The 55,832-nt window shown below is 60.7% G+C and carries 58 protein-coding genes, 1 tRNA gene and 1 pseudogene (2 of these 60 only partly in view); 36 read left to right on the top strand and 24 right to left on the bottom strand.

The features are described 5' to 3' along the window. Positions 1 to 804 carry the 3' portion of an outer membrane protein assembly factor BamD gene (locus CXQ82_RS04080; protein WP_101266402.1) on the top strand. The gene continues 222 nt to the left of window position 1, outside the view, so only the last 804 of its 1,026 coding nucleotides appear in the window; the start codon falls outside the window, past its left edge; its stop codon occupies positions 802 to 804. Positions 805 to 930: 126 nt separating this feature from the next. Further along, complete coding sequence (locus tag CXQ82_RS04075) at positions 931 to 1,164, top strand: PP0621 family protein (protein ID WP_101266400.1); 234 nt, start codon at positions 931 to 933, stop codon at positions 1,162 to 1,164. Here the strand turns inward: CXQ82_RS04075 and thiO are convergent. From thiO to pilV, 5 genes are all read right to left on the bottom strand, one after another. Then, entirely contained in the window at positions 1,151 to 2,260 is a 1,110-nt protein-coding gene (gene thiO / locus CXQ82_RS04070; protein WP_101273716.1) for a glycine oxidase ThiO, read from the bottom strand. The genes CXQ82_RS04075 and thiO overlap by 14 nt on opposite strands. A gap of 62 nt (positions 2,261 to 2,322) precedes the next feature. After that, a complete protein-coding gene (locus tag CXQ82_RS04065; RefSeq protein WP_101266398.1) occupies positions 2,323 to 2,724 on the bottom strand; it encodes a type IV pilin protein in 402 nt (133 codons plus the stop codon). Positions 2,725 to 2,735: 11 nt separating this feature from the next. Continuing rightward, positions 2,736 to 3,266, bottom strand: a complete 531-nt coding sequence (locus CXQ82_RS04060; RefSeq protein WP_101266395.1) for a PilX N-terminal domain-containing pilus assembly protein — start codon at positions 3,264 to 3,266, stop codon at positions 2,736 to 2,738. A gap of 7 nt (positions 3,267 to 3,273) precedes the next feature. Next, entirely contained in the window at positions 3,274 to 3,981 is a 708-nt protein-coding gene (locus CXQ82_RS04055) for a prepilin-type N-terminal cleavage/methylation domain-containing protein (protein WP_101266393.1), read from the bottom strand. Then, a complete protein-coding gene (gene pilV / locus CXQ82_RS04050) occupies positions 3,978 to 4,463 on the bottom strand; it encodes a type IV pilus modification protein PilV (RefSeq protein WP_101266391.1) in 486 nt (161 codons plus the stop codon). Before pilV ends, CXQ82_RS04055 begins: the two co-directional genes overlap by 4 nt. A 203-nt stretch (positions 4,464 to 4,666) precedes the next feature. Between pilV and CXQ82_RS04045 the strand changes: the two genes are divergently transcribed. Further along, a complete protein-coding gene (locus tag CXQ82_RS04045; protein ID WP_101266389.1) occupies positions 4,667 to 5,248 on the top strand; it encodes a GspH/FimT family protein in 582 nt (193 codons plus the stop codon). Here CXQ82_RS04045 and ispH read toward each other — a convergent pair. The 6 genes from ispH to murJ all read right to left on the bottom strand — a co-directional run bounded on the left by ispH (position 5,202) and on the right by murJ (position 12,671). Continuing rightward, positions 5,202 to 6,149 carry a 4-hydroxy-3-methylbut-2-enyl diphosphate reductase gene (gene ispH / locus CXQ82_RS04040; protein ID WP_025856583.1) on the bottom strand — a complete coding sequence of 316 codons (948 nt, stop codon included), beginning with the start codon at positions 6,147 to 6,149 and terminating at the stop codon, positions 5,202 to 5,204. The genes CXQ82_RS04045 and ispH overlap by 47 nt on opposite strands. Before the next feature lie 132 nt (positions 6,150 to 6,281). Then, positions 6,282 to 6,719, bottom strand: coding sequence for an FKBP-type peptidyl-prolyl cis-trans isomerase (gene fkpB / locus CXQ82_RS04035; protein WP_010213263.1), 438 nt, complete (start codon positions 6,717 to 6,719; stop codon positions 6,282 to 6,284). Between the two features lie 7 nt (positions 6,720 to 6,726). Next, positions 6,727 to 7,236 carry a signal peptidase II gene (lspA, locus tag CXQ82_RS04030; protein ID WP_101266387.1) on the bottom strand — a complete coding sequence of 170 codons (510 nt, stop codon included), beginning with the start codon at positions 7,234 to 7,236 and terminating at the stop codon, positions 6,727 to 6,729. Further along, positions 7,229 to 10,060 carry an isoleucine--tRNA ligase gene (gene ileS / locus CXQ82_RS04025; RefSeq protein ID WP_101266384.1) on the bottom strand — a complete coding sequence of 944 codons (2,832 nt, stop codon included), beginning with the start codon at positions 10,058 to 10,060 and terminating at the stop codon, positions 7,229 to 7,231. Before ileS ends, lspA begins: the two co-directional genes overlap by 8 nt. Positions 10,061 to 10,074: 14 nt before the next feature. After that, the gene (gene ribF, locus CXQ82_RS04020; RefSeq protein ID WP_163034632.1) at positions 10,075 to 11,013 is read right to left on the bottom strand and encodes a bifunctional riboflavin kinase/FAD synthetase; all 939 of its coding nucleotides are present in this window, start codon (positions 11,011 to 11,013) and stop codon (positions 10,075 to 10,077) included. 119 nt (positions 11,014 to 11,132) lie between these two features. Beyond that, complete coding sequence (murJ, locus tag CXQ82_RS04015; protein WP_101266380.1) at positions 11,133 to 12,671, bottom strand: murein biosynthesis integral membrane protein MurJ; 1,539 nt, start codon at positions 12,669 to 12,671, stop codon at positions 11,133 to 11,135. Positions 12,672 to 12,924: 253 nt separating this feature from the next. Between murJ and rpsT the strand changes: the two genes are divergently transcribed. Beyond that, on the top strand, positions 12,925 to 13,203 hold the full coding sequence (gene rpsT, locus CXQ82_RS04010) for a 30S ribosomal protein S20 (RefSeq protein WP_003171647.1): 279 nt from the start codon (positions 12,925 to 12,927) through the stop codon (positions 13,201 to 13,203). A gap of 280 nt (positions 13,204 to 13,483) precedes the next feature. Here rpsT and CXQ82_RS04000 read toward each other — a convergent pair whose 3' ends face one another. Next, entirely contained in the window at positions 13,484 to 13,969 is a 486-nt protein-coding gene (locus CXQ82_RS04000; RefSeq protein WP_003188398.1) for a peptidylprolyl isomerase, read from the bottom strand. Here CXQ82_RS04000 and CXQ82_RS03995 point away from each other — a divergent pair. From CXQ82_RS03995 to CXQ82_RS03985, 3 genes are all read left to right on the top strand, one after another. Beyond that, positions 13,938 to 14,276 carry a DUF3565 domain-containing protein gene (locus CXQ82_RS03995; protein ID WP_101266378.1) on the top strand — a complete coding sequence of 113 codons (339 nt, stop codon included), beginning with the start codon at positions 13,938 to 13,940 and terminating at the stop codon, positions 14,274 to 14,276. The two genes, CXQ82_RS04000 and CXQ82_RS03995, sit on opposite strands and share 32 nt — an antisense overlap. Positions 14,277 to 14,338: 62 nt before the next feature. Further along, the gene (pta, locus tag CXQ82_RS03990; protein ID WP_101266376.1) at positions 14,339 to 16,438 is read left to right on the top strand and encodes a phosphate acetyltransferase; all 2,100 of its coding nucleotides are present in this window, start codon (positions 14,339 to 14,341) and stop codon (positions 16,436 to 16,438) included. Further along, on the top strand, positions 16,439 to 17,338 hold the full coding sequence (locus CXQ82_RS03985) for an acyltransferase (RefSeq protein ID WP_101266374.1): 900 nt from the start codon (positions 16,439 to 16,441) through the stop codon (positions 17,336 to 17,338). It abuts the gene before it with no gap. Between the two features lie 335 nt (positions 17,339 to 17,673). Here the strand turns inward: CXQ82_RS03985 and CXQ82_RS03980 are convergent. From CXQ82_RS03980 to CXQ82_RS03960, 4 genes and pseudogenes are all read right to left on the bottom strand, one after another. Further along, positions 17,674 to 17,748, bottom strand: a pseudogene (locus CXQ82_RS03980) (YkgJ family cysteine cluster protein); the annotation flags it as partial. A 399-nt stretch (positions 17,749 to 18,147) separates the two neighbouring features. Next, positions 18,148 to 20,046, bottom strand: coding sequence for a sulfate adenylyltransferase subunit CysN (cysN, locus tag CXQ82_RS03975; RefSeq protein ID WP_101266372.1), 1,899 nt, complete (start codon positions 20,044 to 20,046; stop codon positions 18,148 to 18,150). A gap of 9 nt (positions 20,047 to 20,055) precedes the next feature. Beyond that, positions 20,056 to 20,973 (bottom strand): sulfate adenylyltransferase subunit CysD, encoded by a 918-nt coding sequence (gene cysD / locus CXQ82_RS03970; RefSeq protein ID WP_017137614.1) that lies wholly within the window; start codon positions 20,971 to 20,973, stop codon positions 20,056 to 20,058. A gap of 245 nt (positions 20,974 to 21,218) precedes the next feature. Next, positions 21,219 to 21,977 (bottom strand): Nif3-like dinuclear metal center hexameric protein, encoded by a 759-nt coding sequence (locus tag CXQ82_RS03960; protein WP_101266367.1) that lies wholly within the window; start codon positions 21,975 to 21,977, stop codon positions 21,219 to 21,221. 102 nt (positions 21,978 to 22,079) lie between these two features. On the opposite strand from CXQ82_RS03960, the gene algW reads away from it, so the two are divergent. Together algW and CXQ82_RS03950 are read left to right on the top strand one after the other, a co-directional pair. After that, positions 22,080 to 23,234, top strand: coding sequence for a Do family serine endopeptidase AlgW (gene algW, locus CXQ82_RS03955; protein ID WP_101266364.1), 1,155 nt, complete (start codon positions 22,080 to 22,082; stop codon positions 23,232 to 23,234). A gap of 113 nt (positions 23,235 to 23,347) precedes the next feature. Continuing rightward, positions 23,348 to 25,444 (top strand): TonB-dependent siderophore receptor, encoded by a 2,097-nt coding sequence (locus CXQ82_RS03950; RefSeq protein WP_101266361.1) that lies wholly within the window; start codon positions 23,348 to 23,350, stop codon positions 25,442 to 25,444. 171 nt (positions 25,445 to 25,615) lie between these two features. Here the strand turns inward: CXQ82_RS03950 and hemH are convergent, their stop codons facing one another. After that, the gene (hemH, locus tag CXQ82_RS03945) at positions 25,616 to 26,641 is read right to left on the bottom strand and encodes a ferrochelatase (protein WP_101266359.1); all 1,026 of its coding nucleotides are present in this window, start codon (positions 26,639 to 26,641) and stop codon (positions 25,616 to 25,618) included. A 14-nt stretch (positions 26,642 to 26,655) separates the two neighbouring features. Beyond that, positions 26,656 to 27,555, bottom strand: a complete 900-nt coding sequence (locus CXQ82_RS03940; protein WP_101266358.1) for a TIGR01777 family oxidoreductase — start codon at positions 27,553 to 27,555, stop codon at positions 26,656 to 26,658. 211 nt (positions 27,556 to 27,766) lie between these two features. Here CXQ82_RS03940 and CXQ82_RS03935 point away from each other — a divergent pair, with 211 nt between their 5' ends. The 12 genes from CXQ82_RS03935 to CXQ82_RS03880 all read left to right on the top strand — a co-directional run bounded on the left by CXQ82_RS03935 (position 27,767) and on the right by CXQ82_RS03880 (position 37,762). Then, positions 27,767 to 28,753 (top strand): NAD(P)/FAD-dependent oxidoreductase, encoded by a 987-nt coding sequence (locus CXQ82_RS03935; RefSeq protein ID WP_101266356.1) that lies wholly within the window; start codon positions 27,767 to 27,769, stop codon positions 28,751 to 28,753. Continuing rightward, positions 28,750 to 28,965 carry a TIGR02450 family Trp-rich protein gene (locus tag CXQ82_RS03930; RefSeq protein WP_101266354.1) on the top strand — a complete coding sequence of 72 codons (216 nt, stop codon included), beginning with the start codon at positions 28,750 to 28,752 and terminating at the stop codon, positions 28,963 to 28,965. The genes CXQ82_RS03935 and CXQ82_RS03930 overlap by 4 nt, the downstream gene beginning before the upstream one ends. A gap of 112 nt (positions 28,966 to 29,077) precedes the next feature. Then, a complete protein-coding gene (locus CXQ82_RS03925) occupies positions 29,078 to 30,040 on the top strand; it encodes a DUF523 and DUF1722 domain-containing protein (RefSeq protein ID WP_101266352.1) in 963 nt (320 codons plus the stop codon). A gap of 3 nt (positions 30,041 to 30,043) precedes the next feature. Continuing rightward, positions 30,044 to 30,973, top strand: coding sequence for a MerR family transcriptional regulator (locus CXQ82_RS03920; protein ID WP_101266350.1), 930 nt, complete (start codon positions 30,044 to 30,046; stop codon positions 30,971 to 30,973). Beyond that, complete coding sequence (gene phrB, locus CXQ82_RS03915; protein ID WP_101266348.1) at positions 30,974 to 32,416, top strand: deoxyribodipyrimidine photo-lyase; 1,443 nt, start codon at positions 30,974 to 30,976, stop codon at positions 32,414 to 32,416. Then, positions 32,409 to 32,831 (top strand): nuclear transport factor 2 family protein, encoded by a 423-nt coding sequence (locus CXQ82_RS03910; protein WP_101266345.1) that lies wholly within the window; start codon positions 32,409 to 32,411, stop codon positions 32,829 to 32,831. Before phrB ends, CXQ82_RS03910 begins: the two co-directional genes overlap by 8 nt. Then, positions 32,828 to 33,610 (top strand): SDR family oxidoreductase, encoded by a 783-nt coding sequence (locus CXQ82_RS03905; RefSeq protein WP_101266343.1) that lies wholly within the window; start codon positions 32,828 to 32,830, stop codon positions 33,608 to 33,610. Before CXQ82_RS03910 ends, CXQ82_RS03905 begins: the two co-directional genes overlap by 4 nt. Continuing rightward, positions 33,607 to 34,854, top strand: a complete 1,248-nt coding sequence (locus CXQ82_RS03900) for an NAD(P)/FAD-dependent oxidoreductase (RefSeq protein WP_101266340.1) — start codon at positions 33,607 to 33,609, stop codon at positions 34,852 to 34,854. Before CXQ82_RS03905 ends, CXQ82_RS03900 begins: the two co-directional genes overlap by 4 nt. Then, a complete protein-coding gene (locus tag CXQ82_RS03895; RefSeq protein WP_101266338.1) occupies positions 34,851 to 35,660 on the top strand; it encodes a DUF1365 domain-containing protein in 810 nt (269 codons plus the stop codon). The genes CXQ82_RS03900 and CXQ82_RS03895 overlap by 4 nt, the downstream gene beginning before the upstream one ends. Further along, positions 35,647 to 36,918 (top strand): cyclopropane-fatty-acyl-phospholipid synthase family protein, encoded by a 1,272-nt coding sequence (locus CXQ82_RS03890; protein WP_101266336.1) that lies wholly within the window; start codon positions 35,647 to 35,649, stop codon positions 36,916 to 36,918. Before CXQ82_RS03895 ends, CXQ82_RS03890 begins: the two co-directional genes overlap by 14 nt. Next, the gene (locus tag CXQ82_RS03885) at positions 36,911 to 37,402 is read left to right on the top strand and encodes a DUF2878 domain-containing protein (RefSeq protein WP_101266334.1); all 492 of its coding nucleotides are present in this window, start codon (positions 36,911 to 36,913) and stop codon (positions 37,400 to 37,402) included. The genes CXQ82_RS03890 and CXQ82_RS03885 overlap by 8 nt, the downstream gene beginning before the upstream one ends. A gap of 54 nt (positions 37,403 to 37,456) precedes the next feature. Then, positions 37,457 to 37,762, top strand: a complete 306-nt coding sequence (locus CXQ82_RS03880) for a YkgJ family cysteine cluster protein (protein ID WP_101266332.1) — start codon at positions 37,457 to 37,459, stop codon at positions 37,760 to 37,762. A 577-nt stretch (positions 37,763 to 38,339) separates the two neighbouring features. On the opposite strand, the gene CXQ82_RS03875 is transcribed toward CXQ82_RS03880, so the two are convergent. From CXQ82_RS03875 to hemA, 6 genes are all read right to left on the bottom strand, one after another. Continuing rightward, complete coding sequence (locus CXQ82_RS03875) at positions 38,340 to 38,858, bottom strand: acyloxyacyl hydrolase (RefSeq protein WP_101266330.1); 519 nt, start codon at positions 38,856 to 38,858, stop codon at positions 38,340 to 38,342. A gap of 101 nt (positions 38,859 to 38,959) precedes the next feature. Beyond that, entirely contained in the window at positions 38,960 to 39,754 is a 795-nt protein-coding gene (gene murI / locus CXQ82_RS03870; RefSeq protein WP_101266328.1) for a glutamate racemase, read from the bottom strand. Then, a complete protein-coding gene (locus CXQ82_RS03865) occupies positions 39,747 to 40,502 on the bottom strand; it encodes a molybdopterin-synthase adenylyltransferase MoeB (protein ID WP_101266326.1) in 756 nt (251 codons plus the stop codon). Before CXQ82_RS03865 ends, murI begins: the two co-directional genes overlap by 8 nt. Then, positions 40,496 to 41,326 carry a peptide chain release factor N(5)-glutamine methyltransferase gene (prmC, locus tag CXQ82_RS03860; protein ID WP_101266324.1) on the bottom strand — a complete coding sequence of 277 codons (831 nt, stop codon included), beginning with the start codon at positions 41,324 to 41,326 and terminating at the stop codon, positions 40,496 to 40,498. Before prmC ends, CXQ82_RS03865 begins: the two co-directional genes overlap by 7 nt. Next, a complete protein-coding gene (gene prfA, locus CXQ82_RS03855; protein ID WP_101266322.1) occupies positions 41,327 to 42,409 on the bottom strand; it encodes a peptide chain release factor 1 in 1,083 nt (360 codons plus the stop codon). Further along, positions 42,406 to 43,695: a glutamyl-tRNA reductase gene (gene hemA, locus CXQ82_RS03850; RefSeq protein WP_101266320.1), complete on the bottom strand. Its 1,290-nt coding sequence runs from the start codon at positions 43,693 to 43,695 to the stop codon at positions 42,406 to 42,408. The genes prfA and hemA overlap by 4 nt, the downstream gene beginning before the upstream one ends. A gap of 182 nt (positions 43,696 to 43,877) precedes the next feature. Between hemA and CXQ82_RS03845 the strand changes: the two genes are divergently transcribed. From CXQ82_RS03845 to sctC, 15 genes are all read left to right on the top strand, one after another. Next, entirely contained in the window at positions 43,878 to 45,602 is a 1,725-nt protein-coding gene (locus CXQ82_RS03845) for a tetratricopeptide repeat protein (protein WP_101266318.1), read from the top strand. A 4-nt stretch (positions 45,603 to 45,606) separates the two neighbouring features. Beyond that, complete coding sequence (gene lolB, locus CXQ82_RS03840; RefSeq protein ID WP_101266317.1) at positions 45,607 to 46,224, top strand: lipoprotein insertase outer membrane protein LolB; 618 nt, start codon at positions 45,607 to 45,609, stop codon at positions 46,222 to 46,224. Between the two features lie 50 nt (positions 46,225 to 46,274). Further along, entirely contained in the window at positions 46,275 to 47,078 is an 804-nt protein-coding gene (ispE, locus tag CXQ82_RS03835) for a 4-(cytidine 5'-diphospho)-2-C-methyl-D-erythritol kinase (RefSeq protein ID WP_256581931.1), read from the top strand. A gap of 37 nt (positions 47,079 to 47,115) precedes the next feature. Next, positions 47,116 to 47,190 (top strand) — tRNA-Gln (locus tag CXQ82_RS03830). Positions 47,191 to 47,236: 46 nt separating this feature from the next. After that, entirely contained in the window at positions 47,237 to 48,178 is a 942-nt protein-coding gene (locus CXQ82_RS03825) for a ribose-phosphate pyrophosphokinase (RefSeq protein WP_003208392.1), read from the top strand. Between the two features lie 139 nt (positions 48,179 to 48,317). Beyond that, positions 48,318 to 48,917, top strand: coding sequence for a 50S ribosomal protein L25/general stress protein Ctc (locus tag CXQ82_RS03820; protein WP_099583948.1), 600 nt, complete (start codon positions 48,318 to 48,320; stop codon positions 48,915 to 48,917). Between the two features lie 168 nt (positions 48,918 to 49,085). After that, complete coding sequence (gene pth / locus CXQ82_RS03815) at positions 49,086 to 49,670, top strand: aminoacyl-tRNA hydrolase (protein ID WP_010213318.1); 585 nt, start codon at positions 49,086 to 49,088, stop codon at positions 49,668 to 49,670. A 21-nt stretch (positions 49,671 to 49,691) separates the two neighbouring features. Next, on the top strand, positions 49,692 to 50,792 hold the full coding sequence (gene ychF, locus CXQ82_RS03810; protein WP_101266309.1) for a redox-regulated ATPase YchF: 1,101 nt from the start codon (positions 49,692 to 49,694) through the stop codon (positions 50,790 to 50,792). Positions 50,793 to 51,084: 292 nt separating this feature from the next. Then, positions 51,085 to 52,008 carry a sigma 54-interacting transcriptional regulator gene (locus CXQ82_RS03805; RefSeq protein WP_101266306.1) on the top strand — a complete coding sequence of 308 codons (924 nt, stop codon included), beginning with the start codon at positions 51,085 to 51,087 and terminating at the stop codon, positions 52,006 to 52,008. Between the two features lie 222 nt (positions 52,009 to 52,230). Continuing rightward, a complete protein-coding gene (locus CXQ82_RS31225) occupies positions 52,231 to 52,386 on the top strand; it encodes a hypothetical protein (protein ID WP_157832143.1) in 156 nt (51 codons plus the stop codon). An 86-nt stretch (positions 52,387 to 52,472) separates the two neighbouring features. After that, a complete protein-coding gene (locus CXQ82_RS03800; protein WP_101266304.1) occupies positions 52,473 to 52,829 on the top strand; it encodes a hypothetical protein in 357 nt (118 codons plus the stop codon). Positions 52,830 to 52,831: 2 nt separating this feature from the next. Continuing rightward, positions 52,832 to 53,617 carry a type III secretion system inner membrane ring lipoprotein SctJ gene (gene sctJ / locus CXQ82_RS03795; protein WP_101266301.1) on the top strand — a complete coding sequence of 262 codons (786 nt, stop codon included), beginning with the start codon at positions 52,832 to 52,834 and terminating at the stop codon, positions 53,615 to 53,617. Then, positions 53,610 to 54,185, top strand: coding sequence for a type III secretion protein (locus tag CXQ82_RS31535; protein WP_101266298.1), 576 nt, complete (start codon positions 53,610 to 53,612; stop codon positions 54,183 to 54,185). The genes sctJ and CXQ82_RS31535 overlap by 8 nt, the downstream gene beginning before the upstream one ends. Continuing rightward, positions 54,169 to 54,750, top strand: a complete 582-nt coding sequence (gene sctL / locus CXQ82_RS03785; protein WP_101266295.1) for a type III secretion system stator protein SctL — start codon at positions 54,169 to 54,171, stop codon at positions 54,748 to 54,750. The genes CXQ82_RS31535 and sctL overlap by 17 nt, the downstream gene beginning before the upstream one ends. Before the next feature lie 713 nt (positions 54,751 to 55,463). Then, a protein-coding gene (sctC, locus tag CXQ82_RS03775; RefSeq protein ID WP_101266291.1) for a type III secretion system outer membrane ring subunit SctC crosses the window boundary here: on the top strand, positions 55,464 to 55,832 show its 5' portion. 1,767 nt of this gene lie beyond the right edge of the window; only the first 369 of its 2,136 coding nucleotides appear in the window; its start codon is at positions 55,464 to 55,466; its stop codon lies beyond the right edge, outside the window.

Below are 55,832 nucleotides of genomic sequence, written 5' to 3'. Positions count from 1 at the left end.
ATCTACGCCAACTACAAGAACGCCGAGCCGGAAGCTGCCAAGTCCGCCGCCGAGCGTTTTATCCGCCTGCACCCGCAGCACCCGAACGTCGACTACGCCTACTACATGAAGGGCCTGACCTCGTTTGACCAGGATGTTGGCCTGCTGGCGCGCTTCCTGCCGCTGGACATGACCAAGCGTGACCCGGGCGCTGCCCGCGACTCCTATAACGAGTTCGCCCAGCTGACCAGCCGCTACCCCAACAGCCGCTACGCGCCGGACGCCAAGCAGCGCATGATCTACCTGCGCAACCTGCTGGCCTCCTATGAGATCCACGTGGCCCACTACTACCTGACCCGTCAGGCCTACGTAGCTGCCGCCAACCGTGGCCGTTATGTGGTGGAAAACTTCCAGGAAACCCCATCCGTGGGTGACGGCCTGGCAGTGATGACCGAGGCTTACCAGCGCCTGCACCTGGACGAACTGGCCAGCACCAGCCTGGAAACCCTGAAACTCAACTACCCGGACCACCCGAGCCTGAAGGACGGTCAGTTCGTGCCGCAGGTTGCCGAGGCGGATAACCGTTCGTGGCTGAGCAAGTACACCTTGGGCCTGATCGAGTCGCGTCCACCGCTGCCGCCGGGCGAAACCCGCGCCAACCAGGACGTGATCAAGCAGTACCAGGACGCCAAGGAAGCGATTCCGTCGGAACTCAAGCCCCACGACGAGAACGGCGACGTGATCGAAGAGGAAGAACCGCAGGCCCTGGGCAACAACCAGGACCGCTCGTGGTTCAGCTACATGACCTTCGGCGTGTTCGACTGAGCAGTCGACGCAACGTAAAAAGGGAGCCCCTCGGGGCTCCCTTTTTTATGCGCCGCAATTATTGCTCTGTGCGCCTGCCACGTCCTTGGCTAAACTGGCGCATTCCTTGTCGAGAAACTACCTACCATGGTTCGTCTACTGTTCTGGATTGCCGTCATTGCTGCCGCGGTATGGTTCTGGCGCAAATTCAAAAGCCCGGCCGCCAAACAGCAGCGTTCCAGCGAGCCCGGCGCAGCCCTGATGGTGCGCTGCGCCCACTGCGGCGTACACCTGCCGCAGGATCGCGCACTCAGCTCACGCCAGGAATGGTATTGCACCCAGGCGCATCTGGAACAGGGTCCGAAGTCTATTCAGCGTTGAGTCGACCGGCGGGGGCATAGGGCGCCGGGTCGATGATCGGCGTGTGCTCCAGCAACAAGTCGACAAACAACTGGCAGGATGCCGGAGCCAGCACCAGGCCGTTGCGGTAATGCCCGCAGTTAAGCCACAGCCCGTTGAAACCGGGCACCTGGCCGATATAGGGAATACCTTCCGGTGAGCCGGGACGCAAGCCAGCCCAGTGCCCCACCACTTCTGCATCTGCCAACGCGGGAATCAGCTCTACCGCCGAAGCCTTGAGGCTTTCCAGCGCGTTTTCAGTGGGCGTCTTGTCGAAGCCGGCATGCTCCAGGGTGCTGCCGATCAGGATGTGCCCGTCGCGCCGAGGGATCGCATAACGCCCCTTGGCCAGCACCATGCTCGACAGGAAGTCCGACGCGCACTTGTACAGAATCATCTGCCCCTTGACCGGCTCCACCGGCAACGTAAGCCCCAAGGTGCCGAGCAACTCACCACTCCACGCTCCCGCGGCCAGCACGACCTGATCACCGAAAATCGGGCCATCCGCCGTATCCACACCCACCACGCTGGCGCCATCGCGAACAAACCCGACGACCTCACACTGCTCGTGAATCTTCACACCGGGCAGCGCCAACAGGGCCGCTTTAAGGGATTTGACCAGGCGCGGATTACGCACATTGGCGACGTTGGCCATGTAGATCGCCTGGGAATACCCGCCCCCCAGCACCGGCACCGCATCGTGGGCAGCGGATACATCGACTTTGCTCAGGGGGCGTCCTTCACGTACGGCCCAGGCCAGCGCCTCGGCCTCGTCATCCAGGTCGAGCCAGTACAACCCCGTGGTGTGAACCTCTGGATCGACGCCGGTTGCCGCAAACAAGCGCGCAGCCAGTTGTGGATAAAAATCCTGGGACCAGTGGGCCAGCGCAGTCACTGCCGGGCTGTAGCGCCACGGATACAGCGGGGAAACAATCCCACCGCCGGCCCAGGAGGACTCCTGGCCCACCCCGGCACGCTCCAGCAGCACCACCGCCTGACCCTGGGTCGCCAGGTTGTACGCCGTCAACAAGCCGATGACTCCGCCACCGACAATCACCACTTGCTGTTGCTTAGCCATCATCTGATCCAGCCAATTAATAGGAACAAGCGCGCCTGGCGCCCAATCTTCCAGCATCTGCATCATTGCCCCCAGCACGCAACACGCGACATGTGCGGTTCAGCGCCCGGGTTGGCCCGCGCACCGGTGCTGGTCAGGCTGAAGTCGCCGCAAGGGTCGCCGTCCATCACCGAGCCGGTGACGGGTGTGGCCGCCAAGAGGAAATCCTGAGGGTTCAATGCAGCACTGATTCTATAGCGATCGTTGCCCGGACTGACGCCGCCTGCATCAATAAAAGTGCCGTTCCTCGTATAAAAGCGCTCGAGATGCTGCGCCTGCTCGGTCAACAGCCCGACAATTTCGGCGCGATAGGCCTTTTTTATATGGCCGGTATAACCGGGGTAAGCGATCCCGGCCAGAAACGCGATGATCGCCACGGCGATCAGTAACTCGATCAGGGTAAAGCCCTGGCTATCCATGCCCATCCTGTTGCTCCTTATTGAAGTTGCCGCCACGTCACTCGCCGAAACTGCGAGCCGCCTTCCTTCTCTACTCGCGCATACACGCTCTCGAGCACCGCGCGCGATTGGCCGCCCAGGCCAACTCCCGTCACCCGATACAAAGCCGCCGGAGTTTGCGGAGGCAAATGCGCCAGGCCGACACCCACCCCCAGGAATTGCACACCGTAGAGCCCACCGTCGAGGGCGACCCAGGTGACAGACGAAACCGGGTTCAAGCCGGGGCCTACCACCGAAAGCGATTCTTCCGGCGGCGCACAGGTAACGATCGACTGGCACAACGGCAACCCCGCAAAGTTTCGCTGTACCGCTGACTCACCGAGCCTCAGGCCACTTTCGGCACGTTGAAACGTCTGGTTGCGATGCCAAAGGCTGCCGGCGATCTTTTGCTGGGTCACAGCCCCTTGCATCGACGATAAGCCGATCAACGACAACAACAGCAGGAACACCAGGCTGATCAGCAGAGCCATGCCCGCCTGCCGCAGATACACTTCCTCACTAAGCACCATGCTCGCCCTACCCCAACCGATTACGTAGCGCTGCCACAACGCTGTAGGTTTGATCCTTTACGCGGCCTGCCGGGTCGTGCAGGGTCAACAGGATGCGCACACTGCGTATCAGCGACGCATCGGCCGGGCTGGCGTCGTAGCGTGCCACCTGGGTCGATGCAGGCTTGTCGGCCACGCCAAAACTGATATCGAAACGCTGCACGTTATCCACCAGCACCGTTTTCGCCGGCGCTGCGAGCGTACTGACCTTCAACTGGCCTGCGTCGAAGGTGTAGGTGATTTGACGCAGCGCAAAGCGGATCTGCCCGGGCGCAGGCGCCGGTGGGTTTGCGGCGTAAGCCTGAGCCGTCCCGGTGCAATCGGACAGCACGGTCCAATCAGGTTTGCCACTATCGCCCCCCGGGTCGGCGGTGATTAGCGTCAGCGACCTTGAGCCCCCCGCGCCATCCCAGGCGACAGGCCGGTCAAAGGCCGGCGGGGCATTGTCGATAAAGGCCGTGGCCAAACAGCCAAACATGCCGACCTGGCGGATGTCCTGAATCAACTTGCTGAGGACAAACCGCGCATCATCCTGAAGCAGCATCGCCGCCTGCTGGCTGGCGTGGGTCGCCCGTGCGCTGATCGCCACCTGGCTGATCCCAAGCACCAGCACCAGCCCAAGGGCCAGCACCAGCAGCAACTCCACCAGGCTGAAACCCCGCAGGCGAGCGCTCATTGCACCTCCTCCACTTCGCCGCCAATGCGGCTGGTAAGGGTGAAGGTTTCCCGCGCCCCCGGGGTATTCGTGCCTCGCCGGTCATCCCAACTGATGCTGACGGTCACTTGGTTTTCACTGATCGCCACCGAACCCTCACCGCTCTCCCCGGCAAAACCGCGGATATTGGCCTCGAAGTCATGCAGGTCCAGGTCACGGACGCTGGTGCTGGCGCCGCTGACAGGCCCCCGCTCGGCACGGCCCCATGCGTAGTCGGCGCCGGAGTTGGCGCGAATCCGGTCCAGCATGTCGTAGGCAATAAAACTGGCCTGGCTGGTCATCCTTGAGCTGTCGGTGTACTTGAGCGCATTGAGCTGGATCACCGCCGCCCCCAACAGGCCGACGGAGAGAATCAGCACCGCCACCAGCACCTCGACCAGCGTCATGCCAGTTTGATACCGATGCAAAGCGTAGGGAAAACAGGTGTTCGAACAGGCAAGCATTACCGTCGTCATCCGTGTCGAAGGCCAAAAAAAGCAGGTAAACCCTGCTGTGCGACCCAAGACTAGCGCCGGTTTTTGGCCCGCGCTGCTCCCGGAACAAAGGGAAATACTTTGGACATAAAGGCCATCATCCAGCGCTGCGACTTGGGCGCTATACCTATGGCTGCACCCAAACATTACCCGCGTCCACGGAGGGACAACCCATGCAACAACGCGGCTTTACCCTGCTAGAACTGCTGCTCGGGCTGCTCCTGAGCGGCGCCCTGGCGCACCTGGCAGTGCCCAGTTTCAAGAGCCTGCTGGAATCCCAGCAACGCCAAGGCGCAGCACAATCACTGGCGGGGGGATTGCGCTACGCCCGCACGGAAGCCATCGCACGCAACCGAGCAGTGGTCATTCATGCGCTGCACGAGGACTGGAGCCAAGGATGGCGGGTGATACTGGATGTGAGCGGGCGCGGATACCTGGACGACGACAACCCCGTGCTGCTGGAACGCCAGGACAGCGGGCGGGTTGCGATCGTGGGCAACGGGCCAGTGAAGAGCCAGGTACGCTTCAGCGGGTCTGGCGAACCGGTATTTTCAGGCGGGGGGTTCAGGGCGGGCACCGTGCATGTGTGTGCCACGGACCGCGAGCAGAGTGTGTATCAGATAGTGCTGGCGCCGAGCGGGCGAATCAGCCTGCGCGGCGACCGGGCCGAGCAGGCATTGTGCCGGAGCTACTCCGGCACCCTGGCAGTCAGAGCAGCGAGCGAACCCGCAGCTCCTTGGGCATCGAGAAGGTGATGTTCTCTTCACGCCCGGCCAGTTCGTCGGCGCCGGTAGCGCCCCAGGCGTGCAACTGCTGGATAACGCCGCGCACCAGCACTTCCGGGGCCGAAGCACCGGCAGTGATACCGATACGCTCGACGCCATCGAACCAGCTGCGCTGCATGTCTTCGGCACCGTCGATCAAGTACGCCGGTGTCGCCATGCGCTCAGCCAACTCGCGCAGGCGATTGGAGTTGGAGCTGTTTGGGCTACCGACCACCAGCACGACATCGCACTCATCGGCCAGTTGCTTGACTGCATCCTGGCGGTTTTGGGTGGCGTAGCAGATGTCATCCTTGCGCGGCCCACCGATGGCCGGGAAGCGGCTGCGCAGCGCGTCGATGACGCGGCTGGTGTCATCCATGGACAAAGTGGTCTGGGTCACGAAGGCCAGGCGCTCAGGGTTGTGCACCTGCAGGTTGGCAACGTCTTTTTCGTCTTCCACCAGGTAAATGGCCCCGCCATTGCTGGCGTCGTACTGCCCCATGGTGCCTTCGACTTCAGGGTGGCCGGCATGGCCGATAAGAATGCATTCACGGCCATCACGGCTGTAGCGCGCGACCTCGATATGCACCTTGGTGACCAGTGGGCAGGTGGCATCGAACACTTTCAGGCCACGGCCTGCCGCTTCGGTACGCACCGCCTGGGAAACACCGTGGGCGCTGAAGATGACGATAACATCGTCCGGCACCTGGTCCAGTTCTTCGACGAAGATGGCACCACGCGCGCGCAGGTCTTCGACCACGAACTTGTTGTGGACGACTTCATGGCGCACATAAATCGGCGGCCCGAAGACTTCCAGGGCGCGGTTGACGATTTCGATCGCCCGGTCCACGCCGGCACAGAAGCCACGGGGGTTGGCGAGTTTGATTTGCATGCTGTGCCTCGTGTGTTGCAGCTGCTATGGGTCAGGATCGACGCGACTCAACTGACAATGAAGATCAAAGGTGGGAAGGAGCAGGCCCCCTCCCACACAAGCCCGCTCCCACAGTTTTAATCGAGTCGTTGATCAGAGTGCTTTAACGTCGATGATTTCAACGTCGAACGTCAAGGTTTTACCGGCCAACGGATGGTTGAAATCGATGGTCACTTGCGCGTCATCAAAGGTTTTAACCACACCGGGCAGCTCGGTATTCGCCGCGTCGTTGAAGATCACCAGCAGGCCTTCCGACAGATCCATGTCCTGGAACTGCGAACGCGGGATTATCTGTACGTTTTGCGGGTTGGGCTGGCCAAAGGCGTTTTCCGGCAGGATCTGCAGGGTGCGCTTGTCGCCGGCCTTGAACCCGAACAGGGCAGCTTCGAAACCCGGCAGCAAGTTGCCGTCGCCGACCTTGAAGGTCGCCGGGGCCTTGTCGAACGTGCTGTCGACCGTGTCGCCATTCTCCAGGCGCAATGCAAAATGCAAAGTGACTTCCGTGTTCTGGCCGATGCGTTGCTCAGCCAATACCTGATCAGTCATTGACGGTCTCTCCGGTTTTCTTACTTTTGAACATATCCAACGCCAGCATGATTGCACCGACGGTGATAGCGCTGTCGGCAAAGTTGAACGCCGGGAAATACCAGCGGTTCTGCCAATGCACCAGAATGAAGTCGATCACATGGCCCAGTGCAATGCGGTCGTACAGGTTACCCAGCGCGCCACCCAGCACCAGGGCCAGGGCGATGGCCAGCCAGGTGTCATCGCGGCCGAGGCGCTTGAGCCACACCACCAGCACGGCACTGACCACTACGGCGATCAGGGCAAACAGCCAGCGCTGCCAGCCGCCGCTGTCAGCGAGGAAGCTGAAGGCGGCGCCGGTGTTGTAGGCCAGCGTCCAGCTGAAGTAATCAGGGATCACCACGATCTGCTGGAACATTTCCAGGGTGCCTTCGAAGTGAGCCTTGCTGACCTGGTCAATGACCAGGACCAGCAAACTCAACACGAGCCAGCCCAGACGTCCGAAACGGCCGGTGTTAGGCATAGTGGCGAACCTCGCCAGCACCGCTGATGTTGTCGACGCAACGACCGCAGATTTCCGGATGCTCAGGGTTCACGCCAACGTCTTCACGGCAGTGCCAGCAACGGGCGCACTTAGGGAAGGCCGACTTGACCACTTTGAGCTTGAGGCCCGGTACTTCGGTCGCCAAGGCGTCAGCCGGGGCCTGGGCGAATGGCGCCAGGCTAGCGGTGGAGGTGATCAACACGAAGCGCAGCTCGTTGCTCAGCTTGGCCAGGTCGGCGGTCAGGCCCTCCTCGGCATACAGGGTGACTTCAGCCTGCAGGTTGCCACCGACGGCCTTCGCCGCACGCTGGACCTCCAGCTCCTTGTTCACCGCAACCTTCACGGCCATCACGCCGTCCCAGTACTCGCGGCCCAGTTCGAAGTCGGCCGGCAGTTCGGTCAGGCCTTCGTACCAGGTGTTGAGCATCACGGACTCATTACGCTCGCCCGGCAGGTATTCCCACAGCTCGTCAGCGGTAAAGGCCAGCATCGGCGCGATCCAGCGCACCAGTGCTTCGCTGATGTGGAACAGCGCGGTCTGCGCCGAACGGCGCGCCTTGCTGTTGGCGCCGGTGGTGTACTGGCGGTCCTTGATGATGTCGAGGTAGAAACCACCCAGCTCCTGCACGCAGAAGTTGTGGATCTTGGAGTACACGTTCCAGAAGCGGTATTCGCCGTAGTGTTCCTGCAACTCGCGCTGCAGCAACAGGGTACGGTCCACAGCCCAACGGTCGAGGGCGAGCATGTCCTCGGCCGGCAGCAGGTCGGTGGCCGGGTTGAAACCGGTCAGGTTCGACAACAGGAAGCGTGCGGTATTACGGATACGGCGGTAGGCATCGGCGCTACGGGCCAGGATCTGGTCCGACACAGCGATTTCGCCCGAGTAATCGGTAGACGCCACCCAAAGACGCATGATGTCGGCGCCCAAGGTGTCGTTGATTTTTTTCGGCTCGATCACGTTCTTCAGCGACTTGGACATCTTGCGGCCCGTCTCGTCGACGGTGAAGCCGTGGGTCAGCAATTCGCGGTAAGGGGCGTGGTCGTCGATGGCGCAACCGGTCAGCAACGACGAGTGGAACCAGCCACGGTGTTGGTCCGAGCCTTCCAGGTACAGGTCGGCGCGCGGGCCGGTCTCGTGACCCATCGGGTGCGAACCGCGCAGCACGTGCCAGTGGGTGGTGCCCGAGTCGAACCAGACGTCGAGGGTGTCGCTGATCTTGTCGTACAGCGGCGCCTCGTCGCCCAGCAGCTCGGCGGCGTCCAGCTTGAACCAGGCCTCGATGCCTTCCTGTTCAACGCGCTGGGCTACCACTTCCATCAGCTCGACGGTACGCGGGTGCAGCTCGCCGCTTTCCTTGTTCAGGAAAAACGGGATCGGCACGCCCCAGTTGCGCTGGCGGGAGATGCACCAGTCCGGACGGTTGGCGATCATCGAGTGCAGGCGCGCCTGGCCCCAGGCCGGGACGAACTTGGTGTCTTCAATGGCCTTGATCGCGCGGTTACGCAGGGTTTCGCCGCTGGTCGGCTGCTTGTCCATGCCGATAAACCACTGCGCGGTGGCGCGGTAGATCAGCGGGGTCTTGTGACGCCAGCAGTGCATGTAGCTGTGCTTGATGGTTTCGGTGTGCAGCAGCGAACCGACTTCGCGCAGTTTTTCGATGATCGGCTCGTTGGCCTTGAAGATGAACTGGCCGCCGAAGAACTCCAGCGACGGCGCGTAAACGCCATTGCTCTGCACCGGGTTGAGGATGTCGTCGTTGACCATGCCGTAGGCTTTGCAGGTCACGAAGTCGTCCACGCCATAGGCGGGCGCAGAGTGAACCACACCGGTGCCCGAGCCCAGTTCGACGTAATCAGCCAGGTACACCGGCGACAGGCGGTCATAGAACGGGTGACGGAAGTTGATCAGTTCCAGCGCAGTGCCGGTGGTGGTAGCGATCACCGAACCTTGCAGCTCGTAGCGGGCCAGGCAGGCCTCGACCATTTCCTCGGCCAGCACCAGCAGGCGATCACCGACATCCACCAGGGCGTAGGTGAATTCCGGGTGCACGTTCAGCGCCTGGTTGGCCGGGATGGTCCACGGGGTGGTGGTCCAGATCACGATGGCCGCTGGCTTGCTCAGGCTTGCCAGGCCAAAGGCCTCGGCCAGCTTGGCGTCGTCGGCGATCGGGAAGGCCACGTCGATGGTCGAGGACTTCTTGTCTTCGTACTCGACTTCCGCTTCAGCCAGGGCCGAGCCGCAGTCGAAGCACCAGTTCACGGGCTTGAGGCCCTTGAACACGAAGCCGCCCTTGACGATTTCGGCCAAGGCGCGGATTTCACCGGCCTCGTTCTTGAAGTTCATGGTCTTGTACGGGTTGTCCCAGTCGCCCAGCACACCCAGGCGGATGAACTCGGACTTCTGCCCTTCGATCTGCTCGGTGGCGTAGGCACGGCACAGTTCGCGGGTTTTATCCGCGCCCAGGTTCTTGCCGTAGGTCACTTCGACTTTGTGTTCGATCGGCAGGCCATGGCAGTCCCAGCCTGGAACATACGGCGCGTCGAAGCCCGACAGGGTCTTCGAGCGGATGATCATGTCCTTGAGAATCTTGTTCAGCGCATGACCGATGTGAATCGTGCCGTTGGCATAAGGAGGGCCGTCGTGCAGGACGAATTTCGGACGATCCTTGCCAATTTCGCGCAACTTTCCGTACAGGCCAATACTGTCCCAGCGCTGCAGGATCTGCGGTTCGCGCTGTGGCAGGCCGGCCTTCATTGGGAAGGCGGTGTCCGGAAGGTTTAGCGTGGCTTTATAGTCGGTCATTTAAGGCTCTTCGGTTAGCGATGGGCGCTAGGTGCGGCTAGTGCACGGGCGGCGGCGACATCCGCATTGATCGCCGTTTTCAACGCCTCAAGCGAGGCGAAACGCTGCTCTTCACGCAGCTTCTGGTGGAAAACCACCGTCAAACGCCGGTCGTATAAATCACCGGCAAAATCCAAAAGGTGAACTTCCAGGTGGGCCTTGCCATCACCTGCAACCGTGGGCCTGACGCCTATGTTGGCGACTCCTGGCCACGGCTGGCCGTCGATGTCGACGCTCACCAGGTAAACCCCGGTCAGCGGCACACGCCGGCGTTTGAGCTGCACGTTGGCGGTTGGCGTGCCCAATTGGCGCGCCAGCTTCTGGCCGTGCAGTACCCGCCCGGCAATGCGGAACGGGCGACCGAGCAAGCGCTCGGCCAGGGCGAAGTCGGCAGCGGCCAGGGCGTTACGCACCTGGGTACTGCTCACACGCAGGCCGTCCAGTTCGACGGTTTGCGCGGCTTCGACGGTAAACCCCTGGGCGACACCGGCATGTTGCAGGAAATCGAAATCGCCGACGCGGTCGCAACCAAAGCGGAAGTCGTCGCCGACCTCCAGGTGCTGTACGCCCAGGCCATCGACCAGGATACGGTCAACGAACTCGGCGGCGCTGAGGCTTTGCAGACGCTGGTTGAAGGCCAGGCAGAGGACGCGGTCCACACCTTCTTCGGCCAGCAGTTGCAGCTTGTCCCGCAGGCGGGCCAGGCGCGCCGGCGCCGTTTCCGGGGTGAAATATTCCCGCGGCTGTGGCTCAAAAATCACCACGCAGCTGGGCACGCCCAACTCGACCGCACGCTCGCGCAGCCGAGCCAGGATAGCCTGGTGGCCACGGTGAACACCGTCAAAGTTGCCAATAGTGGCGACGCAGCCCCGATGCTGGGGGCGCAGGTTGTGGAGACCTCGAACCAGCTGCATAACGCGCTTCTTGCTCATAAAGTGGTCGATTATAACCACACCCGGCCCCAGACGACAGGCAACAGCGCAGCCCAAATGGATCGAATCGATAAAACACCGGTTTTATCGCGGCAAACTCTCTAACTCAGCGACTTGCGATTGAAATCCCGCAGGCGGAAGCCCTGCAGCAGCAACATTCCGAAGTACACCACCACACCGGCGACCACCAGCACGCCAAGACGCATGAAGCGTTCCAGCATATGGCCTTCGCTCCAGGCGGGCATAAAGTGCATCAGGCCCAGCAGCACCGCCGACATCACCGCCACCGCCACCAGCAACTTGAGGGCAAACAGGCCCCAGCCCGGCTGCGGCTGAAACATCTGTTGTTTGCGCAGTTGGTAGAACAGCAGGCCGGCGTTGATGCACGCACCGGCGCTGATGGCCAGGGCCAGGCCCGCATGGGCCAGCGGGCCGATAAACACCAGGTTGAGCAGTTGCGTGACGATCAACGTGAAGATCGCGATCTTGACCGGCGTGCGAATATTTTGTTGGGCATAGAAGCCCGGCGCCAGGACCTTGATCACAATAATGCCGAGCAGGCCGACGGAATAGGCAACCAGCGCATGCTGGGTCATCAGTGCGTCATGCGCGTCGAATTGGCCGTACTGGAACAGCGAGACGGTCAATGGCTCGGCGAGGATTCCCAGGGCCAGGGAGCACGGCAGTACCAGCACGAAACACAGGCGCAGGCCCCAATCGAGAATGCGCGAGTACTCCTGGCGATCCTTGCTCGCGTAAGTGCGCGCCAGGGTCGGCAGCAGAATCGTGCCCAGCGCCACACCCAGCACGCCGGACGGCAGCTCCATCAGGCGATCGGCGTAATACATCCACGACACCGAGCCCGACACCAGCAGCGAAGCAAACGCGGTGTTGATGATCAGGGAAATCTGGCTCACCGACACACCAAGGATCGCCGGCAGCATATTGCGCATGACGCGCCACACGCCGGTGTCCTTGAGGTTCAGGCGCGGCAGCACGAGCATGCCGATTTTCTTCAGGTGCGGCAGTTGGTAGAGCAATTGCGCCAGGCCACCGGCCAGCACGGCCCAGCCCAGGGCCATCACCGGCGGGTCGAAGTACGGCGTGAGGAACAACGCGAAGATAATCATGCTGACGTTGAGCAAGGTCGGCACGAAGGCCGGCACCGAGAAACGGTTCCAGGTGTTGAGGATTGCACCGGCCAGGGATGACAGGGAAATCAGCAATATATAAGGGAAGGTCACGCGCAGCAGGTCGGTGGTCAGCGCGAATTTTTCCGGGGTATTGGCAAAACCGGGGGCCGTGGCCCAGATAACCCAGGGCGCGGCGAGCATGCCGATGACAGTCACCAGCATCAGCACCAGGGTCAATAGGCCTGAGACGTAGGCAATAAAGGTGCGGGTCGCCTCTTCGCCCTGCTGGGTCTTGTATTCGGCCAGGATCGGCACGAACGCTTGGGAAAACGCGCCCTCGGCGAAGATGCGCCGCAGCAGGTTGGGCAGTTTAAAGGCAATAAAGAAGGCATCCGTGGCCATGCTGGCGCCAAAAATGCGCGCCAGCAGGGTGTCACGCACAAACCCCAAAACCCGGGAGATCATCGTGATAGAGCTGACGGCAGCCAACGATTTGAGCAGATTCATTGAAAGAGTTTGCGCCTATAGATAAAGAGCAGGCGAACTGTGCGCCTACTTATGCGATACTGCGCGCCTGCAACAGCACAGAGCCAAAGCTCGCGAGTTTACAGGTCAAGCGCCGGAAATAAATCACCCGCCTCTTCAGATCGACCACTCAGCAGTTCGCATCAGCCGCCCTTGACAACCCATCAAGTCATCGGCATGATTCGCGGCCTATTTTGTTTGCTATTTCCTAAAAAGTCTTTCGAGGAGCTCGACGGTGGCCAACACACCTTCCGCCAAAAAACGTGCAAAACAGGCTGAGAAGCGTCGCAGCCACAACGCCAGCCTGCGTTCCATGGTTCGCACCTACATCAAGAATGTAGTTAAAGCCATCGACACCAAAGACGCTGAAAAAGCTCAAGCAGCTTACGTTCTGGCTGTGCCAGTTATCGACCGTATGGCCGATAAAGGCATCATCCACAAGAACAAGGCCGCTCGCCATAAGAGCCGCCTGAATGGCCACATCAAGGCTCTGAACGTCGCTGCAGCAGCCTAAGTGGTAACAACTGCCGCGTAACCCTGGTTACGCAACAGTTAAGAAATGCCCCGTACCGAAAGGTCCGGGGCATTTTTGTTTGCCCACAGAATCACCACAACTCTCCTTGTGGGAGCGGGCTTGCTCGCGAATGCGGTGTATCAGTTAATGCATGTGCTGACTGACCCACTGCATTCGCGAGCAAGCCCGCTCCCACATTTGGACCGCGTGCATTTTCTGAACACAAAAAAACGCCCCGAACCAGTCGGGGCGTTTTTGCTACCTATTGATCAAACCACAATCAATGGTGGTGACCGCCTTCACCGTGGACGTGGCCGTGAGCCACTTCTTCCTGGGAAGCGTCGCGGATGGCAACGATCTTCACTTGGAAGTTCAGGCGCTGGCCAGCCAGGGGGTGGTTGCCGTCGACGGTAACGTCGTCGCCATCCAGGTCACGAATGGTGACGATTTGCATTTGGCCGTCCGGCGCGGAAGCGTGGAACTGCATGCCCACTTCCAGCTCATCGACGCCTTCGAACATGCTGCGGCTCAGGGTGCTGACCAGTTCGGCAGAGTATTCGCCGTAGGCATCTTCAGGTTCTACGGCAACGGTCAGTTCATCACCGACGTTCTTGCCTTCCAGAGCCTTTTCCAGGCCAGGGATGATGTTACCTGCGCCTTGCAGGTAGACCAGCGGCGCGCCGCCGGCGGAGCTGTCGATGACCTCACCAGCGTCGTTGGTCAGGGTATAGTCGATGGAGACAGCCTTGTTAGCGGCGATCGTCATGGGGCGAGACCTTTTGCATAAGAATGAAGAACGGACAAGTCTAAACAAGGATTTGCCCGAAAGCGAACAGAACCCGGACGGACGGGGTCGAACAAACGATTCGACCATCACCGGTTTTCATCAAGATGAGCACCAGCACTGGGTCGTCGAGCTGTCCTGCGGCCACACTCAGCACCTGCGCCATCAGCCGCCGTGGCAATCCAGGGCCTGGGTGACGGATCCCACGCAACGTCTTGAAAAAATAGGCCAGCGCTTTGCGTGTGGCTGGTGCGCTCAAGCACCGGATAGAGATAACCTTGTCAGCTGATTCCCCCGGTAGGCCATCAGCTATAGACGGCCACCGAAGCCATGCACCTCCAGAGAATTCGCATGCAGACTTTTTTTATCGCGCCCACCGATTTTGGTGTGGGTCTGACCTCCATCAGCCTTGGGCTGGTGCGTACGCTTGAACGGGCCGGGCTGAAAGTCGGCTTCTTCAAACCGATTGCCCAGCCGCACCCCGGCGATACCGGCCCCGAACGCTCCACCGAGCTGGTGGCCCGCACCCACGGCCTGAAGCCGCCACAGCCGCTGGGCCTGGCCCACGTCGAGCGCATGCTCGGCGACGGCCAGTTGGATGAGCTGCTCGAAGAAATCATCACCCTCTACCAGCAAGCCGCCGTGGGCAAGGACGTGCTGATCGTCGAAGGCATGGTGCCGACCCGCAGCGCCAGCTATGCAGCGCGGGTCAACCTGCACCTGGCCAAGAGCCTGGACGCGGAAGTGATCCTGGTTTCGGCCCCGGAAAACGAAGTGCTCACCGAACTCTCCGGCCGCGTGGAATTGCAGGCCCAACTGTTCGGCGGCCCGAAAGACCCGAAAGTACTCGGCGTAATCCTCAACAAGGTGCGCACCGACGAAAGCATGGAAGCCTTCTCGGCGCGCCTCAAAGAGCACTCACCGCTGTTGCGCAGCGGCGATTTCCGCCTGCTCGGCTGCATTCCCTATCAGCCGGAACTCAACGCGCCGCGCACCCGCGACGTGGCCGACCTGATGGGCGCACAGATCCTCAATGCCGGCGACTACGAAACCCGGCGCATGACCAAGATCATCATCTGCGCACGCACCATGCGCAACACCGTCGAGCTGCTCAAGCCCGGCGTGCTGGTGGTCACCCCCGGCGACCGCGACGACATCATCCTCGCCGTCAGCCTGGCCGCGATCAACGGCGTGCCCCTGGCCGGCCTGCTGCTGACCAGCGACACCCTGCCCGACCCGCGCATCATGGATTTGTGCCGTGGTGCGTTCCAGGCCGGGCTGCCGGTGCTGTCGGTGAGCACCGGTTCCTACGACACGGCGAACCAGCTCAACAGCCTCAACAAAGAAATCCCCATCGATGACCGCGAGCGCGCAGAGATCATCACCGACTTCGTCGCCAGCCACCTCGATGCGCGCTGGCTGCACCAACGCTGCGGCACACCACGGGAAATGCGCCTGTCGCCGGCGGTGTTCCGCTACCAGCTGATCCAGCGCGCCCAGGCCGCCAACAAACGTATCGTGCTGCCCGAAGGCAGCGAGCCGCTGACCGTGCAGGCGGCCGCCATCTGCCAGGCCCGGGGCATCGCCCGCTGCGTGTTGCTGGCCAAGCCGGCGGACGTGGAGGCTGTCGCCCGCGCCCAGGGCATCGAATTGCCCGAGGGCCTGGAGATTCTCGACCCGGACCTGATTCGCCAACGTTATGTCGAGCCGATGGTGGCGCTGCGCAAGAGCAAAAGCCTCAATGCGCCGATGGCCGAGCAGCAACTGGAAGACACCGTGGTGATCGCCACCATGATGCTGGCGCTGGACGAAGTGGATGGCCTGGTTTCCGGGGTGATCCACTCCACCGCCAACACCATCCGCCCTGCCCTGCAGCTGATCAAGACCGCACCGGGCTGCACCCTGGTGTCGTCGGTGTTCTTCATGCTGTTCCCCGAGCAGGTGCTGGTGTACGGCGACTGCGTGATGAACCCGCATCCAAGCGCCGCCGAACTGGCGGAAATCGCCCTGCAAAGCGCCGACTCGGCCGCGGCGTTCGGGATTACCCCGCGCGTGGCGATGATCAGCTATTCCAGCGGCGATTCGGCCAGTGGTGAAGAAGTCGAGAAAGTCCGCGAAGCCACCCTGCTCGCCCATGAACAGCAAAGCTCGCTGCTGATCGACGGCCCGTTGCAATACGACGCCGCCGCCAACGAAACCGTCGCGCGCCAATTGGCCCCCGACAGCCTGGTGGCGGGCAAGGCCACGGTGTTTGTGTTCCCGGACCTCAACACCGGCAACACCACCCATAAGGCCGTGCAACGCAGCGCCGATTGCGTGAGCCTGGGGCCGATGCTCCAAGGCCTGCGCAAACCGGTCAATGACCTGCCACGCGGCGCCCAGGTCGACGACATCGTGTACACCATCGCACTCACTGCGATCCAAGCCGCCAACCGACCTATGGATATCTAAATGCTGGATTTTCTACCTGCCGCCGTGCGCGGGGTGATCGCGTCCTTGTTGTTGGCGCTGAACACGATCCTGTTGTGCTCGTTCCTGTTTATCGTCGCGCTGTTCAAGGCGCTGCCGTTTGCCAAACGCTTCAGCGAATGGCTGATGAACCACACGCACGAAGCCTGGGTGACCAACAACAAAGGCTGGATGAACCTGGTGCGGCGAACGCGCTGGCACCTCACCGGCCTGGAAGGCCTGGACTACGAGCACTCGTACCTGGTGACCAGCAACCACCAGAGCTGGGTCGACATCATGGTGCTGCAATATGTGCTCAACCGGCGCATTCGCCCGCTGAAGTTCTTCCTCAAGCAAGAGCTGATCTGGGTGCCGGTGATTGGCCTGGCCTGGTGGGCATTGGGCTTCCCGTTCATGAAGCGCTACACCAAGGCCTACCTGGAAAAACACCCGGAGAAGAAAGGCAAAGACCTGGAAACCACCCGCAAGACCTGTGCGAAGTTTCGCGACAACCCGGTGGGGATTTTCAACTTTGCCGAAGGCACACGGTTTACTCCGGGCAAGCATGCACAACAGCAGTCGCCGTTTCGCTACCTGCTCAAACCCAAGGCGGGCGGGATTGCGTTTGTGCTGGATGCCATGGGTGAACAACTGAAGTCACTGGTGAACGTGACCATCCACTACCCTGCCGGCCGCCCGGGTTACTGGGATTTGCTGTGCGGGAACGTGCAGGATGTGGTGGTGCAGTTTGAAGAGGTGCAGATTCCAGCCGAGTTCATTGGCAAGAATTATGAGCAGGACGGGGAGTACCGGTTGGCGTTCCAAGGCTGGATCAATCGCTTGTGGCAAGAGAAGGATGCCCTGCTGGACAAACTTCACACTGATTTCCCAGGCAAACAATGATCAAAAATGTGGGAGGGGGGGCTTGCCCCGATAGCGGTGTGTGAGCCGAGTACCTACTAGCTGACACACTGCAATCGGGGGCAAGTCGAATCGTCGCACCGCCCCTCCCACATTTGAACTTCATCGGATTCAGAATCAGCAATACGCCGTAGCCAGACTCACTTATGTGGCGAGCGGGCTTGCCCGCGTTGGGCTGCGAAGCAGCCCTAAAACCATTCACCGCAGTTCTTACTGAAACAACAGGTCGTGTGGATTGGGGCCGCTTCGCGCCCCAACGCGGGCAAGCCCGCTCGCCACAAAAGCCCGATGGTCACATAAGCACTTCAATCGGCTTTTCAGCGATACGCCGTGGCAATCCCCTGGCGCTCGTCAATGCATTCCGGTGCACCGATCTCGAATTCCCGGAAGATCCCCTGTGGGAGGGGCGGTGCGACGATTCGACTTGCCCCGATAGCGGCGCATCAGTAACAGATGTACTGACTGACACACTGCCATCGGGGGCAAGTCGAATCGTCGCACCGCCCCTCCCACATTTGAATTTCATCGGATTCAGAATCAGCAATACGCCGTAGCCAGACTCACTTATGTGGCGAGCGGGCTTGCCCGCGTTGGGCTGCGAAGCAGCCCTAAAACCATTACCGCAGTTCTTACTGAAACAACGGGGCGTGTGGATTGGGGCCGCTTCGCGCCCCAACGCGGGCAAGCCCGCTCGCCACAAAAGCCCGATGGTTGACCGAGTGTTTTTCAAGCTCCCACAAAAAAGCCCGCCACCGAGTGCTCGGTGGCGGGCTTTTTTGTGGCCGCGAGGTTTAGATCGCGCCGCGTTGACGCAACAGTTCCAGCACTTGCTTGACGCTGTCTTCCAGCGACAGGGCCTGGGTGTCGATCACCAGGTCGGCATTCAACGGCACGTCGTACGGGAAGGATTCGCCCGGGATGTTATCCCCGCCAGCGGCGTACAGGCCTTGCGGGTCACGCTCGGCGCATACCAGTGGCGATGCCTGCACGTACACGGTCAGCAAACGCTCGCTGCCGATCAGCGCCTTGGCCTGTTCGCGGCCTTCGGCGTCCGGCGCAACGAACGCGGCCAGGGTCAGCAGGCCGGCTTCGTTGAACTGGCGCGCCACGTGGGCGGCACGACGCCAGTTTTCGGTACGCCCGGCACGGTCCTGAGGCAGCCCCTTGTTCAGGTCGTGACGCAGGTTCTGGCCATCCAGTACGAACACCGCGCGGCCCATGTCGAAGAGCTTGCGCTCAACCGCATAGGCCAAGGTGCTTTTGCCGGCGCCCGACAGGCCGCTGAACAACACGGTAGCCGGTTGCTGGCCGAAACGCTGGGCACGCTCTTCGGTGGCCACGTGGGCCAACTTGCCGTGCTGCGCCGCGCTGCCGTGGGTCACTGGCGGCGCGATGATCATGCCCGCAGCCACAGTGCCGTTGGTCAAACGGTCGATCACGATAAACGCGCCGGTGGTGCGGTTGCTGTCGTAACCGTCCAGCGCGATGGCGGCGTCGAGGCTGACCTTGACGCGGCCAATCTCGTTCAACTGCAGCGAACTCGCCGGGCCTTCGGCCAGGGTGTTCACGTCCACGCGGTGCACGATGCTGGTGATGGAACCCGGCACGTAGCTGGTGGCGCGCTTGATGTCGTATTTCTTGCCCGGCAGCATCGGCTCCTCGGCCATCCACACCAGCATGGCGTCGAAGGCGTCGGTCACTTGCGGCACGTTGTCGGCATGCACCAGCAGGTCGCCACGGGAGATGTCGATCTCGTCTTCCATGGTCAGGGTCACGGCCTGGCCTGGGCCGGCGTGCTCCAGTTCACCGTCGAAGGTGACGATGGATTTGACCCGGCTGCTCTTGCCCGACGGCAGCACCACGACTTCGTCGCCCTTGTGCACGATGCCACTGGCCAAGGTGCCGGCGAAACCACGGAAGTTCAGGTTCGGACGGTTGACGTACTGCACCGGGAAACGCAGGTCGGTGTAGTTGCGGTCGTTGGCGATCTCGACGGTTTCGAGGATCTCCATCAGCGACTGCCCGGTGTACCAAGGCGAACGCTCGCTCTTGTTCACCACGTTGTCTCCCTTGAGCGCCGACATCGGCACAAAGGCCATGGTGCTCGGCTTGAAGGCTATACCGTCGGCGAACTTCAGGTAATCGGCCTTGATCTGCTCGAATACATTCTGGTCGAAGCCATTGATGTCCATCTTGTTGACGGCAATCACGATGTGCTTGATGCCCAGCAACGAGGCGATAAAGCTGTGGCGACGGGTCTGGGTCTGCACGCCGTAGCGGGCGTCGATCAGGATGATCGCCAGGTCACAGGTGGAGGCACCGGTAGCCATGTTGCGGGTGTACTGCTCATGGCCGGGGGTGTCGGCGATGATGAATTTGCGCTTGGCGGTGGAGAAGTAGCGGTACGCGACATCAATGGTGATGCCCTGCTCACGCTCGGCCTGCAGGCCGTCGACCAGCAACGCCAGGTCGATGTCGTCACCGGTGGTGCCGGACTTCTTCGAATCGCGGGTGATGGCTTCCAGGTGATCTTCGTAGATCATCTTGGAGTCGTGCAGCAGGCGCCCGATCAGGGTGCTCTTGCCGTCATCGACGTTGCCGCAGGTCAGGAAGCGCAACATCTCTTTGCGCTCATGCTGGCCCAGGTAGGCGAGGATGTCCTCGCTGATCAAATCAGATACATGCGACATGACAGCCCCTTAGAAATAGCCTTGACGTTTTTTATCTTCCATCGAGCCGGCGCCATCGTGATCGATGACTCGGCCCTGGCGCTCGGAAGTTCGCGTCAGGAGCATTTCCTGAATGATGTCCGTCAGCGTCTCGGCTTCGGACTCCACCGCGCCCGTCAACGGGTAGCAGCCAAGGGTACGGAAACGTACTTTCTTTTTGACGATTCGGGCTTTGTCTTCGTCGGACAAGTGCTCGAGGATGCGGTCGTCGTCGATCATGATCAACGTGCCGTTCTTCTCGATCACGTCGCGCTCGGCGGCGAAGTACAGTGGAACGATCGGGATGCCTTCCAGGTAGATGTACTGCCAGATGTCCAGCTCGGTCCAGTTGGACAGCGGGAACACACGGATCGACTCACCCTTGTTGACGTTGCCGTTGTAGACGTTCCACAGCTCAGGGCGCTGGTTTTTCGGGTCCCAGCGGTGCTTGCTGTCGCGGAACGAGTACACGCGCTCTTTGGCACGGGATTTCTCTTCATCGCGACGGGCGCCGCCGAACGCGGCGTCGAAACCATGCTTGTCCAAGGCCTGCTTGAGGCCTTCGGTCTTCATGATGTCGGTGTGCTTGGCGCTGCCGTGGGTGAACGGGTTGATGCCCTGCGCCACACCGTCGGGGTTGACGTGGGTGATCAGGTCCAGGCCGAGCTCTTCGACCATCTTGTCGCGGAACTTGTACATCTCCTGGAATTTCCAGCGGGTATCGACGTGCATCACTGGAAACGGCAGCTTGCCCGGGAAAAAGGCCTTGCGTGCCAGATGCAGCATCACGGCGGAGTCTTTACCGATCGAGTAGAGCATCACCGGGTTATCAAACTCGGCAGCGACCTCGCGGATGATGTGGATGCTTTCCGCCTCCAGCTGTTTCAGATGCGTCAGTTTGTCGACCATGGTTACTCACGGAAAAACGATCTTATGGACGGCCAAGCGGGCCGTGTTCGAGCGGGGCATGCTAGCACAGCACCTTCTTCTATTCAGGGAGCTGGCTAGATCGAAACGGTATATGAATATGCTCCCGAGTTTGGCTCTTTGTGGGAGGGGGCTTGCCCCCGATGGCGGTGTGTCAGCCACACATGTATCCACTGACAGCCTGCTATCGGGGGCAAGCCCCTCCCACATTTGAACCCGATTGTTAATCAGATCGGGTTGGGGCAGTCGATGAACAAGTGCTCCAAGGCAAACCGCCGCGCCAGGTAATCACCCAACGCCTGCACGCCGTAGCGCTCAGTGGCGTGATGGCCGGCGGCGATGAAGCTGATGTCGTTTTCCCGCGCGCTGTGGAAGGTCTGCTCGGAGGCTTCACCGCTGAGGTACAGGTCGACACCGGCGGCAATCGCGTCGTCGATGTAGCCTTGGCCACCGCCGGTGCACCAGCCAACGCGGCGGATCATGTCGCTGCCCTCGATCAGCAGCGGCTCGCGGCCCATCACCTCCTGTACACGGCGAGCGAAGTCGCGGGGGGACAGGGGCTCGGCCAGGGAGCCGACCAGGCCGACAATCTTCGGGTTGCTCGGGTCCAAAGGGCCCTCGACGGTGATGTCCAACTGGCGCGCCAGCTGCACGTTGTTGCCCACCTCCGCATGCAGGTCCAGCGGCAGGTGGTAGGCCAGCAGGCTGATGTCGTGTTTGAGCAGGGTTTTCAGGCGGCGCTGCTTCATGCCGGTGATGCAGGGGTTTTCGCCTTTCCAGAAATAACCGTGGTGCACCAGCACCAAATCAGCCTGGGCTTCGACGGCGGCATCCAGCAATGCCTGGCTGGCGGTCACGCCGCTGACGATGCGCATCACCTGCGGGCGGCCCTCGACCTGCAGGCCATTGGGGCAATAATCGGCAATTTTTGCGCTGCCGAGGTAGCGGTCCGCTTCCTCGACGAGGGTGCTCAAAGCAACGGCCATAAAAGACTCCTAAATATCCCGTTCCGAGGCGCTCGCAGCCTCGTATAATGCGCGACATTATGGGCGCTCTCCCGCCCCCTGCAACCTGTCAGGACTTACTTGATGCTCAAGGCACTGCGTTTTTTTGGATGGCCATTGTTGGCTGGCGTGCTGATCGCGATGCTGATCATTCAGCGTTTCCCCGAGTGGGTGGGCTTACCCAGCTTTGATGTGAACCTGCAACAGGCCCCGCAAACCAGCGCGGTGGTGCAAGGCCCGGTGACTTACGCCGACGCGGTGGTCATCGCCGCCCCGGCCGTGGTCAACCTGTACACCACCAAGGTCATCAACAAACCGGCGCATCCGTTGTTTGAAGACCCGCAGTTCCGCCGCTATTTCGGCGACAACGGGCCCAAACAGCGACGCATGGAATCCAGCCTGGGTTCCGGGGTGATCATGAGCCCTGAAGGCTACATCCTCACCAACAACCACGTGACCACCGGCGCCGACCAGATTGTGGTGGCCCTGCGTGACGGCCGTGAAACCCTGGCCCGGGTGGTGGGCAGCGACCCGGAAACGGACCTGGCCGTGTTGAAGATCGACTTGAAAAGCCTGCCCTCGATCACCCTCGGCCGCTCCGACGGCCTGCGCGTAGGTGACGTGGCGCTGGCCATCGGCAACCCGTTCGGCGTGGGGCAGACGGTGACCATGGGTATCATCAGCGCCACCGGGCGTAACCAGTTGGGGCTCAACAGCTACGAAGACTTCATCCAGACCGACGCGGCGATCAACCCGGGCAACTCCGGCGGCGCGCTGGTGGATGCCAATGGCAACCTGACCGGGATCAACACCGCGATTTTCTCCAAGTCCGGCGGCTCCCAGGGCATCGGCTTTGCGATCCCGGTGAAGCTGGCGATGGAGGTGATGAAGTCGATCATCGAGCATGGCCAGGTGATTCGCGGCTGGCTGGGGATTGAAGTACAGCCGCTGACCAAGGAACTGGCCGAGTCGTTTGGCCTGACCGGGCGCCCTGGCATCGTGGTCGCCGGGATCTTCCGCGACGGCCCGGCGCAAAAAGCCGGCCTGCAATTGGGGGATGTGATCCTCAGCATCAATGGCGAACCGGCTGGCGATGGGCGCAAGTCGATGAACCAGGTGGCGCGGATCAAACCGACCGACAAGGTGGCGATCCAGGTGATGCGCAACGGCAAAGAGATCAAGCTGCTGGCGGAAATCGGCCTGCGCCCACCGCCGGCACCGGTTAAAGAAGAAGAGTAAGCAGCGCGCCCCAGGTACCCGTACGCGGGTACCTGTAAGCTAATATTTCAAAGCGAAGGCATTCTCATTAGTCATGTTATATTGTTTCAATATCGCTATTGGAACGCTCTATCATGCCGTCTCGAAGAATTGCCCCCTTGGCTGGCCTGGCCCTGGGGTTGCTGCTGGACCCCGCCTTTGCCGAAGACAACACCCTGGAGCTCGACACCATCAGCGTCACCACCGACGCCTATGAATCCGCCACCGGCCCGGTCAAGGGCTACCGCGCTACCCGCTCCGCCAGCGCGACAAAAACTGACACGGCCTTGCGCGATATCCCACAGTCCATCAGCGTTATCCCCGCCACGGTGCTCAAGGACCTGGGCAGCACAAACGTGGAACGCGCCCTGGAGTTTGCCGGCGGCGTGTCCAAGCAAAACAACTTTGGCGGCCTGACCCTTTACGAATACAGCGTGCGCGGCTTCACCACCTCGGAGTTCTACCAGGACGGGTTCAGCGCCAATCGCGGCTACCCGAGCACACCGGACGCGGCCAATATCGAACGCATCGAAGTGCTCAAGGGCCCTGCCGCCAGCCTGTACGGGCGCGGCGACCCCGGCGGCACGGTGAATATCGTGACTAAAAAACCCCAGCCGGACGCCTTCACCACCCTGCAAACCAGTGCCGGCAGCTGGGACCGCTATCGCACCGCGCTCGACGTCAACACCCCGCTGGACGCCGAAGGCCAGGTGCTGTCGCGGGTCAACCTGGCGGTGGAAGACAACCACAGCTTCCGCGATCACGTGCAGAGCAAGCGCGTGTTCGTCGCGCCCTCCTTCAGCTGGCAATTGAACCCGGATACCAGCCTGCTGGTGGAAAGCGAATTCGTGCGCCACAGTTCCACCTTCGACCGGGGCATCGTCGACGCCCCCGGCATGTCGCGTTCCACCTTCCTCGGCGAGCCCAACGACGGTGACATCGACAACCACAACAACCGCCTCCAGGCCACCCTCGAACACCACCTCAATGACGCCTGGAAACTGCGCCTGGCCAGCCACTACAAGCAAGGCAGCCTGTGGGGCGACGCCTCGGAAAACCGCGCGCTGAACGCCGACGGCCACACCCTCAACCGCCGTTACCGCGAGCGCTCCATGGGTTGGCATGACAGCATTACCCAGCTTGAACTGCGGGGTTTGTTCGACATCGGCAGTTGGCAGCATGAATTGCTGATCGGCAGCGAGTACGAGGACTACCGCAAGCAGGAGCGCGTGACCGCGATTGCCGGCAGCCCCTACGCCATCGACCTCTACAACCCGGTCTACGGCCAGCCCAAGCCCAATGGCACACGCTCTGGCACGGACTTCTTCGAGCAGACCAAAAGCCAGGCGCTGAACCTGCAGGACCAGATCATCTTCACCGACCGCCTGCGGGGCATGGTCGGCGCGCGCTTCGAGCATTTCGAACAGAGCACCGATGACTTCTCGCGCAACCACGCCAAGAGCCGGCAAACCCACGACGCCCTTACCCAGCGCGCCGGCCTGCTCTACCAGCTCACGCCTGAAGTCGGCGTGTTCGCCAATGCCTCCACCTCGTTCAAGCCCAACAGCGGGCTGGATGCCGACGGCAAATCCTTCAAGCCCGAAGAAGGCGTGGGCTATGAAGTGGGCATCAAGAGCGAGCTGTTCGACGACCGCCTCAGCGCCACTCTCGCCGCGTTCCATATCGAAAAGGAAAACGTGCTGGCCCTGGACCCCGCCACCAACACCAACCGCGCCATGGGCAAGGCCCGCAGCCAGGGGTTCGACCTGCAATTGAGCGGGCAAGTGACGGACGCAGTGCGGGTGATCGGCGCCCTGGCCTATATCGACGCAGAAGTGACCAAGGGCGACAAGGCCATCCCCGCCGGCAGCCGCATCCTCGGCGTGGCCAAGCGCAGCGGCAGTCTGTTGGGGGTGTATGAATTCCAGGATGGGATGTTGCGTGGTTCAGATTTGGGCGCGGCGTTCACGTATGTGGGGGATCGCTCGGGTGAAGCCGGCACGCGTTTCGAGCTGCCGGCTTACCACACGGTCGATCTGCTGGCCCATTACAAGGCCACGCAGAATGTCACCGTGGGGCTGAACCTGAACAACCTGTTCGATGAAAAATACTACGAGCGCTCCTACAGCAATTACTGGGTCAACCCCGGCGATCCGCGCAATTTCACCGTCAGCCTGACCCTTAACCTGTAAAAAAAGCCACGCAAAAATGTTCCTCGGCGAAGCACATCACGAGCAAACACCACAAAATAATGTGGGAGCGGGCTTGCTCGCGAAAGCGGCGGATCAGTCAACACATTCGGTGACTGACACTACGCATTCGCGAGCAAGCCCGCTCCCACATTGGGTACCCACTCGGGTTGATTACAGTGACAACGGCGCTCTTTCACAAAGTGTGTTCAACGCCACCGCCCACTGCGGGTCATCATTCAGGCACGGCACCAATACCAGTTCCTCGCCCCCCGCCTCGCGGAACTGCTCCAGGCCGCGGTCGCCAATTTCTTCCAGTGTCTCGATGCAATCGGCGACAAACGCCGGGCACATCACCAGCAGCTTTTTAACGCCTTGTTGGGCCAGGGCTTCCAGGCGCGCCTCAGTGTAGGGTTCGATCCACTTGGCGCGGCCCAGACGCGATTGGAAGGCCACCGACCATTTATCGTCCGGCAACCCCATGCGCTCGGCGAAGTCGCGGGCGACGCTGAAACACTGCGCGCGATAGCAGGTCTTGAGCACCTCGGCAGACGCGTTCTTGCAGCAGTCGGCGTCCTTGAAGCAATGCTGGCCGGTAGGATCAAGTTTGGTCAGATGCCGCTCAGGCAAGCCGTGAAAGCTCAGCAGCAGGTGGTCGTAATCCTGGTCCACGTAAGGCCGCGCGCTCGCGACCAGTGCGTCGAGATACTCCGGTTGGTCGTAGAACGGTTGCAGGATCGAGAACTGCACGTTGAGCTTTTTGTCGCGTACCACCCGCCGGGCTTCTTCGATCACCGTGGTCACGGTGCTGTCGGCAAATTGCGGGTACAGCGGCGCCAACGTGACTTTCTGGATGCCTTGGGCCGCCAGGCGGGTGAGGGTCGTTTCCAGGGACGGCTCGCCATAACGCATCGCCAATTCGACCGGGCCTTGGGTCCACTGCGTGGTCATCTGCTGTTGCAGGCGACGGCTGAGCACCACCAGCGGCGAGCCTTCGTCCCACCAGATGGAGGCATAGGCGTGGGCCGACTGCTCGGGGCGCTTGATCAAGATCAGCGACACCAGCAAGCGCCGCACCGGCCACGGCAGGTCGATCACATAAGGGTCCATCAAAAACTGATTGAGGTAGCTGCGCACATCGGCCACCGAGGTGGACGCCGGTGAACCCAGGTTGACCAGTAACAACGCGTGATCCGTCATGCAACATCCTATTTCTAGAGGCGGCTGGATAAGTCGTCCAAGGCCGCGCGCAACTCAGTGAACTGGAAAGTGAAACCGGCGGCCAGCAAGCGCTCGGGCAGCGCCTTCTGCCCGCCCAGCAACAGGCCGGACAACTCGCCCAGGCCCACCTTCAACGCAAAGGCCGGCATCGGCATAAAGGCCGGGCGGTGCAGTACCTGGCCGAGTGTCTTGGCGAACTCGCGGTTACGCACCGGGTGCGGCGCGCAAGCATTATAAGGACCGCTGGCGTCCTCCTTGTGCAGAAGAAAATCAATCAGGCCGATTTGATCCTTTATGTGTACCCACGGCATCCACTGCCGACCATTGCCGATAGGCCCGCCCAGCGCGAGTTTGAACGGCAGCAACAGCCGCGACAAAAAGCCGCCCTCGGCGGCCAGCACCAGGCCGGTACGCACCAGCACCACGCGAATGCCCAAGGCTTCGGCGCGCTGGGCGGTTTCTTCCCAGGCGATACACAGTTGGCTGGGGAAATCGTCCTGCACCGGGCCGCTGGCTTCGGTCAATTCGCGCTCACCGCCGTCGCCGTACCAGCCCACTGCGGAACCGGAAATCAACACCGCCGGCTTTTGCTCCCTGCGTTCCAGCCATGCCAGCAGGGTTTCGGTAAGGCTGATGCGGCTGCTCCACAACAAGGCCTTGCGCTTGTGGGTCCAGGGGCGGTCGGCGATGGGAGCGCCGGCCAGATTGACCACCGCGTCGACGCTACCGATCACCTCTTCCAGGCGCGCCACGCCCAGCACCTCGGCGCCGCACAAGGACGCGACTTCTTCAGGGTGGCGGCTCCATACAGTCAGTCGGTGGCCCTGGGCGAGCCAGTGTCGGCAGAGTTGGCGACCGATCAATCCGGTACCGCCGGTCAGCAAAATATGCATGGGATCTTCCTCATGTAACGTTCGCCGCCCATCACTGGTCTATTTTGTATAGAGGGATGATTTGTAATCGGGCGTGTCATTTGTTCAAGCCTCAGCTTTAACCATAGGTCACGCCGTAAGAACAGGTACGCCAAAACTTATACCAAAAAACAATATTGTACAGCTATTGGTGTCGGCGTAGTCTGTACCCAACGGTAAAACGAGGCCTCCCATGACTGTTCCCATCGCGATCATCGGCACCGGCATCGCCGGTCTCTCCGCCGCCCGAGCGTTACAAGACGCGGGGCACGCTGTAAAACTCTTCGATAAAAGCCGCGGCAGCGGTGGCCGCATGTCCAGCAAGCGCAGCGATGCCGGCGCTCTGGACATGGGCGCGCAATACTTCACTGCCCGCGACCGGCGCTTCGTCAACGAAGTGCAGCGCTGGCAGAGCAATGGCTGGGCCGAGCAATGGAAACCGCAGCTGTACAACTTCAAGTCCGGCCAGCTCACCCCCTCCCCTGATGAACAGATCCGCTGGGTCGGCACCCCGCGCATGAGCGCGATCACCCGCGCGCTGTTGGATGACCTGCCGGTGGAATTCGGTTGCCGCATCACCGAAGTGTTCCAGGGCAAACACCACTGGAACCTGCTGGACGCCGACGGCGGCAATCACGGCCCGTTCAGCCACGTGATTATCGCCACGCCCGCCCCGCAAGCCACCGCCCTGCTGGCCGCCGCGCCCAAGTTGGCGAGTGCCGCCGCCGGAGTGAAGATGGACCCCACCTGGGCCATCGCCCTGGCTTTCGACAAACCGTTGGATACGCCCATGGAAGGCTGCTTCGTGCAAGACAGCCCCCTCGACTGGCTGGCGCGCAACCGCAGCAAACCCGGGCGCGACAACACCCTCGACACCTGGGTATTGCACGCCACCAGCGCCTGGAGCAAGGCCCACCTCGACCTGTCCAAGGAAGCCGTGATCGAACACCTGCACGGCGCCTTCGCGGAACTGCTGCACAGCGCCATGCCCGCGCCGTCGTTCAGCCTGGCGCACCGCTGGCTCTACGCGCGTCCGTCCAGCGCGCATGAGTTCGGCGTACTCGCCGACGCCGACCTGGGCCTGTATGTGTGTGGCGACTGGTGCCTGTCGGGCCGGGTCGAAGGGGCCTGGCTCAGTGGCCAGGAAGCCGCGCGCCGCTTGATCGAGCACCTGCAATGAACCGCATCAACCCTGCCAAGTTGCTGCTGTCGAAGTGGACAGCAGCCCATCCGCGCAACAAGGAAAAACACTTCCTGGTCACCGAGCTGTTTCGCGACGACGAAGGCAGTGTGCTCGAAATCGAACTGCAAGCCGTGATGACCCGGCGCGCCGAGCGCCTGGCCTGGCAAACTCTGCAAAATGCCGACGCCTGGCGCATGGGCTGGAAATAACCCCCTCGCAAATACTTGTACAAAATATTTGACTTGTACAGCATCAAACCTATGATGAGATTTAGTTGTACAAGCTTTCCATCTTGTACAGGATTCTCGCAGAGGTTTGCTCATGTCCAGCACCGGCACCAAGCCCAAGATCGCCATCAGCGCCTGCCTGCTCGGCGAGAACGTTCGCTTCAACGGTGGGCATAAACAATCGCTGCTGTGCAGCCAGACCCTCGCGGACTATTTCGACTTTGTGCCGCTGTGCCCCGAGGTTGCCATCGGCCTGGGCATCCCCCGCGAACCCATCCGCCTGGTGGGCGACCCCGCCCACCCGCAAGCCTTGGGCACGGTGAACCGCGAGCTGAATGTGACCCAACCGCTGGACGACTACGGTCAACAGATGGCTGCAGAACACACCGACTTGTGCGGTTATATTTTTATGCAGAAGTCGCCGTCGTGCGGCCTGGAGCGGGTCAAGGTGTACCGCGCCAACGGCACGCCGGTGGATGGCGGCGGGCGCGGCATCTACGCCCAGGCGTTTTGCGCGCGCCACCCCAACCTGCCGGTGGAAGAAGACGGTCGGCTGAATGACCCGGTGTTGCGGGAAAACTTCCTGACCCGCGTCTTCGTGTATGCCAGCTGGCAACAACTGCTGGGCGAAGGCCTGACCCGCCATCGCTTGCTGGCCTTTCACGCGCGCTACAAATACCTGCTGATGGCGCACAGCCCCGTGCACTACAAAAGCCTCGGCCATCGGCTGGGCAGCATGGGCAAGGGCACCAACCTCGACGAACTGGCCGCCTGCTACTTCACCGAACTGATGACCGGCCTGACCAAGTGCGCCACCCGTGGCACCCACACCAATGTGCTGCAACACATCAGCGGCTACCTCAAGCAGGCCATCAGCGCCGACGACAAACAGGAAATGCAAACCGTCATCGGCCAATACCGCCACGGCATCGTGCCGCTGGTGGTGCCACTGACGTTGCTCAAACACCACTTTCGCCAACACCCGGACCGCTACATCGCGCAACAGGCTTACCTGCAACCGCACCCGGAAAACCTCAGCCTACGTAATGCGATCTGACCGATGAAAGCTGCCCTGCAAGACCAACCCGGCGAAGACCTCGCCCAAGCCTTCGAAGATGGCTGGTTGCCGATTCGCGAAGTGGCGCGCCAAACCGGCGTCAACGCCGTGACCCTGCGCGCCTGGGAACGCCGCTACGGCCTGATCGTGCCCCAGCGCACGCCCAAGGGCCATCGGCTGTTCAGCGCCGAGCATGTGCAACGCATCCACACCATCCTCACCTGGCTCAATCGCGGCGTGCCGGTCAGCCAGGTCAAAGGCCTGATCGACTCGGCCCAGGCGCTGCCCGATGCGGTCGAGAACGAATGGCATGCCCTGCGGCAAACCCTGGTCAACGCCATCAGCGAGCTGAACGAACGCCGGGTCGACGACGCCTTCAACCAGGCCATGGCGCTGTACCCGCCGCGCACCCTCTGCGAGCAACTGCTGCTGCCGCTGCTGCAAGAGCTGGAACTGAAATGGCAGGGGCAATTTGGCGCGCAGATGGAACGGGTGTTTTTCCTGTCCTGGCTGCGCAGCAAATTTGGCGCGCGCATTTATCACAACAATCGCCAATTGCACGGCGCGCCGCTGCTGCTGGTCAACCAGTCCGACCTGCCCCTGGAGCCGCACCTGTGGCTCAGCGCCTGGTTGGCCAGCAGCGCCGATTGCCCGGTGGAGGTCTTCGACTGGCCGTTGCCTGTCGGCGAACTGGCCCTGGCGGTGGAGCACCTGAAGCCGCGCGCGGTGCTGCTGTATTCGAGCAAGGCCCTCCACTTGTCGGCACTGGTAAAACTTTTGACCGGCGTGGGTTGCCCAAAGTTGATCGTCGGACCAACGGTATGCATCCACCAGGCGGAGCTGGCCGTATTCACCCGTGACACCGCGGAATTGTTCGTGGCCGAAGACCCATTGTCGGCCCATCAGATACTGATCCAGCGTGGACTTATTTAAATGCACTTGATCTGGCTGCGCACCGACCTGCGCCTACACGACAACACCGCCCTGGCTGCCGCCTGCCAGCGAGGCCCGGTGGCGGCCGTGTACCTCATCACCCCAGAGCAATGGCTGGCCCATGACGATGCACCGTGCAAAGTGGATTTCTGGTTGCGCAACCTGCAGCACCTGAGCCGGGCCCTGGGCGAACTGAATATTCCCTTGCTGATTCGCCATGCCGCGACCTGGGACCAGGCGCCCGCCGTACTCGGCCAATTGTGCCGCGAGCTGTCGGTGGCCTCGGTGCACGTCAACGAAGAATATGGCGTGCATGAAAGCCGTCGCGATGCGGCGGTGGCCGAAGCCCTGGAAGCCCAGGACGTGACCTTCCACAGCTACCTGGACCAGCTGTTTTTCCAACCGGGCAGCGTGCTGACCAAAACCGGCACCTACTTCCAGGTGTTCAGCCAGTTCCGCAAGGTCTGCTACAGCCGCTTGCACAGCGCACTGCCGCGCCTGGTCGCGACGCCAAAAGCCCAGGCCGCGCTGGATGTGAAAAGCGACCCGATCCCCGACCAGGTTGAGGGTTTCGAGCCGCCCAGCGACACCTTGCGCGCCCTCTGGCCCGCCGGTGAAGACGAAGCCCGGCGCCGGCTCGACGCCTTCGCCGACCAGCAGATCAGCTATTACAAGGACGAGCGCGACTTCCCGGCCAAACCCGGCACCAGCCAGCTCTCGGCCTACCTGGCAGCCGGCGTGGTTTCGCCGCGTCAGTGCCTGCATGCTGCGCTGCTAACCAACAGGGGCGAGTTCGAAAGTGGCGATATCGGCGCCATCACCTGGATCAACGAATTGCTCTGGCGTGAGTTCTACAAACACATTCTGGTCGGCTACCCACGGGTTTCGCGGCACCGCGCATTCCGCCCCGAGACCGAAGCGCTGGCCTGGCGTAACGCGCCCAAGGACCTCGCCGCCTGGCAGCAGGCCCGCACCGGCCTGCCGATCATCGACGCGGCCATGCGCCAGCTGCTGGAAACCGGCTGGATGCACAACCGCCTGCGGATGGTGGTGGCGATGTTCCTGACCAAAAACCTGTTGATCGACTGGCGTGAAGGCGAGCGTTTCTTCATGCGTCACCTGATCGACGGCGACCTGGCGGCCAACAACGGCGGCTGGCAGTGGAGTTCGTCCACCGGCACCGACTCGGCGCCGTACTTCCGGATTTTCAGCCCGTTGAGCCAGTCGGAAAAATTCGACGGCGAAGGCGTGTTCATCAAGCGCTGGCTGCCGGAATTGGCCGCGCTGAATAAAAAAGAAGTGCACAACCCCGAAGCCGCCGGTGGCCTGTTCGGCGTGGCGGATTACCCGCGCTCGATAGTCGACCTCAAGCAATCGCGCGAGCGCGCCCTGGCGGCCTTTCGCAACCTGCCTGCACGCCAGGAGGTCGCCGAACATGAGTGACTTCCTGCGCCGGTTCGCCCAGGCCTTTGCCACGCTGGACAAGCACAACCTGCACCGGCTCGACAGCCTCTACAGTCAGGACATCGTCTTCACCGACCCGCTGCATGAAGTCCACGGGTTACCGGAAATACGGCGTTACTTCGCCGAGCTGTACAGCAACGTCAGCCAGCTGCGCTTCGATTTTCACGGCTTCGACCAAGTGGCCGAGGGCGAAGGCTACCTGCGCTGGAAAATGAGTTTTTGCCACCCGCGGCTGAACCGCGGCCAAGTGATCCGAGTGGAAGGCTGCTCGCACCTGCTGTGGCGCGACAAGGTCTACCGCCATCGCGATTATTTCGACGCCGGCGCCATGCTCTACGAACACTTGCCCGTATTGGGCAGCGTGGTCGGCTGGCTGAAAAGGAGAATGGGATGAGCCTTACACCGCCCCGCCGATATTGGCTGACCGGCGCCAGCAGTGGCATTGGCGCCTCACTGGCCGTGGAGCTGCTCAACAGCGGCGCCCATGTGGCCCTCAGTTCGCGCAGCAAAGGCCCACTGGAAGCCCTCGCCCACCGGTACCCGGGCCAAGTGCTGGTGGTGGCCGGCGACCTCACCAACAGCCAGACCGTGCGCGAGATCGGCGAACAGATCGGCGCGGCCTGGGGCGCGGTCGACACGGTGATCCTCAACGCCGGCACCTGTGAATATGTCGACGCCCGGCAGTTTGACGCCTCCATCGTCGAGCACGTGGTGCGCACCAACCTGCTGGCGAGCAGCTATTGCATCGAAGCCGCGCTGCCGCTGCTGCGCGCCGGCAACACCCCGCACCTGGTGGGCGTGGCCAGCGCCGTGACCTACCTGCCGATGCCTCGCGCCGAAGCCTATGGCGCGTCCAAGGCCGGCCTGCGTTACCTATTTGAAGCCCTGCGCATCAGCCTGTCGCCGGAAAATATCGACGTCACGGTGATCAGCCCGGGCTTTGTCGACACGCCGCTGACCGAGCGCAATGACTTCCCGATGCCGTTGAGCTGGTCGGCTGACAAGGCCGCGCGGCATATATTCGCCAAGCTGGGCAAACGCCCACTGGAAATCGCCTTCCCTGCGCTGTTTATCGCCACCTTGTGGCCGCTGTCCAAACTGCCTAACCGTGCGCAACTGATCATCGGCAAACGCATGTTGCGCAGCCCGCCACCGCAGAAGGACGACCTGTGAAGATCGCCATCATCGGCAGCGGCATCGCCGGGCTGACCAGCGCCTACCTGCTGAGCCGTAGCCACGACATCACCCTGTTCGAGGCCGGCGACCGTATCGGCGGGCATACCCATACGGTCAACGTGACGGTCGAGGGGCAACACTACGCGGTGGACACCGGTTTCATCGTGTTCAACGACTGGACCTACCCCAATTTCATCCGCCTGCTGGGGCAGATCGGTGTGAAATTCAAACCCACCGAAATGAGCTTCTCGGTGTGTGACCAGAACGAAGGTTTCGAGTACAACGGCAATAACCTCAACAGCCTGTTTGCCCAACGCCGCAATATCCTGTCGCCGGGTTTCTGGGGCATGTTGCGTGACATCCTGCGCTTCAACCGCCAGGCGCCGCTGGATCTGCAGGAGCAACGCATCAGCGCCGAGATGACCCTGGGCGACTACCTCGTCGCCGGCGGCTACGGCCCACGGTTTATCCGCCATTACATCGTGCCGATGGGCGCGGCGATCTGGTCGATGTCGCTGGCGGACATGCTCGGTTTCCCGCTGCAATTCTTTGTGCGTTTCTTCAAGAACCACGGCTTGCTGTCGGTGAACAACCGGCCGCAATGGTGCGTAATCAAGGGCGGTTCAAGCAGCTATATAGAACCGCTGACCCGCAGCTTTCGCCAGCAGATCCGCCTCAACTGCCCGGTGCACGGGGTTGAGCGCGACGCCGAGGGCGTGGTTATCCACAGCGCTGCCGGCACCGAAGCCTTCGACAAAGTAGTGTTCGCCTGCCACAGCGACCAGGCATTGGCGCTGCTCGCCGACCCGAGCCAGGCCGAACAGGAGATCCTCGGCGCGCTGCCCTACGCCGACAACGACGTGGTGCTGCACACCGACACCCGCCTGCTGCCGGACCGCAAGCTGGCGTGGGCCAGCTGGAATTACCGGCTGAGTGGCGATGTGCAGACACAGGCCGCCGTCACCTACGACATGAACATCCTGCAAGGCATCGACAGCGCTACCACCTTTTGTGTCAGCCTGAACCAGACGTCGATGATCAACCCGCTGAAGGTGCTCGCGCGCTACACCTACGCCCATCCGCAATACAGCCTGGCGGCGGTGGCGGCGCAAAATCGCTGGGAAGAGTTGTGCGGCGCCCGCAACAGCTTTTACTGCGGCGCCTACTGGGCCAACGGCTTTCACGAAGACGGCGTGGTCAGCGCGCTGCGCGTGGCCCAGGCGTTTGGGGAGACCCTGTGAACAGCGCCCTGTACAGCGGCTGGATCGCCCACCGGCGGTTTGCGCCCAAGGCCCACGCCTTTCGCTACCGCATCGGCCTGCTGTACCTGGACCTCAGCGAGCAAGACCAAGTGCTTGGGCTATCGCCCCTGGCCGGCGCGAGCCGACTGGCGCCCTTCGGTTTTCGCCAGCAGGACTACCTGCGTAAATTGACGCGCCATGGCATGAGCCTCACCGACGCCGTGCGCCAGGAAGTCGGCAAGGCCCTGGGGCGTACCCCCGAGGGCGTTATCTGCCTGCTGACCCAGGCCCGCAGTTGGGGCCTGGCTTTTAACCCGGTGAGTTTCTTCTACTGTTTCGAGGCCGACGGGCAACTGGCCGCGATCCTGTGTGAAGTGACCAACACCCCATGGCGCGAGCGCTACCACTATGTGCTGCCGGCCCAGGCCCTGGGCGCGGATGAGCACCAGCACTTCGCCGTGGCCAAGGCGTTTCATGTGTCGCCGTTTTTGCCCCGCGACCTGGAATACCGCATGAGCTTCAGCCCGCCCGCCGCCCGGCTCGGCGTACATATGGCCGACTGGCAGGGCGAAGATAAAGTCTTCGACGCCACCCTCAGCCTGCAAAAGGAAGCGCTCAACCGCGCCAGCCTGCATCGCTACCTGTGGCGCTTTCCGTGGATGACCGCCAAGACCTGCCTGGCGATCTACTGGCAGGCCCTGCGCCTGCTGCTTAAACGCACACCGATTTTTTCCCACCGAGCCGCCGATGGCGCCTCTCGTACTGCAGTCGGGTATACCAAGGATCGCCGCCATGAAATCCCCTAGCTTATCGGTCAAGGCCAACCGCCTGAATGTCAACGGCGTGACCACGGCGCTGTTGCGCAAAGCCGTGCTGCGCCAACTCAGCCAACTGCGCCACGGCCAACTGGTGGTGATTGAGGAGGGCGAACGCCAAGTCTTCGGCGCACGGGAAGCGCACCTGCTGGGGGAGATCCAGATCCTCGACCCGGCGGTGTGGGGCCTGGTGGCCGCCAACGGTTCAATCGGCGCAGGCGAGGCGTTTATCCATGGCTATTGGAGCAGCCCGGACCTGACCGCCGTGGTGCGCGTGATGGTCAGCAACCTCGACGTACTCGATGCGATGGAGGGTGGCTTGGCGCGCTTGGCGCGGCCGTTCACCCAAGGCCTGCATTGGCTCAACCGCAATACGCGCAAGGGCTCGCAGAAAAACATCGCCGCCCACTACGACCTGGGCAATGACCTGTTCGAAGAATTCCTCGACCCCACCATGATGTATTCGGCCGCGCAATTTCTGACGCCCGACGACAGCCTGGAACAGGCGCAGCTGAACAAGCTCGAACGCATCTGCCAGAAACTCGCTCTCAAGCCTACCGACCACCTGCTGGAAATCGGCACCGGCTGGGGCAGCATGGCGCTGTACGCGGCGCAGCACTACGGCTGCAAGGTCACCACCACGACCCTCTCCAAAGAGCAGTTTGCCTACACCGAAAAGCGCATCGAGGCCCTGGGTTTAGAGGGGCAGGTCACCCTGTTGCTGCAGGATTACCGCGACCTGACCGGCGAGTACGACAAGCTGGTGTCGATCGAGATGATCGAGGCCGTGGGCCATCGCTTCCTGCCCACCTACTTCAAGCAATGCGCGCACCTGCTCAAGCGCGACGGCCTGATGCTGCTGCAAGCCATCACCATTCGCGACCAGCGTTTCGAGCAAGCCAAGAACAGCGTCGACTTCATCCAGCGCTACATTTTCCCCGGTGGAGCCCTGCCCTGCGTGCAGAACATGCTGCAGATCGTCAGCCGCGACACCGACATGAACCTGCTGCACATGGAGGATTTCGGCCTGCATTACGCGCGGACCTTGCGCCTGTGGCATGAGAATTTTCGCCGCGCCCATGGCCGTTTGACGGAACTGGGCTACGACGAATATTTCCTGCGACTGTGGGAGTTTTACCTGTGCTACTGCGAGGGCGGCTTTATGGAGCGCACCATCGGCACCGCGCAATTGCTGCTGGCCAAGCCCTCGGCGATCAACCCGCCGCTGCTCGGGCGCTTCAGTGCTTAAGAACCTCGCCAATGCCGCGCTGTTCCAGTGCGGTTGGTTTGCCTGCGTGCTGGGAGGCAACAGCCGCTGGTTGCTGGTGGGGGTGGCGGTACTGGCAGTCCATCTGCTGTGGCTCAGTGCATGGAGCAAGGAGGGCCAGGTGATCCTGGCCGTGACGTTGCTGGGGACGGTCGTCGACACCTCACTGAGGACCTTCGGTGTGTTTCACTTCAGCATGCCGGGGCCGCTGATCCCGCTTTGGCTGATCATGTTGTGGGCGCTGCTTGCCACGACCTTGCGCCATTGCCTGGCCTGGAGTGCAAGCCCCTGGTGGCGCGCCAGCCTGCTGGGCGCGCTGGGCGGGCCGTTGTCGTATTACGCGGGCAGCCAGTTGGCGGGGGTCAGTTTCGGCTACGGCACAGCGCCAAGCATGATCGGCCTGGCCGTGCTCTGGGCCCTGTTGTTTCCGCTGCTGCATTGGGTCGCCGATCAGCTTGGGCACTGACGCCCGTCAGAGCATTCACACGCGTATCACCCGCTTGCCTTACACTGCGCGCCTATGACCAACATCCCCCACACCCAGATCACCGAACCCGCCGTCACCTGCTCGACGTGCGCGGCCTGCTGCTGCCAGCTGGAAGTGATGCTGATCACCGACACCGGCGTGCCGGAACGCTACATCGACACCGACGATTGGGGCGGCGAAGTAATGCTGCGCCTGGACGACGGCTGGTGCGCGGCGCTGGATCGCGACACCATGATGTGCACGATCTACGAGCGCCGGCCGCTGATCTGCCGGGAATTCGAGATGGGCGCACCGGAGTGCATTGACGAACGCCAGGGGATTGCTACGGCGTATCGCTGAAAAGCCGATTGAAGTACCTATGTGACCATCGGGCCTTTGTGGCGAGCGGGCTTGCCCGCGTTGGGGCGCGAAGCGGCCCCAATCCACACGACCCGTTGTTTCAGTAAGAACTGCGGTGAATGGTTTTAGGGCTGCTTCGCACCCCAACGCGGGCAAGCCCGCTCGCCACATAAGTGAGCCTGGCTACGGCGTATCGCTGATTCTGAATCCGATGAAATTCAAATGTGGGAGGGCGCTTGCCCCCGATTGCAGTGTGTCCGCTAGTAAATGCTTGGCTGACACACCGCTATCGGGGGCAAGCCCCCTCCCACAGGGGATTTATGTGACCATCAGGCTTTTGTGGCGAGCGGGCTTGCCCGCGTTGGGGCGCGAAGCGGCGCCAATCCACACGACCCGGTGTTTCAGTAAGAACTGCGGTGAATGGTTTCAGGGCCGCTTCGCAGCCCAACGCGGGCAAGCCCGCTCGCCACATGAGTGAGTCTGGCTACGGCGTATCGCTGATTCTGAATCTGATGGAATTCAAATGTGGGAGGGGCGGTGCGACGATTCGACTTGCCCCCTCCCACAGGGAAGTTGCTTACAGTGGCAACGTGTAGTGCACCGCGTAACTCTCTACCCCATCGTTATTGCTGCTGATGCCGGCGTTGGAATAGTGCATGGCGCGTATGCCCACTTCATGCCCACCGTTGAAGCGCAGGCCAAAGCCCAGGCGGTCTTCGAACTGGAAGGCCTGGCCGATGTTGTTGTCTTCGACCTTGGTGCGGGAGAACACCGCCACACCGATACCGGCCTCGATGTACGGCTTGACCGACTCGCCAGCAAACTCATACACAAACACCGGCGAGAACGACAGGCTGCTGACGCTCGCGCGCTTGTCGCCGTCCCAGTAGGTGTAGGCGCCGCTCCAATAACCGGTCAATCGACCGGTGTCGCTCTGCCACCAGCTTTTATCCCAATTCGAGTTCAGCCCCAGACGGTAGGTCAGGGTCGAATCGCTGGTGCTCCCCACACCCATTTCCAGGCCGGCGGCCTGGGCCGAAAAAGAGTGTCCCACCACAGCGGCCGCAATCGCAGCCAAACAGAACAAGCGCTTCATAAGAAACATCCTTTCCGAACGAAGTTAGTTGGTTTTGTACAAACTATCTCGCTATAGAAGCTGACGCAGAGTCAGAAGTTCAGCGACATTTCACGAATTTTTCACGAGCCGAAGCTTCGCACAACTCCGTGATGTTTCCATAGTGTCGGTAGGATATTTCTGAGGTGATACACATCGCCACTGGTCCAGAACTGTGCAGGTTCAGGCTCACCGACGGCCAGCAGATCGCGCTCACCCAGCAACCGCTTGAGTTGGCGCGCCACAGCGGCGCCGGTATCGATCAGGATGATGCTGGGGGGCAGCATATGCGCCAGCAGTGGCTTGAGGAAGGGATAGTGGGTGCAACCGAGGATGATGGTGTCGCAGCCGGCGCTGAGCAGCGGTTCGATATAGCCCTGCAACAGCTGGTGCAGAGCGGCGCTGTTGAGGTCACCGGTTTCAATCAGTTCCACCAGGCCCGGGCATGGCTGGGTAATCACCCGCACATCGGTGGCGAAGCGGTCCAGCAGCGCGGCGAATTTAGCGCTTTGCAGGGTGCCGGTAGTGGCGAGCACGCCCACCACACCGCTGCGCGTGGCGGCAGCCGCGGGTTTGACGGCGGGCTCCATGCCTACCAGCGGCCAGTCGGGGTAGTCCTGGCGCAAGTCCGCAACCGCCGCGACGGTCGCGGTGTTGCAGGCAATCACAAACGCCTTGGCGCCCTGTTCGCGAAAGAACGCGGCAACCCGCCGCGAGCGCTCAAGAATGAACGCGGGCGTTTTCTCGCCGTAGGGGATGTGCCCGCAATCGGCCACATACAGCAGGGATTCGTGGGGCAACAGTTGCTGGATTTCGTCCAGCACCGACAACCCGCCGACGCCGGAATCGAACACACCGATCGGCGCGTCCTTAACCATGTTGTGTCCCACAGACCGCGCAGCCCGGGTCGCGCTTGACGCGCAACTCGCGAAATCGCGTGGTCAGCGCATCGATCAACAGCAAGCGGCCCACCAGCGGTTCGCCAAAGCCGGCCAGCAACTTCAGGGCTTCCAGCGCTTGCAGGCTGCCGACCAGCCCCACCAACGGGCCGAGTACGCCGGCTTCGCTGCAGGTGAGTTCGGCATCGCTGCCGTGCCCATATAAACAGTGGTAGCACGGGCTGTCGGCGCGGCGCGGGTCGAATACCGACAACTGCCCTTCAAGGCGAATCGCTGCGCCGCTGACCAACGGCTTGGCTGCCGCGACGCAGGCGGCGTTGACCGCTTCACGGGTGGAGAAGTTGTCGCTGCAATCGAGCACTACGTCCACCGCCGCCACAGCCGCCGCCAGGGAATCGGCATCCAGCGCGGCGCGGTGGGCGATCAGGCTGATTTCAGGGTTGATCGCACTCAGGCGGCGCAACGCCGAATCGACCTTGGTCTGCCCGACGCTGTCGGTGTCATGGATAATCTGGCGTTGCAGGTTGGTCAGGTCGACGCTGTCGAAGTCCGCCACATGCAACTCGCCGACACCGGCGGCCGCCAGGTACAACGCCACCGGCGCGCCCAGGCCACCGAGGCCGATAATCAGCGCACGGCTGTTTTTCAGGCGCAACTGGCCTTCGATGTCGACATGCTGCAACAGAATCTGTCGGCTATAGCGCAACAACTCCTGATCGGTCAGCACGGGCGGCGCCCCAGGGTGATGCGTTCGTGGCCGCCGAGGTCGAGGCGGCTGTGCACGCCCTCAAAACCCTGGCCCAGCAACAGGTCACGTACGGCCAGGGCCTGGTCGTAACCGTGTTCGAGCAGCAGCCAACCGCCGGTGCTCAGATGGGCCGGGGCCTGGCTGATGATCAGCCGCAGGTCGTCCAAACCATCATGGCCGGCGACCAGCGCGCTGGCCGGCTCGAAACGCACATCACCGGCCACCAGGTGCGGATCGTTGTCGGCGATGTACGGCGGGTTGCTGATGATCAGGTCGAACGTATGCCCTTGCAACGCGCTGAACCAATGGCTGCTCAACACCGTGGCATTGTTGAGGTGCAGGCGCTGGCGATTGCGCTCGGCCAGGGCTACGGCTTCCTGCACCCGGTCGACGGCGGTGACCTGCCAGGCCGGGCGTTCGCTGGCCAAGGCCAGGGCGATGGCGCCGCTGCCAGTGCCCAGGTCGAGGACCTTGGCGGGCGTGGCCGGCAACAATTCCAGTGCCGCTTCCACCAGCATCTCGGTTTCCGGGCGTGGGATCAGCGTATGCGGCGCGACCTCCAGGTCCAGCTTCCAGAAGCCTTGCTGGCCGAGGATGTACGCCACCGGCTCACCGGCGCGGCGGCGTTGCAGGTAGGCGGCAAAGGTCAATGCGGCTTCGCTGCTGACGATTTTTTCCGGCCAGGTGTGCAGGTAGCTGCGCGACTTGCCCAGGGCAGCGGCCAGCAGCAACTCCACATCCAGGCGCGCGGTTGGCGAGTCGGGCAGGTCGGCGGCGCGCAGCAGGCTGGCGATGATGGTCATTTATTCACCTATCGCCGCGAGTTGATCGGCCTGGTATTCGGCAAGCAACGGCTCGATCACCGCATCCACGCCGCCGGCGAGAATCTCGTCGAGGGAATAGAGGGTGAGGTTGACCCGGTGGTCGGTGACCCGGCCCTGGGCAAAGTTGTAGGTACGGATCCGCTCGGAACGGTCGCCCGAGCCCACCAGCAATTTACGCTCGCTGGCAATCGCGTTGGCGGCGGCGCTGGTCTGCTGGTCATTGAGCTTGGCGGACAACCAGGACATGGCCCGCGCGCGGTTCTTGTGCTGCGAACGTTCTTCCTGGCACTCGACCACGATGCCCGAGGGCAAGTGGGTGATACGGATCGCCGAATCAGTCTTGTTGACGTGCTGGCCACCGGCGCCCGACGAGCGGTAGGTGTCGACCCGCAGATCCGCCGGGTTGATCTCGATGGCTTCCTGCTCGTCCGGCTCGGGCAACACCGCCACGGTGCACGCCGAGGTGTGGATACGGCCTTGGGATTCGGTCGCCGGCACCCGTTGCACGCGGTGCGCGCCGGATTCGAACTTGAGCTTGCCGTAGACGTTATCGCCTTCGACCCGCGCGATGACTTCTTTATAGCCGCCGTGCTCACCCTCGTTCTCGGAAAGGATCTCCACACGCCAGCCGCGGCGCTCGGCGTAACGCGAATACATGCGGAACAGGTCGCCGGAGAAAATCGCCGCCTCATCGCCACCGGTGCCGGCGCGGATTTCGAGGAACACGTTGCGCCCGTCGTTGGGGTCCTTGGGCAGCAGCATGCGTTGCAGGTCGCCTTCCAGCTGGACGAGCTTGTCCTTGGCTTCGCGCACTTCTTCCACGGCCATTTCGCGCATGTCCGGGTCGCTGTCCTTGAGCAGCGCCTGGGCGCCTTCGAGGTCGGCCTGGGTTTTCAGCCATTGGCTATAAGTGGCCACAATCGGCTCAACTTCCGCGTATTCCTTGGAATAGGTGCGGAACTTGGTCTGATCAGAGATGACTTCGCCATCGCCGAGCAAGGCGGTCAGTTCTTCGAAACGGTCCTGGAGCACGTCCAGTTTATTGAGCAGTGACGCTTTCATTGCGGTTTTTTATCCGAAGAGCTATCTGACGCGCCCTCACCGAGGGCAAAGAGTTCCTGGGCCATGGCCAGCGCATCGAGGCGGCCTTCGGCGGTAAGCTTTTTTAATTGTACGCTGGGCGCATGCAGCAATTTGTTGGTAAGGCCACGGGCCAGTTGCATCAGCACTTCTTCCGCGCTGCTGCCATTGGCGAGCAGGCGCTGGGCCTTGAGCAGTTCCTCATCGCGCAGGCGTTCGCCCTGCTGACGATACGCCTTGAGCACGTCCACCGCCGCCAGTTCACGCAGGCGCACCATGAAATCTTCGGCGCCGGTGCTGACCATCTCTTCGGCGGCCTGGGCAGCACCCTGGCGGCTCTTGAGGTTTTCGGCGACCACTTCATGCAGGTCGTCGACGCTGTAGAGGTAAACGTCGTCCAACTCGCCGACTTCAGGCTCGATATCCCGGGGAACGGCGATATCTACCATGAAAATCGGTTTGTGCTTGCGCAGCTTCAGCGCGCTTTCTACCGCGCCCTTGCCGAGGATCGGCAACTGGCTGGCGGTAGAACTGATGACGATATCGCTGCGCACCAATTCGGCCGGGATATCCGACAGCAGCACCGCATGGGCGCCGAACTGCTCGGCCAGGATGCTGGCGCGCTCCAGGGTGCGGTTGGCGACCACGATGCGCTTCACGCCCAGGTCATGCAGGTGGCGGGCAACCAGGGTGATGGTTTCGCCAGCGCCGATCAGCAGGGCCTGGCTGCGCTGCAAGTCACTGAAAATCTGTTTGGCCAGGCTGACGGCAGCAAACGCCACGGACACCGGGTTTTCACCGATGGCAGTGTCGGTGCGTACCTGCTTGGCGGAATTGAAGGTGGCCTGGAACAGCCGCCCCAGCAGCGGGCCGACGGTGCCGGCCTCGCGGGCCACGGCATAGGCGGATTTCATCTGGCCGAGGATCTGCGGTTCGCCCAACACCAGCGAGTCGAGCCCGGCAGCCACACGCATCATGTGACGAACTGCCGCATCGTCTTCGTGCACATAAGCACAGGCGCGCAGGTCCTCCAGGCTCAAATGGTGGTAATCGGCCAGCCAGCGCAGTACCACATCCGCTGAAAGATGTTCCTGCTCTATATAAAGCTCGCTGCGATTGCAGGTCGAAAGGATCGCAGCTTCGCGGCTGTCGGTGAGCCGGCAGAGCTGCTGCAAGGCCTCAACCAACTGCTCTGGCGTAAACGCCACGCGCTCGCGCACGTCTACGGTTGCAGTCTTGTGGTTAATACCGAGTGCGAGGAAGGCCATTCAATATCGCTGATGATGTCGGGAAGCCGACAATTGTCCTACTTCGAAAGATTCAGAACAACCACCGTCGTCTATTGTCCCTATACCTTGTGCCTATAAAGGTACCCACTGAGACTCGGTTATGTTTGGCCGAAGGCTTGTGTCATGATGATCCGACCGCAGGTTAGTCGTCCTCTTCCTATATGAATAGATCTTCCGCGTTGCTCCTTGCTTTTGTCTTCCTCAGCGGCTGCCAGGCCATGGCACCCGTGTCGCCGGACGGTACCCCGCCGGTAGAAGACAGCACCCCCGCCCCTGAAAAGCCCAAGGTTTATTCCTCGTTCAGCGAAGAAACGGTGTTCAGCCTGCTGAGCGCGGAGCTGGCCGGCCAACGCAATCGCTTCGATATTGCGCTGGATAACTATGTGACCCAGGCCATCAACACGCAGGACCCGGGCATTTCCGAGCGGGCGTTTCGCATTGCCGAGTACTTGGGGGCCGATCAGGCGGCGCTGGACACTTCGCTGATCTGGGCCAGAAACGCCCCGGACGACCTCGAAGCCCAACGCGCGGCGGCGATTCAACTGGCGCGGGCTGGGCGTTATGACGACTCCATGGTCTATATGGAGAAAGTCCTGCAGGGCAAGGGCGACACCCATTTCGACTTCCTCGCGCTGTCGGCCGCCGACACCGATCAGGACACCCGCAATGGCCTGATGAAGAGTTTTGACCGCCTGCTGCAAAAACATCCAAAAAACAGCCAGCTGATTTTCGGCAAGGCCTTGCTGCTGCAACAGGACGACGAAGCCGAGGCCGCGCTGAAACTGCTGGAGCAGAACCCGCCGGAAGACGGCGAAATCGCACCGATCCTGTTGCGTGCGCGCCTGCTGCAGAACCTCAACCGTGGCAAGGAAGCGATTCCGCTGCTGGAAAAAAGCATCAAGAAATACCCGGAAGACAAGCGTCTGCGCCTGACTTACGCGCGTACGCTGGTGGAGCAGGACCGCATGGAGGACGCCAAAGTGCAGTTCGCCAGTTTGGTCCAGCAATACCCGGACGACGACGAACTGCGCTATTCCCTGGCATTGGTGTGCCTGGAAGCCAAGGCCTGGGACGAGGCCAAAGGCTACCTGGAAGAGCTGATCCAGCGCGAAAGCCATGTGGATTCGGCGCACCTGAACCTCGGCCGTATTGCCGAAGAGCGTAACGACCCACAAGCCGCCCTGCTCGAATACGCCCAGGTCGGCCCTGGCAATGACTACCTGCCCGCCCAGTTGCGCCAGGCCGATATCCTGATGAGCAACGGCCGCACCGACGAGGCGGAAAAACGCCTGGCCGCCGCCCGCGATGCCGAACCGGACTACGCGATCCAGCTATACCTGATCCAGGCCGAGACGTTGTCGGCCAACAATCAGGGCGAGCGCGCCTGGAAGGTGTTGCAACAGGCCTTGCTGCAATTTCCCGACGATTTGAACTTGCTGTACACCCGCGCCATGCAGGCGGAAAAACGCAATGACCTGACGCAGATGGAAAAAGACCTGCGCCTGATCATCAAGCGTGACCCGGACAACGCCATGGCCCTCAATGCCTTGGGTTACACCTTGTCCGACCGCACTACGCGCTACGCCGAAGCCAAAGTGCTGATCGAGCAAGCGCACAAGCTCAACCCGGAAGACCCGGCCGTACTCGACAGCCTCGGCTGGGTGAATTACCGCCTGGGCAACCTCGACGAAGCCGAGCGTTTGCTGCGCCAGGCGCTGGAGCGCTTCCCTGACCAGGAGGTCGCCGCCCACCTGGGCGAAGTGCTGTGGGCCAATGGCAAGCAGCGCGAAGCCCGGCAAATCTGGGAAAAATTCCTCAAGGAACAACCCGAAAGCCCCATCCTGCGCGGCACCATCAAGCGCCTGACCGGATCCGAGACCCTTTAAGCTTATGTTCTTGCGCCACGTTATTGTTTTCAGCATCATCGCCCTGCTCGCCGGTTGCGCGGGCGTCGGCACCCGCGAATCCGTTGAAGGCCAGGGCAACCCGGCGCAATGGCAACAACACAAGGACCAGCTCAGCAGCATCGATGGCTGGCAGATCGAAGGTAAAGTCGGGGTACGCGCGCCAAAAGATTCCGGCAGCGGCACCTTGTTCTGGCTGCAACGCCAGGACTACTACGACATTCGCCTGTCCGGGCCTTTGGGCCGAGGCGCAGCGCGCCTCACCGGCCGACCGGGGCAAGTGAGCCTCGAAGTGGCCAACCAGGGCCGCTATGAGGCGACCTCGCCGGAAGCGCTGCTGGAAGAACAGATTGGCTGGAAACTGCCGGTATCGCACCTGGTGTGGTGGGTACGCGGCCTGCCTGCGCCGGACAGCAAAAGCCGCCTGAGCCTCAATGGCGACAGCCGCCTTGCGTCACTGGAACAGGATGGCTGGCAGGTCGAGTATTTGAGCTACGTGCAACAAAGCGGTTATTGGCTGCCCGAGCGCATCAAGCTGCACGGCACCGACCTTGACGTCACGCTGGTGATCAAGGACTGGCAACCGCGCAAGCTGGGGCAATAACCGTGACCGTGCAAAAGCTGACCCTGCCCTCCCCGGCCAAACTCAACCTGATGCTGCATATTCTCGGGCGCCGTGCAGACGGCTACCACGAACTGCAGACGCTGTTTCAATTTCTCGACTACGGCGACGAACTGACATTCGCCGTACGCGACGACGGCGTGATCCAACTGCATACCGAATTCGCAGGCGTGCCCCACGACAGCAATCTGATTGTGAAGGCGGCGAAAAAACTGCAAGCACAATCCGGCTGCTCGCTCGGCATCGACATCTGGATCGACAAAATCCTGCCCATGGGCGGCGGCATCGGGGGTGGCAGCTCAAATGCCGCGACCACATTGCTCGGCCTCAATCACTTGTGGCAACTGGGCTGGGCCCCTGATCGCCTGGCCGCGCTGGGCCTTACGCTGGGCGCCGACGTGCCGGTTTTCGTGCATGGGCACGCGGCTTTTGCCGAGGGCGTGGGGGAGAAACTCACCCCGGAATACCCCGAAGAGCCTTGGTATGTCGTGCTTGTCCCGCAAGTATCTGTAAGTACAGCAGAAATTTTTTCAGATCCGTTGTTGACACGTAACTCTTCTCCCATTAAAGTGCGCCCCGTTCCCAAGGGAAACAGTCGAAATGACTGCTTACCGGTTGTAGCAAGGCGTTATCCAGAGGTACGTAAAGCTTTGAATTTGTTAGGTAAATTTACCGAAGCAAAATTAACCGGAACTGGAAGTTGTGTGTTTGGGGGCTTCCCAAGCAAAGCTGAAGCTGATAAAGTCTCGGCCCTTCTTACAGAGACCCTTACAGGGTTTGTAGCAAAGGGAAGCAACGTTTCGATGTTGCATCGCAAGCTGCAAAGTCTGCTCTAAAAGGAACCGAGTACTGGGTACTCGTTGCAACAGATACAGGGGCGTCGCCAAGCGGTAAGGCAGCAGGTTTTGATCCTGCCATGCGTTGGTTCGAATCCAGCCGCCCCTGCCATTTTCTAATACTCATCCAGGTTACCCTCAGCCTCTAGGTACTGCGCGTGTCCAAGATGATGGTCTTTACGGGGAACGCCAACCCCGATCTGGCTCGACGTGTCGTACGTCAGCTGCATATCCCTCTCGGTGACATCTCTGTCGGTAAATTCTCCGACGGCGAAATTACAGCCGAGATCAATGAAAACGTCCGCGGTAAAGACGTCTTCATTATTCAGCCGACCTGCGCTCCGACCAACGATAACCTGATGGAACTCGTCGTGATGGCTGATGCCTTCCGCCGCTCCTCAGCGACTCGAATCACAGCTGTAATCCCTTACTTTGGTTATGCCCGTCAGGATCGCCGTCCGCGTTCCGCACGTGTGGCTATCAGCGCGAAAGTCGTTGCTGACATGCTGACCGTGGTAGGCATCGACCGTGTTCTCACGGTTGACCTGCACGCTGACCAAATCCAGGGGTTCTTCGATATTCCGGTAGATAACATCTACGGCTCCCCCGTATTGGTGGATGACATCGAAGACCAGCGCTTTGAAAACCTGATGATCGTGTCCCCGGACATTGGTGGCGTCGTGCGTGCACGGGCTGTTGCCAAATCCCTGGGCGTAGATCTCGGGATCATCGACAAACGCCGTGAGAAAGCCAATCACTCTGAAGTGATGCATATCATCGGTGATGTCGAAGGGCGTACCTGTATTCTGGTTGATGACATGGTCGACACCGCCGGCACCCTGTGCCACGCGGCAAAAGCCTTGAAAGAGCACGGTGCAGCAAAAGTCTTCGCCTACTGCACACACCCTGTGCTGTCGGGCCGAGCGATCGAGAACATCGAGAACTCCATGCTGGACGAACTGGTGGTGACTAACACCATCCCGTTGTCCGCAGCAGCTCAAGCCTGTTCGCGTATCCGTCAACTGGATATCGCACCGGTAGTTGCCGAAGCGGTTCGCCGTATCAGCAACGAAGAATCGATCAGCGCGATGTTCCGTTAAGGGTCAAACCTTACGAAACATCTCACTGACGAAAAGCGCCCCGCCCCAGCATACTGTTGGGGCGGGGCTTTTTTGCCCATATCGCCTTTAGCGCTGGTCGCAAACGCTGGGGCGAATGTGGTTATTTTGGAGATACAACATGAACGATTTTACTCTGAATGCTGAAGTGCGTTCCGACCTGGGGAAAGGTGCGAGCCGCCGCCTGCGTCGTCTCGCAAGCCTGGTTCCAGCTGTAGTTTACGGTGGCGAAAAAGCCCCTGAATCCATCAGCATGCTGGCTAAAGAAGTTGCCAAACTGCTCGAAAACGATGCTGCCTACAGCCACGTTATCGAACTGAACGTTGGCGGCAAAAAGCAGAACGTAATCATCAAAGCTCTGCAACGTCACCCGTCCAAGGGCCACGTACTGCACGCTGACTTTGTACGCGTTGTAGCTGGTCAGAAACTGACCGCTATCGTGCCTGTGCACTTTGTTGGTGAAGAAGCTCCGGTCAAGAAAGGCGGCGAGATCTCGCACGTCCTGAACGAAATCGAAGTAACTTGCCTGCCGAAAGATCTGCCTGAGTTCATCGAAGTCGACCTGTCGGCTCTGGAAATCGGCGCAATCGTTCACCTGTCCGACCTCAAAGCCCCTAAAGGCGTTGAGTTTGTTGCACTGGCTCACGGTGATGACAAAGCTGTTGCAAACGTACACGCTCCACGCGTTGCTCCAGAAGCTGAAGAAGGCGCTGCAGAGTAATTCACTCTGTATTGCCGGAGCTTGAGGAAACATCGCGGACCGGAACGTAGCGAGAAAGCGGGCGACAACGCGAAGTTTATCTCTGGATAAGTGAGCTCCTGTCGTCCACTTTCGCCGCACTCAGGTCGCGGCGATGTTATCCACAACTCCAAAGGAAGGGCCCCTGTCGTGACTGCCATAAAACTGATCGTTGGCCTGGGAAATCCAGGCGCCGAATACGAACAGACCCGGCATAACGCGGGGGCCCTTTTTGTTGAGCGCATCGCCCACGCCCAAGGTGTGAACCTGGTGGCCGATCGCAAATATTTTGGTCTGACCGGGCGCTTCTCGCACCAGGGTCAGGATGTTCGTCTGCTGATTCCCACCACCTACATGAACCGCAGCGGCCAGGCTGTCGCAGCGCTTGCGGGCTTCTTCCGGATCAAACCCGAAGAAATCCTGGTGGCCCATGACGAACTGGACCTGCCACCCGGTGTCGCCAAGCTCAAGCTAGGCGGCGGGCATGGCGGGCACAATGGCCTGCGCGACATCATCGCGCAGTTGGGCAATCAGAATAATTTTTACCGTCTGCGGCTCGGCATTGGCCACCCAGGCGTTGCCAGTATGGTTTCAAATTTCGTCCTGGGTCGTGCGCCACGCGCCGAACAGGAAAAACTCGATGCCAGCATCGATTTTGCCCTCGGCGTGCTGCCGGATATCTTCGCCGGTGAATGGAACCGCGCGATGAAAAACCTGCACAGCCAGAAGGCCTGACTCTTACCGAGGGGAAACACCATGGGATTCAATTGCGGCATCGTCGGCCTGCCCAACGTCGGCAAATCCACCCTGTTCAACGCCCTGACCAAGTCCGGTATTGCGGCGGAGAACTTCCCCTTCTGCACCATCGAACCCAACAGCGGTATCGTGGCCATGCCAGACCCGCGTTTGCAGGAACTGGCGGCCATCGTCAATCCCAAGCGCATCCTGCCGACCACCATGGAATTCGTCGATATCGCGGGCCTGGTGGCAGGCGCGTCGAAAGGTGAAGGCCTGGGTAACAAGTTCCTGGCCAACATCCGTGAAACCGATGCCATCGCCCACGTGGTCCGCTGCTTTGAAGACGAGAACGTGATTCACGTCTCCAACAGCGTCGACCCGAAACGCGACATCGAGATCATCGACCTGGAATTGATCTTCGCCGACCTCGACAGCTGCGAAAAGCAACTGCAGAAAGTCGCGCGCAACGCCAAGGGCGGTGACAAGGATGCAGTGGTCCAGAAAGGCCTGCTGGAGCAGTTGATCGCGCACTTCACCCTGGGCAAGCCGGCGCGCAGCCTGATGAAGAGCATGAATGCCGACGAAAAAGCGGTGATCAAGGGCTTCCACCTGCTGACCACCAAGCCGGTAATGTACATCGCCAACGTTGCCGAAGACGGCTTCGAGAACAACCCGCTGCTCGACGTGGTCAAGGCCATCGCCGAGGAAGAAGGCGCGATAGTGGTGCCAGTGTGCAACAAGATCGAAGCGGAAATTGCCGAACTGGATGACGGCGAAGAGAAAGACATGTTCCTCGAGGCCCTGGGCCTGGAAGAGCCTGGCTTGAACCGTGTAATCCGCGCCGGCTACGAAATGCTGCACCTGCAGACCTACTTCACCGCCGGCGTCGAAGAAGTTCGCGCCTGGACCGTGAAAGTCGGCGCCACCGCGCCACAGGCTGCTGGTGTGATCCACACCGACTTCGAAAAAGGCTTTATCCGCGCCGAAGTCATCGCCTACAACGACTTCATCCAGTACAAGGGTGAAGCCGGTACCAAGGAAGCCGGTAAATGGCGCCTGGAAGGCAAGGAATACATCGTCAAGGATGGCGACGTGATGCACTTCCGTTTCAATGTCTAAGCATTAAATACGGTTTACATCGCAAATAAAAAGCCGATGCAGTGCATCGGCTTTTTTGTGGGCCACTGTTACACACACTGCCAAAAAACTTATATATACCTTTCATTTTAAGATTCCCCCTACTGCTCCCCCACCAAAAGAAATAAACCTGAAACTTTCTAACTTATCCTACACCGCCTGCGCAAGCTCCTACTGTAATGCAGGAAGAAAAAAACTATGCTTTCCATTCTAAAAAAGCGCGCCTGCTGATAATTTTCTCAATAGCGCAAAGAAATAATGGAGCACCCTTTTGATGTCGGCCGCCCCTCTCAGGGAAAATGAAACATATATCTCATTGATTGAAAGCCCAGATATTGAAAGTACGCTCGTTAGCACCGCGTCTCTCAGTATTGACATACTGCTATTGGGTGAAACCGGCACAGGCAAGGATACCTTGGCGCAACGGATACATAACCTATCGGGGCGGCGAGGTAACTTTGTTGCCGTGAACTGCGCGGCCATCCCGGAAAGTCTCGCAGAAAGCCAGTTATTCGGGGTCAACAGCGGCGCCTTCACCGGAGCAATGCAATCCCGGGCCGGCGTCGTCGAGGCCGCTCATCTGGGCACCCTGTACCTCGATGAGATAGACAGCATGCCATTGAGCCTGCAAGCCAAACTGCTGCGCGTGTTGGAGTCGCGCGGGGTGGAGCGCCTGGGTTCAACCCGATTCATCCCTGTGGATATGCGCGTTATTGCGTCGGCCCAGCAGTCGCTGCTGGCAATGGTCGAGCAAGGCACCTTCCGACGCGACTTGTACTTTCGCCTGAATGTCGTCAGTTTCCAACTTCCTGCCCTGCGAGACCGACGTGAGCGGATCATTCCGTTATTCCTGGGGATGATCCAGCAAGAAGCGGACCTTTTCAAATGCCCTGCCCCGACGCCGCCCGGTGAATTGCTGCAGCAATTGCTATGTCATTCCTGGCAAGGCAATGTCCGCGAATTGCGCTCTTCTGCCAAGCGGTTCGTCTTGGGCCTGCCACCGCTTTCACCTACGATATTCAACCCCCCTGCCCATGAAATGAGCCTGAAGGCGCGGTTGCAGCAAATTGAAAAAGCACTGATTGAAGAGTCGCTGCGACGTAACGACCACTGTGTAGATAGCGTCGCCGTTGAGCTGAAGGTCGCCAAGCGTACTCTTTATTACCGGATGAAGCAGTTCGAAGTAAAGCTGGCATAAAGCGCTTGGACATAACGCCGAAACTTGCCTGAATCACCTCCTGTTACATCTTGCAGATAGAAAAAACATTACGAAATAAATACACACACCTCTCCTCCGTGAGAATTGGAACGCTTCATATCGTGTAAGCCACATATTCAACGATCGATTTCAATGTCGCTCACGAACGACCGATAGCGGTCAACCGTTATCAAATCTTATTTAAAGTTTAAGAGGTGAATCATGGCACTAGGTGGCGTAGGTAGCACCCCACAAGATCAAGCTGCAAAAGCAATCCAAGAGAAAAAGGGTTGGGATGCTGTAGAAAAAACCGATGAGGATCGAAAAATCGCTAAGCAGAACGCAACGATGGCCAACTGCAAAGCTATACGTTACTAAGTAAATCAAGCCTTCTCAACTCACTCGTTGAGGGGGCTTTTACTTAACGTGGGTCACCACACTCGATACTTTCGATAGAGGGACATATGCTCATTACCCACGCAGGACTCACAACGGATAGAAAGATCAACACCGGGTCGGATACGCCTGCTGAGGGTCATCGATCTTCTGACGTCAATTTTTTCCAGGCCGAAATGAACAAGACCAATCAACCTGATAGAGGAAGCCCTCGCCCCGTAGCCGCTACCGATTCAGCCTGGGGCACCAGTGAGTCGTCGGAAATAGCGTCGCGTCTCTCCAAGGGCTTTCGGGACGCTAGCAAGAATAAAGGTATGAGCGAGCTCCCCCAATTGCTTGTCGAAGCGCATGTCGATGTGATCTCACACATCAAGGTAGTCGGCGCGATCGCAAAAGCCTGCGATAAAATTTCAACCATGGGGTAGTCATGTACCGCCGCCTAAGCACCCTCTTATTTTTCTCATTGGCGCTGTTGCTCACCGGCTGCGGTGAAAGCGTAGAACTCCACCGCAACATTTCCGAACAGGAAGCCAATGAAGTCATCGCGGAACTGGCAGACAAACAGATCCGTGCCCAAAAGATTCCGGGAAAAGACGGCGTCGCTGTCCGCGTCAAGGCAAGTGACATCAATCGAGCCGTTCGTACCCTGGACGCCGCTGGGCTGCCCAAGGTTGCACGCTCAACCCTGGGGGAAATCTTCCGCAAGGAGGGGGTCATCTCTACACCACTTGAAGAGCGCGCGCGCTACATCTACGCACTGTCACAAGAGCTGGAAGCAACCTTATCCAATATAGACGGTGTACTGGTCGCACGGGTGCATGTGGTGTTGCCTGAACGGATAGCACCCGGAGAGCCTGTACAACCGGCGTCCGCGTCTATATTCATCAAGCACGACCCACGACTTGACCCTGACAATATCAATGCGCGAGTGCGCAGGTTGGTGGCCAGCAGCCTCCCCGGCATGGCCTCAGCTATAGACAATACAACAAAGCTGACCGTCGTTTTCGTACCGGCCACGGCCTACATAGAAAAGCAACAGCTTGTCTATTTCGGCCCTTTCCTGGTGCCAGAACGAGACCTCGGTATCTGGCTCGTCAGCACTTTCGCCCCTCTGCTCGCGCTCTTGCTGGGTGCCGGTGCCTGGCTGGTCTGGCGCCGCAGGATAAGGCTCGCTTCGGCACCACAGCCTGAAACAGCGTACGTTCATGAGTGATGGTCTCAGCTGGGTGAAATGGTGGGCCTGCCCATGGGAGAACGCCCACATCGACTGGCTTACGCTAACGGGTTTTGTAGAGACGGCAGCACTTTCTCGAAGCCATCATGCCCGGGCGAGCACCATGTTCGGCATCAAACCTGAACTTGCGCCGCCACTGTCTGCGGCGTTGCTTGAACTGGTGCGAATAAGCTCGCAACAACGAGACCTCATACTCACACTCGTCAATGAGGTATACAGCGCGCCGTACGACAGTCGATTGAGTCAAGAACAGCTTCTTTGGTGCCAGCGCTTGGCCAAAGCGCTGCCGCCAGGCCCCGCACCGGTGAGCATCGACGACCCCTTGCACTATCTGCGCGCGTGGGTCACACCCGCTATATGGCAGCGGTTGCGCTTGAGCTTTGCACATCAGAGGGTGCTTGAATTGGAGCAGTGCCCAAAGCTGGGGGACGCTCCAGGCCGCCTGGACATTCTGTGGCAAGCCACTATTTGGCGTGCAACCTCTACTTCAACAGAGGAATCGCTGCGCGCCTCCCGCGAGATATCCAACCATGTTTTGCACCCATAAAGTTGAGCTGCACGCCCGCTCCCACGACCTGTCGACAGCCCTGATTCCTCGGGAAATGCTTGTCGAATATACCCAGGCCCGTCAAATCCTTGAACAAGCCGAAACTCAAGCACAGGCGCTCATACGCCAAGCCGAAAGCCAATGCGAGGAAATACTGCAAAGTGCAAGCAATGAGTTCTGGCAGCGCGCCAATTCCCAACTTCACCGCTGGGAGTCGGAACGACAAGCGATGTTCGACCAATTGGAAACTGCCGCCAGCTCAGTTATCAACACGGCTATCCGAAGCTTGCTGGAAGAGACCGTACCCGCTCAACGCCTGACTGTCCTGCTCAATAAGCTGTTGACTGCCCAACTCCCGACTGTGGAGGCGAACTTACTGTGCAATCCGTTGGACCGTGAACATGTCGAACAATGGCTGAGCAGGCACTGTGATGTGCCATGGGCACTGCGCGTCGAGGACGGGCTCGCCGCCAGATCGCTGATTCTTGAAACAGAAGATGGTGGGTTTCACATCAACTGGACTGATGCCGTCAACAACCTGGTGATCATCCCCCCACGAAGGTAGGCACAAGTAACAACACTTTTAGTTTTTTTCTAACAAATTAATCCGTGGAGGGAACCGGTCATCCATCTGGTGCCACATAGGAATAGACCCCCCACTGGAGTTAATGCGATGAATAGTGACGTCCGCTTTCTTAATAGTATCTACAGGCAGCAAGCCCGTTCCGATAGAGTTTCCAAGGAAATCGATAAGGACATTTCTAACGGGGGGGGAGAAGAAGAGCTCTCGAGGGCCTTCGACAAACTTATGCAAGCGAAGACGAACGACAGTGTCAACTACACGGTGGCCGGGGCCTACGTCAGCTACCAGCACGAGACGTTTAAAAGCGCCATAAATGTCGTTTAGTGACTTGCAGCAATATCTGCCGGACTGTTTGAGTCGTCGCAAACAGCGCTTTCAGATGTTCGAACAGGATGACAAGGTCAACGTGCGTTGCTACGCACACAACTACCCCGTCCAATCCAAAAAACTCCGTTGCAGTTTTGATGTCGTCGCGGTCAGGCCGGCCTGACGCATATCCAAGGCGCACTTGCCTCAGCGCCAGGCGCTGGTCACCTCTGGCCAGTGTAATGCCCGCAGTCCTGCTGAGTGCCTTGGAAGCCCTTTTCAACAAACGCGAAACCTGGCGTGGCGTCACTGCGCGCCTGACTAAGGCTGGGCGCGATTTGCAGCCCACTCCCCTACGTAAGCTACCGCACTGAAACAGAGAACTTGTCATGTATAGCAAGATCAACAAGCACTCCGGCTTGCGCGTAAACTCGCCTGCCGTCTTGGTAAAACGCGCCCACTGGGGCTGTTTGCTCGCGCTGCCCTTGTTGTTGGCGCCGCTGCACAGCAGCTTCGCGGCCATTCCGCCTGAATGGAAAAATACCGCCTACGCCTATGAGGCCGAGCACAAGCCCCTACGAGAAGTACTGGAGGACTTCGCTCAGACCTTTGGCACACAACTGCAAGTCGACGGCCTGCTGGATGGCATCGTAAATGGCAAGATACGCGCCAATACCCCACAGTCGATGCTCGACCGGCTGGGGGTAGAGCACCGCTTCCAGTGGTACCTGTACAACAACACGCTCTATGTCAGCACC

Source organism: Pseudomonas sp. S09G 359, assembly GCF_002843605.1.
In the GTDB taxonomy this organism is placed as follows: Bacteria; Pseudomonadota; Gammaproteobacteria; order Pseudomonadales; family Pseudomonadaceae; genus Aquipseudomonas.
Note: the sequence above shows the minus strand (reverse complement) of the source record. Positions and strands in the feature narration are given on the sequence as shown.

Coding starts and splice junctions, on each gene's coding strand:
- CXQ82_RS04075 (WP_101266400.1), top strand. CDS start 931: ATGGTTCGTCTACTGTTCTGGATTGCCGTCATTGCTGCCGCGGTATGG.
- thiO (WP_101273716.1), bottom strand. CDS start 2,260: ATGGCTAAGCAACAGCAAGTGGTGATTGTCGGTGGCGGAGTCATCGGC.
- CXQ82_RS04065 (WP_101266398.1), bottom strand. CDS start 2,724: ATGGGCATGGATAGCCAGGGCTTTACCCTGATCGAGTTACTGATCGCC.
- CXQ82_RS04060 (WP_101266395.1), bottom strand. CDS start 3,266: ATGGTGCTTAGTGAGGAAGTGTATCTGCGGCAGGCGGGCATGGCTCTG.
- CXQ82_RS04055 (WP_101266393.1), bottom strand. CDS start 3,981: ATGAGCGCTCGCCTGCGGGGTTTCAGCCTGGTGGAGTTGCTGCTGGTG.
- pilV (WP_101266391.1), bottom strand. CDS start 4,463: ATGCTTGCCTGTTCGAACACCTGTTTTCCCTACGCTTTGCATCGGTAT.
- CXQ82_RS04045 (WP_101266389.1), top strand. CDS start 4,667: ATGCAACAACGCGGCTTTACCCTGCTAGAACTGCTGCTCGGGCTGCTC.
- ispH (WP_025856583.1), bottom strand. CDS start 6,149: ATGCAAATCAAACTCGCCAACCCCCGTGGCTTCTGTGCCGGCGTGGAC.
- lspA (WP_101266387.1), bottom strand. CDS start 7,236: ATGCCTAACACCGGCCGTTTCGGACGTCTGGGCTGGCTCGTGTTGAGT.
- ileS (WP_101266384.1), bottom strand. CDS start 10,060: ATGACCGACTATAAAGCCACGCTAAACCTTCCGGACACCGCCTTCCCA.
- ribF (WP_163034632.1), bottom strand. CDS start 11,013: ATGCAGCTGGTTCGAGGTCTCCACAACCTGCGCCCCCAGCATCGGGGC.
- murJ (WP_101266380.1), bottom strand. CDS start 12,671: ATGAATCTGCTCAAATCGTTGGCTGCCGTCAGCTCTATCACGATGATC.
- CXQ82_RS03995 (WP_101266378.1), top strand. CDS start 13,938: ATGGAGACAGCCTTGTTAGCGGCGATCGTCATGGGGCGAGACCTTTTG.
- CXQ82_RS04000 (WP_003188398.1), bottom strand. CDS start 13,969: ATGACGATCGCCGCTAACAAGGCTGTCTCCATCGACTATACCCTGACC.
- pta (WP_101266376.1), top strand. CDS start 14,339: ATGCAGACTTTTTTTATCGCGCCCACCGATTTTGGTGTGGGTCTGACC.
- CXQ82_RS03985 (WP_101266374.1), top strand. CDS start 16,439: ATGCTGGATTTTCTACCTGCCGCCGTGCGCGGGGTGATCGCGTCCTTG.
- cysN (WP_101266372.1), bottom strand. CDS start 20,046: ATGTCGCATGTATCTGATTTGATCAGCGAGGACATCCTCGCCTACCTG.
- cysD (WP_017137614.1), bottom strand. CDS start 20,973: ATGGTCGACAAACTGACGCATCTGAAACAGCTGGAGGCGGAAAGCATC.
- CXQ82_RS03960 (WP_101266367.1), bottom strand. CDS start 21,977: ATGGCCGTTGCTTTGAGCACCCTCGTCGAGGAAGCGGACCGCTACCTC.
- algW (WP_101266364.1), top strand. CDS start 22,080: ATGCTCAAGGCACTGCGTTTTTTTGGATGGCCATTGTTGGCTGGCGTG.
- CXQ82_RS03950 (WP_101266361.1), top strand. CDS start 23,348: ATGCCGTCTCGAAGAATTGCCCCCTTGGCTGGCCTGGCCCTGGGGTTG.
- hemH (WP_101266359.1), bottom strand. CDS start 26,641: ATGACGGATCACGCGTTGTTACTGGTCAACCTGGGTTCACCGGCGTCC.
- CXQ82_RS03940 (WP_101266358.1), bottom strand. CDS start 27,555: ATGCATATTTTGCTGACCGGCGGTACCGGATTGATCGGTCGCCAACTC.
- CXQ82_RS03935 (WP_101266356.1), top strand. CDS start 27,767: ATGACTGTTCCCATCGCGATCATCGGCACCGGCATCGCCGGTCTCTCC.
- CXQ82_RS03930 (WP_101266354.1), top strand. CDS start 28,750: ATGAACCGCATCAACCCTGCCAAGTTGCTGCTGTCGAAGTGGACAGCA.
- CXQ82_RS03925 (WP_101266352.1), top strand. CDS start 29,078: ATGTCCAGCACCGGCACCAAGCCCAAGATCGCCATCAGCGCCTGCCTG.
- CXQ82_RS03920 (WP_101266350.1), top strand. CDS start 30,044: ATGAAAGCTGCCCTGCAAGACCAACCCGGCGAAGACCTCGCCCAAGCC.
- phrB (WP_101266348.1), top strand. CDS start 30,974: ATGCACTTGATCTGGCTGCGCACCGACCTGCGCCTACACGACAACACC.
- CXQ82_RS03910 (WP_101266345.1), top strand. CDS start 32,409: ATGAGTGACTTCCTGCGCCGGTTCGCCCAGGCCTTTGCCACGCTGGAC.
- CXQ82_RS03905 (WP_101266343.1), top strand. CDS start 32,828: ATGAGCCTTACACCGCCCCGCCGATATTGGCTGACCGGCGCCAGCAGT.
- CXQ82_RS03890 (WP_101266336.1), top strand. CDS start 35,647: ATGAAATCCCCTAGCTTATCGGTCAAGGCCAACCGCCTGAATGTCAAC.
- CXQ82_RS03880 (WP_101266332.1), top strand. CDS start 37,457: ATGACCAACATCCCCCACACCCAGATCACCGAACCCGCCGTCACCTGC.
- CXQ82_RS03875 (WP_101266330.1), bottom strand. CDS start 38,858: ATGAAGCGCTTGTTCTGTTTGGCTGCGATTGCGGCCGCTGTGGTGGGA.
- murI (WP_101266328.1), bottom strand. CDS start 39,754: ATGGTTAAGGACGCGCCGATCGGTGTGTTCGATTCCGGCGTCGGCGGG.
- prmC (WP_101266324.1), bottom strand. CDS start 41,326: ATGACCATCATCGCCAGCCTGCTGCGCGCCGCCGACCTGCCCGACTCG.
- prfA (WP_101266322.1), bottom strand. CDS start 42,409: ATGAAAGCGTCACTGCTCAATAAACTGGACGTGCTCCAGGACCGTTTC.
- hemA (WP_101266320.1), bottom strand. CDS start 43,695: ATGGCCTTCCTCGCACTCGGTATTAACCACAAGACTGCAACCGTAGAC.
- CXQ82_RS03845 (WP_101266318.1), top strand. CDS start 43,878: ATGAATAGATCTTCCGCGTTGCTCCTTGCTTTTGTCTTCCTCAGCGGC.
- lolB (WP_101266317.1), top strand. CDS start 45,607: ATGTTCTTGCGCCACGTTATTGTTTTCAGCATCATCGCCCTGCTCGCC.
- ispE (WP_256581931.1), top strand. CDS start 46,275: ATGCTGCATATTCTCGGGCGCCGTGCAGACGGCTACCACGAACTGCAG.
- CXQ82_RS03820 (WP_099583948.1), top strand. CDS start 48,318: ATGAACGATTTTACTCTGAATGCTGAAGTGCGTTCCGACCTGGGGAAA.
- ychF (WP_101266309.1), top strand. CDS start 49,692: ATGGGATTCAATTGCGGCATCGTCGGCCTGCCCAACGTCGGCAAATCC.
- CXQ82_RS03805 (WP_101266306.1), top strand. CDS start 51,085: ATGTCGGCCGCCCCTCTCAGGGAAAATGAAACATATATCTCATTGATT.
- CXQ82_RS31225 (WP_157832143.1), top strand. CDS start 52,231: ATGGCACTAGGTGGCGTAGGTAGCACCCCACAAGATCAAGCTGCAAAA.
- CXQ82_RS03800 (WP_101266304.1), top strand. CDS start 52,473: ATGCTCATTACCCACGCAGGACTCACAACGGATAGAAAGATCAACACC.
- sctJ (WP_101266301.1), top strand. CDS start 52,832: ATGTACCGCCGCCTAAGCACCCTCTTATTTTTCTCATTGGCGCTGTTG.
- CXQ82_RS31535 (WP_101266298.1), top strand. CDS start 53,610: ATGAGTGATGGTCTCAGCTGGGTGAAATGGTGGGCCTGCCCATGGGAG.
- sctL (WP_101266295.1), top strand. CDS start 54,169: ATGTTTTGCACCCATAAAGTTGAGCTGCACGCCCGCTCCCACGACCTG.